Source organism: Pseudomonas sp. B21-047 (assembly GCF_024748775.1).
In the GTDB taxonomy this organism is placed as follows: Bacteria; Pseudomonadota; Gammaproteobacteria; order Pseudomonadales; family Pseudomonadaceae; genus Aquipseudomonas; species Aquipseudomonas capeferrum.
Genome location: NZ_CP087169.1, coordinates 127,501 through 185,171 on the forward strand (window position 1 = coordinate 127,501; position 57,671 = coordinate 185,171).

Here is a 57,671-nt window from a genome sequence, read left to right on the forward strand (position 1 = left end):
CGAGCGAACGGGGACCAGCCCTTAAGTTGGTTTGAGATTAGTGGAACGCTCTGGAAAGTGCGGCCATAGTGGGTGATAGCCCCGTACACGAAAATCTCTTATCAATGAAATCGAGTAGGACGGAGCACGAGAAACTTTGTCTGAATATGGGGGGACCATCCTCCAAGGCTAAATACTACTGACTGACCGATAGTGAACTAGTACCGTGAGGGAAAGGCGAAAAGAACCCCGGAGAGGGGAGTGAAATAGATCCTGAAACCGTATGCGTACAAGCAGTGGGAGCCTACTTGTTAGGTGACTGCGTACCTTTTGTATAATGGGTCAGCGACTTATATTCAGTGGCGAGCTTAACCGAATAGGGGAGGCGTAGCGAAAGCGAGTCTTAATAGGGCGTTTAGTCGCTGGGTATAGACCCGAAACCGGGCGATCTATCCATGGGCAGGTTGAAGGTTAGGTAACACTGACTGGAGGACCGAACCGACTACCGTTGAAAAGTTAGCGGATGACCTGTGGATCGGAGTGAAAGGCTAATCAAGCTCGGAGATAGCTGGTTCTCCTCGAAAGCTATTTAGGTAGCGCCTCATGTATCACTGTAGGGGGTAGAGCACTGTTTCGGCTAGGGGGTCATCCCGACTTACCAAACCGATGCAAACTCCGAATACCTACAAGTGCCGAGCATGGGAGACACACGGCGGGTGCTAACGTCCGTCGTGAAAAGGGAAACAACCCAGACCGTCAGCTAAGGTCCCAAAGTCATGGTTAAGTGGGAAACGATGTGGGAAGGCTTAGACAGCTAGGAGGTTGGCTTAGAAGCAGCCACCCTTTAAAGAAAGCGTAATAGCTCACTAGTCGAGTCGGCCTGCGCGGAAGATGTAACGGGGCTCAAACCATGCACCGAAGCTACGGGTATCACCTTATGGTGATGCGGTAGAGGAGCGTTCTGTAAGCCTGTGAAGGTGAGTTGAGAAGCTTGCTGGAGGTATCAGAAGTGCGAATGCTGACATGAGTAACGACAATGGGAGTGAAAAACTCCCACGCCGAAAGACCAAGGTTTCCTGCGCAACGTTAATCGACGCAGGGTTAGTCGGTCCCTAAGGCGAGGCTGAAAAGCGTAGTCGATGGAAAACAGGTTAATATTCCTGTACTTGCAGTTATTGCGATGGAGGGACGGAGAAGGCTAGGCCAGCTTGGCGTTGGTTGTCCAAGTTTAAGGTGGTAGGCTGAAATCTTAGGCAAATCCGGGATTTCAAGGCCGAGAGCTGATGACGAGTTGCCTTTAGGCGACGAAGTGGTTGATGCCATGCTTCCAAGAAAAGCTCCTAAGCTTCAGATAACTGGGAACCGTACCCCAAACCGACACAGGTGGTTAGGTAGAGAATACCAAGGCGCTTGAGAGAACTCGGGTGAAGGAACTAGGCAAAATGGCACCGTAACTTCGGGAGAAGGTGCGCCGGCGAGGGTCAAGGACTTGCTCCGTAAGCCCATGCCGGTCGAAGATACCAGGCCGCTGCGACTGTTTATTAAAAACACAGCACTCTGCAAACACGAAAGTGGACGTATAGGGTGTGACGCCTGCCCGGTGCCGGAAGGTTAATTGATGGGGTTAGCGCAAGCGAAGCTCTTGATCGAAGCCCCGGTAAACGGCGGCCGTAACTATAACGGTCCTAAGGTAGCGAAATTCCTTGTCGGGTAAGTTCCGACCTGCACGAATGGCGTAACGATGGCGGCGCTGTCTCCACCCGAGACTCAGTGAAATTGAAATCGCTGTGAAGATGCAGTGTATCCGCGGCTAGACGGAAAGACCCCGTGAACCTTTACTATAGCTTTGCACTGGACTTTGAATTTGCTTGTGTAGGATAGGTGGGAGGCTTTGAAGTGGGGACGCCAGTTCTCATGGAGCCATCCTTGAAATACCACCCTGGCAACTTTGAGGTTCTAACTCAGGTCCGTTATCCGGATCGAGGACAGTGTATGGTGGGTAGTTTGACTGGGGCGGTCTCCTCCCAAAGAGTAACGGAGGAGTACGAAGGTGCGCTCAGACCGGTCGGAAATCGGTCGTAGAGTATAAAGGCAAAAGCGCGCTTGACTGCGAGACAAACACGTCGAGCAGGTACGAAAGTAGGTCTTAGTGATCCGGTGGTTCTGTATGGAAGGGCCATCGCTCAACGGATAAAAGGTACTCCGGGGATAACAGGCTGATACCGCCCAAGAGTTCATATCGACGGCGGTGTTTGGCACCTCGATGTCGGCTCATCACATCCTGGGGCTGAAGCCGGTCCCAAGGGTATGGCTGTTCGCCATTTAAAGTGGTACGCGAGCTGGGTTTAGAACGTCGTGAGACAGTTCGGTCCCTATCTGCCGTGGACGTTTGAGATTTGAGAGGGGCTGCTCCTAGTACGAGAGGACCGGAGTGGACGAACCTCTGGTGTTCCGGTTGTCACGCCAGTGGCATTGCCGGGTAGCTATGTTCGGAAGAGATAACCGCTGAAAGCATCTAAGCGGGAAACTTGCCTCAAGATGAGATCTCACTGGGATCTAGAATCCCCTAAAGGGCCGTCGAAGACTACGACGTTGATAGGTTGGGTGTGTAAGCGCTGTGAGGCGTTGAGCTAACCAATACTAATTGCCCGTGAGGCTTGACCATATAACACCCAAGCAATTTGCTCATGCAGATTGCGGTGGTGAAGACACACGAACCGAAAGTTCGAATGTACATCACAACATCACATATCCGAATTCGCTAGGCTGTCCATCTGGACATTCTGGCAACAGAATTTCTTGACGACCATAGAGCATTGGAACCACCTGATCCCATCCCGAACTCAGTAGTGAAACGATGCATCGCCGATGGTAGTGTGGGGTCTCCCCATGTGAGAGTAGGTCATCGTCAAGATTCATTTCGCAAAACCCCTATCTGCGCGAGCAGGTAGGGGTTTTGTCTTTAAGTAGAAGCCATAGAAATTCGCGGGCACGTCTTCAGGACGGGCCGGCACACAGAATTTCTTGACGACCATAGAGCATTGGAACCACCTGATCCCATCCCGAACTCAGCAGTGAAACGATGCATCGCCGATGGTAGTGTGGGGTCTCCCCATGTGAGAGTAGGTCATCGTCAAGATTCAAACCCAAAGCCCCTGTCTGCATCGCAGACAGGGGCTTTGTCTTTTCGGGTCAGAATTGATAGCTGACCGTTGCGCTGACGTTGCGCTCTTCACCCATGTAGCAATAGTTCAGGCTGGCACATGAAGTGACGTAGCTCTCATTGGTGAGGTTGTTGGCGTTCAGGCGCACATCCATCCCCGTCAGGCCAACCTTGCCCAGGTCGTATCCGATCGAGGCATCAAACAGCGTGTAGGAGGGCACCTTCATGCTGTTTTCCGCATCCACCCAGCTGTACCCTACATAACGCACCCCACCGCCCAGTCGCAGGCCGTCCAGCGGCCCCTGGCGGAAGTTGTAGTCGGCCCACAGCGAAAACATCTGCTTGGGTGCCTGGGTGGGCGAATTACCCTTGTTGTCCAGGTTGGCTGTCACCAGGCTCGGCATCGTCTTGGCATACTCGATGTCGGTAAAGGTGTAGCCGCCCAACAGCTTGAGGTTGTCGGTCAGCTGAACATGCGCCTCCAGCTCCAGGCCTTGTGAGCGTACTTCACCCACCGGGCGGTAGAAGTCTTCGTTCGGCTGCTTGGAGGCCAGGTTCTCCTGCTCGATACGGAACACCGATGCGGTAAACAGGTTGTCACTGCCGGGCGGCTGGTACTTGATACCCGCCTCCCACTGAGTACCCTCGGTCGGTGCCAACGGCCGGCCTTCCTGGTCGGACACGGTATTGGGGTTGAACGACTCCGAGTAGCTGACATAGGGCGCCAAGCCGTTCTCGAACAGGTAGAGCACGCCCGCCCGGGTGGTGAATTTGCTGCGCTGGTCGTTGACCTTGGTGTTGCTGTCGCGATTCTCCTCGGAGACCTTCACCCAGTCCTGGCGTAAGCCCAGCGAGAAGCGCCATTGGTCCAGCTCGACAAGGTCCTGCAGGTACACACCCGTTTGCTGCAGGCGGCGCTGATAGCGGTTTTCACCGAGTACCTGGAGGTTGCCATTGCCATATTGAGGGTTGCCGGCATCCAGCGGGTCGACCGTGCCGTAACGCCATTCCACGTCGGCCTTGCGGCGCTGGTAGTCGGTGCCAAGCAGCAGGGTGTGCTTGGCCGCGCCGGTGAAGAACTCCGCCTGCAGCATGTTGTCGATGATGTACGAATGCAGGCGCTCGTCGCCCCCGGTGTAGGCGCGGTTGAGGATGTTGCTGTCGGCGTCGGCCCAACCGGCCGAATACACCTGGTCCATCGTCACGTCAGAATCCTGGTAGCGGAAGTTCTGCCGGGCGGTGAAGACGTCGTTGAAACGGTGCTCGAACTGGTAGCTGAACGACTGCTGGGTACGCTCATAGTTGTCGACCCCAGGCTCACCTTCAAAGAAGTGGTCTGACAGGCGCAGCCCGTTGCGCTTGTGCAGCATGCCGTCAGCCGGGTTACCCCCGTGGTAGCCACCATTGGGGTCGTGCTGCAGGTATGCCTGCAGCGTCAGCGAGGTGTCTTCGGTGAAGTCGATGCTGATAGCCGGTGCGATGGCGTAGCGTTCTTCCTTGTTATGGTCGAACTGAGTATCAGAGCTGTCCGCCAAGCCTGTCAGGCGATAGGCAATACGCTTGTCGTCATCGACCGGGCCGCTGAAGTCGAAGCCCATGCCACGCTGGCCTTGGGTGCCGACGGTGGCCTGCACCTGATGGAAGGGCGTGAACAGGGGCTTCTTGGTGGTCAGTGCCACCAGGCCCCCTGGTGAGCTGCGGCCATAGAGTACCGAAGAGGGCCCTTTGAGGATGTCGATGCGCTCCAGAAAGTAAGGGTCCACTTGCATGGTGCTGTAGGTGCCGTTGTCTCCCATGGACTTCAGGCCGTCAACGTAGATGTTGTCGACCGAACCGTCGTTGAAGCCGCGCATGGCCACATAGTCGTAGCGGTGAGTGGCGCCATAGGGGTTGGTCAGCACCCCAGGCGTATAGCGCATGGCCTGGGCGACGGTCTGCGAGCCCTGGTCATCTATCTGCTGGCGAGTCACCACCGAGACCGACTGTGAGGTTTCCACCAGGGGCATACTGGTCTTGGTCGCCACCTGGCTGTGGGTGGCGTAGTAGCCATCCATGCTGCCCAAGGCATTGCCCAGGGAGAAGCTGCGGATATCGGTGTCTGGCAGCGACAGTGCGGCGTTGTCTGGCTGGGCCCGCAGCACATAGCTGTGCCCACCCTGGCTTACGGCCTCCAGGCCGCTGCCATTGAGCAATTGGCGCAGCGCCTGATTGGCCGAGTACTGCCCTTGCAAGCCACGGGATTGCAGCCCATTGGTCAATTGCGGTGTGCTGGAGAGGGTGATTCCCGCCTGACGGGCAAACTGGTTGAGCACATCGTTCAGTTCGCCGGGCGCAATCGCATACTGCTGGCTGACCTGCGCGGCTTCAGCGGCCAAGGCTTGAAGGGGCAGGGCGCTGATGCCCAGTGCGGTACCGAACAGAGCTGCCCGAACGGCCTTGCGCAGGCTGGCTGAATTCAAGACAGGTCGAAAATCATTCTCGTTAGTGCGGTGTGTAGAGGTAGAGACAATGGGCATGAAAGCGTCCGTTGAAAGGTTGAGGGCAGAAGGCGTTGCTTACTGTCCTAGCCGGATCGATGCCCAAAACCCGCCAAAAATATCCCCGCAGGGGTGAAGTCAGGCCATGTGCTCGACGCGGATCCACCAACGTGTGCGTTGGCGAAGCCTGACCGGGAGCGTTTTTGGCAGCAGTTGCAGCAGTTGCTCCGGGTCGTCCAGGCGGAACACACCGGACAGGCGCAGATCGGCAATGTCATCGCTGCAAGCCAGGTAGCCATGGCGATAGCGGCTCACTTGCGCGAGAAAATCGTGCAAGCGCATGTCGCGGGTCACGATCAGCCCTTCGCTCCAGGCCGTGGGGTCCATATCCACGCGATCCAGGCGTTGTGCACCGCTGGCATCCAGGCGCCAGTGCTGGCTGCTGTCGATCCATTGCACCTGGCCATTCCCCGGCCGGTGTATCGCCACCTTTCCCTGGCTGACGCTGACGCGGGTGCAGGCGATATCCTGGCGTACCACAAAGCGAGCATTGAAACCTTCGAGCAAGGCCTCTTGCGTCTGTACCAACAGGGGGCGCGTCTGATCCTGCGCTTCGCTGCAGGTTAGCATCAGCTCCCCTTGCTTGAGGTGGACCAAACGCTGCTGCTGGTCGAAGGCCAGGTCCACCGCACTGCGCGTGTTCAGTTGCATCAATGAGCCATCGGGCAGGTGCAATCGCCGCCGTTCGCCAGTAGCAGTGGCGTAGTCCGAAGCCCAGGCGCTGACGCTATCGAGGTCTCTGGCCAGCCAGGTGGCCGAGCCCACCAGGGCGACGCCGCCAAGCAACTTGAGCGCCTGGCGCCGGTGCAGGCGCCGCTGGCTGGTTTCCAGGGTATGCAAGGCAACCCCAGCGCCGGGGATGGTCCGCAGGTCAAGGTCCTGGTGCAGGTGTATCACCCGTTGCCAGGCCAGTTCGTGCTCATGCCGCGCGCTACGCCACTGCTCGCATTGCTGCAGCAGGGCAGGGCTGCTACCGCTCTCTCGCAGCCTGAGCAGCCACTGAATGGCTTGCTTGACCGCTTTGGCCGACGGTGCGACTACTGTCATCGCTCGTCTTCAAAGCGCAGCAGGTAGCAATGGTAAAGCGCATCGGCGATATAGCGCTCGACGGTGCGTACGGATATGCCCATTTGCTCGGCGATGGCCTGGTGTTTCAGCCCATCGCACTGGGCCAGCAGAAAGGCGCGGCGCACCTTTGGCTTGAGCCCGTCGAGCATGCGCGCGATACGCTCCAGCAGCTCCAGCAGCACTTCGCGGGTCTCGGCCGAGGGGGCCTGTGTTTCCGGCAAGTGAGCCAGGGCTTCGAGGTAGGCCCGGTGCAGTTCTTCACGGCGCCAGTGATCGATCACCAGCCCACGTGCCACGGTCCGCAGAAACGCCCTTGGCGTGTTCAGCTGTACCTGCTCGCGACGCTGCAACAGCCGCACGAAGGTGTCCTGCGCCAGGTCCGCGGCATCGGCGGCATTGCCCAGCTTGCTGCGCAGCCAGGCATGCAACCAACCGTGGTGGTCACTGTAGAGCGTTTGCACGGAGTCATTGGAAGGCATGGAGGAGGGCGCTGGCTTCAATGGACATGAATGATAATTAGTCTCATTGTTTGCGGTGCCGGGCTAATTTGCAACCGTCTCATGCCGGCCTGTTATCGTGCCAACTGCGAATCCAGGTAAGCCCTGATCACGTGCGCGCCGGAGTTCAAGTGCTTCTCCAGCACGGCGATGGCTTCATCCACCAGTTTGTCGCTGGCCGCATTCACCAGCGCGTTGTGATCGTCCTGGGTGAGTTTCCCCAACCCCATGGAGGAAAGATGAAAGCGCAGAAAACGCTCTTCTTCGTTCAGTTCGTTCTCGATCAGGCGCAACAGCTTCTTGTTTGACGCCTTGCTGTACAGCGTCATGTGGAACAGGCGGTTGAGGCGGCCGAGTTCGGCGTGGCGGGTCTCATGCTCCAGTTGCAGGATGTAGCCGCGGGCACGGGCGATGTCGTCGGCATCAAGCAGCGGAATGGATTGGCGCAGCGCCTCGCTTTCGAGCAGAACACGCAGGGCATAGGTGTCTACCGCGTCCTCGCCGATCAACGGCGCAACCACAGCGCCCTTGTGCATCTCCACGTTCAGCAGCGATTGCGCTTCAAGTTGGCGCAAGGCCTCGCGCACAGGCATGCGGCTGACCCCGAACAAGGTCGCCAGCTCTTGCTGACGCACAGCGGTGCCTGGCGGTAGTCGCCCATCAAGAATGGCGCTGCGCAGGCGCTCTTCGATAACAGCACGTGCCAGGTGTGGGGGTAGCTGTTCGCTAGCCAGCACGTTGCTCAGTTTAATTTTCTCGGCCACGCGGAGTCTGCCTCGACCATAACGAAAGTTGGATCCAATGACACTAGTAACAGGCAAGGGGGCTTGTCAAACCGTCAGCCGCATTGGAGCGGGTGACCCAAGGCCGCGGCTATGGTGTATGAAGTCGCTTGGCAAAGGAAGCGGCACATAGAACGAGATAGCCATAAAGTTAGTATGGCCCATCCCCAGGTTGCGTGATTGCAGGATGCCATTGTCTTTTGCACAGCGAGGCCGCACCATCGCTGCTTTCGACTGGTCTGAACAGGTCTTCGCAGTGGCGATATCCTGGATGTTCAAAACCGCTGTGCGACGTGTCGGCCTTGCCGCGCTGCTGGGTAGCTTGCTACTGGGCGGTTTGCACGCGGATTGGGATTTTTCCCAGATCAGTCGCAAGTCGCAGGCCCTGTATGGCCCGCTTGGCGCAGGCCAGGGGCGTATCGACGCCTGGCAGCACCTGATGGCCACGCAGAAGCAGGCCACCGAGCTGGAGCGGCTGCAGGTGGTCAACCGCTTCTTCAACCAGCAACTGCGCTACGTCGAAGATATCGACCTGTGGCATGAGGTCGATTATTGGGCCACGCCGGTCCAGGCACTGATCAAGGGGGCAGGTGATTGCGAGGACTACGCTATTGCCAAGTATTTCAGCCTACGGCGCATGGGCATCCCCAGCGAAAAGCTGCGTATCACCTACGTCAAGGCGTTGCGGCAAAACCGAGCGCACATGGTGCTGACCTACTATTCAAACCCACAGGCTCAACCGTTGGTGCTCGACAGCCTGATGGATGCCATCAAGCCGGCGAGCCAGCGTCCCGACCTGCTGCCGGTGTATGCCTTCAATGGTGAGGGGCTGTGGCTGACAGGCGCCGCCGGCAACAAGAAGGTAGGCGATACCAAGCGGCTGTCACGCTGGCAGGATTTGCTGAAGAAAATGCAGGCCGAAGGGTTCCCGGCCGAGCCGGTTTACTGAAGGAGCACAGATGTCACTGTTCAAACAATTGCTGTTGGCCATTTGCCTGTTCCTGGTGGTCGCCTTCAGCGGCAGCTTCATGGTCAGCCTGGAGAGCTCGCGCAGCCAGTACGTCAACCAGCTGCGTTCGCACGCCCAGGACGCAGCCACTGCCCTGGCGCTGTCGCTGACACCCAACATCGACGACCCGGCGATGGTCGAACTGATGGTCAGCTCGATCTTCGACAGTGGCTACTATGCGAGCATCAAGGTCGTCGACCTGGGTTCCAATGCCGTGTTGGTGGAGCGCCATGCCGAGCCTGACCGAGGGGGTGTGCCGGCCTGGTTCGTCCACCTCATTGGCCTTGAAGCGGCCGGTGGCGATGCCATTGTCAGCCGCGGATGGCAGCAGGCCGCCCGGGTGGAGGTGATCAGTCACCCGATGTTCGCCATCGCCAAGCTCTGGCAGAGCGCCTTGGGCAGCCTGGGCTGGTTGCTGCTGTGTGGTGCTGCCAGTGCGGTGCTCGGCGCGTTGTTGCTGCGCCGCCAGTTGCGGCCACTGGACTACATGGTCGAGCAATCCCATGCCATCGCCCGGCGCGAATTCCTCAGCCTGCCAGACCTGCCGCGCACACCCGAGCTGCGCCGTGTGGTGCAGGCGATGAACCAGATGGTCGAGAAGCTCAAGGCGCTGTTCACCGAGCAGGCCGAGCGCAGTGAGCGGTTGCGCGCCGAGTCCTACCAGGACAGCCTCACCGGGCTGTCCAACCGCCGCTATTTCGAGATGCAGCTCAATACCCGCGTCAGCAACATGGAGGAAGCGCGGGCCGGTTACTTGCTGTTGCTGCGGGTGCAGGGGCTGGCAGGCCTCAACGCGCGCCTGGGCGGGCAGCGTACCGACCAGCTGTTGCAGGCGGTGGGCGAGCAACTGCGCCGTACCTGTGCCAGCTACCCAGAAACCAAAGACCTGATTTCGCGCAGCCGTGGGGGCGAGTTCGCCGTGCTGGCGCCGGGTATGGTGCACGAGGAGGCCGTACAGCTTGCCCAGGCGCTGGAGGCCACCCTGCAGAGCCTGCACGAGACTGGCGCCAGTGATGTCAGCCCGGTCGCGTGCATCGGCCTTGCGCCCTTCAGCCCCGGCGATGCGCCACAGGCATTGCTGAAACTTGCCGACGAAGCCCTGGCCCTTGCCGAAAACCAGCCGGCACCCGGCTGGGTCTGTCTCGAACAGGGTGCAGCTGCGGTAGCGGGCGATAGCCATCATGCCTGGCATGAACGGCTCGACCAGGCATTTGCCAATGGGCATTTCGAGCTGTTTTTCCAGCCGGTGGTGGACTGCGAAACAGCGCAACGGGTGTTGCACCACAAAGTCATCTCGCGCTTGCACGATGAGCAAGGCGAGGCACTGCCCGCCGGGCGCTTCCTGCCCTGGCTGGAGCGCTTCGGCTGGATGCCGCGCCTGGATGTGCTGGTGCTGGAAAAGGTGCTCGCCCACCTGCGCAGCCATGATCAGATGCTGGCGCTGAACCTGTCCGCAGCAACCTTGGCCGACCCCAAGGCGCTGCAACGCGTCTACGAGCTGCTAAGCCAGCATGCGGCGCTGGGCCCGCGGTTGACGTTCGAGATCGGCGAAGAGCAACTGCCCGACCAGTCTGCCCTCGAGCAACTGACCCGACGCCTGCACGCGCTTGGCTTCGGGCTGGCGCTGCAGCGCTTCGGCGGCCGTTTCAGCATGATCGGCAACTTGGCACACCTGGGCCTGGCATACCTGAAAATCGATGGCAGCTATATCCGCAACATTGACCATGAGCAGCACAAGCGCCTGTTCATCGAAGCGATCCAACGCGCCGCACACAGTATCGACCTGCCGTTGATTGCCGAGCGGGTCGAGACGGAAGGCGAGCGGTTGGTGCTGCGGGAGATGGGCGTGGGTGGTATTCAGGGGCAGCTGGTGGGTGAACCTGCACCCTGGCGCTGATACTTCCTCGTGGAGCGGCCCCGGCGATTTTTGCTGCGCCACAGAACCTGGGGCCGCTCCGCGACCCTTTCCGACCGGTCCGGCGCCCCGGCAAGGCCGCTCCTACACACACAGCCGTGCGTGGCGTTAACGCTCGCGCAGGGCTTCCGAGCGGGCCTTCATGATCGGCTTGAGCAGGTAGCTCATGATGGTCTTCTTGCCGGTCATGATATCCACCGTCGCCACCATCCCGGGAATGATCAGTAATGGCTTCTCGTCAGTGCCCAGGTGGCTGCGATCGGTGCGCAGCTTGATCAGGTAGTACGTGGTCTTTTTGTCTTCATCGGTGATGGTGTCGGCACCGATCTGCTCCAGCTTGGCCTTCAGGCCACCGTAAATGGTGTAGTCATAGGCGGTGAACTTGACCGTCGCTTCCTGCCCTGGATGCAGGAAGGCGATGTCCTTGGGCAGGATCTTCGCTTCGATGACCAGGGTGTCGTCCAGCGGCACGACCTCGACGATGTCGCTACCCGGCTGGATCACTCCACCGATGGTGTTGACCAGCAGCTGTTTGACGATACCGCGCACAGGTGAGGTGACCATGGTGCGGTGAACCCGGTCGTCCAGCGCCTTGCTGGTGGCAGTGGCCTTGCTGAGCTCGGTGCGTGCCTCATTGAGCTGGGTCAGCGCTTCGCTGCGGAATTTGCCACGGGTTTCTTCGATCTTGCTCTGTACTTCCCGAATGGCCGCCTCGGCACGCGGGATGGCCAGCGCGGTGGAATCCATCTGGCCACGGTTTTCCACTTCGGCACGGCGCAGGCGCAGCACTTCGACCTGGGAGATTGCGCCCTGGGCTACCAAGGGCTCGGACATCGCAATCTCCTGGCGCAGCAATTGCAGGCTGTTGGCGTACTGCGCGCGCTTGGAGGTGTATTCGCGCAGCTCCTGCTGACGCTGTACCAGCTGCTGCTGCAGGCCACCGATCTCGTCCTGCAGTTGCTGGCGCCGGCTCTGGTAGAGCGATTGCTCGTTGGCTGCCTGGTTGGGCGCGGCCTTGCTCAGGGCCTCATCGATTTGCAGCGGACGGTCTTCGACCTCGGCACTCAGGCGTTCGACGCGCAGCGCCATAGCCAAGCGGTCGGCCTCGGTTTCGCCGACGTTGGAGGCGAAGCGGGTTTCGTCCAGGCGCAGCAGGGGCTGGCCGATTTCGACGATCTGCCCTTCCTTGGCGTAGATTTCGGCGACGATGCCGCCCTCGAGGTTCTGGATCTTCTGCACCTTGGAGGACGGAATGGCCTTGCCTTCGCCGCGCGTGACTTCATCGATCGGCGCCACACTGGCCCAGACGATCAGGAATACGAAAAACGCGATCACACCCCAGATGGTCAGGCGCACCACCCGCGGTGCATCCTCGATCAGCGCCTTGTTGACCTCGGGCAGCGGCTGCCCGCCGAGCGAATCGGAGCCCTTGAAGTAGCGCCGCAGGCCATCCTTGAACTGCCCCATATCGAGCTTATGCAACACTGATCTGCCCCTTCTTCAGCGCATCCATGACCGCGGCTTTCGGGCCGTCGGCGACAATCTGCCCGCGATCGATGACGATCAGCCGGTCCACCAGCGACAGCAACGAGGCGCGGTGGGTCACCAGCAGCACCGTCTTGTTCTCGATCACCGCCTGCAGGCGTTGCTTGAGGCGCTCTTCACCGGTGTTGTCCATGGCGCTGGTCGGCTCGTCGAGCAGCAGGATCTGCGGGTTGAGCAGCAATGCACGCCCCAGGGCAACGTTCTGCCGCTGGCCGCCGGAGAGGTTCTGGCCACGCTCGCCCACTTGCAGCTCATAACCGTCGGGGTGCAGCCGGGCAAACTCATGAACACCTGCAAGTTCTGCGGCCTGCAGGATCATTTCGTCTTCGATGTAACGTGCGCCGCTGACCAGGTTGTCGCGCAGGGTGCCGGCCATCAGCTGGATGTCCTGCGGCACATAGCCGATGTTGTGGCGCAGTTCGCTGACGTCGATCTGGCGGATATCCACGCCATCGACCAGCAGTGACCCGCCGTCGGCTTCATAGAGGCCCACGACCAGCTTGGCCAGGGAGCTCTTGCCCGAGCCGCTGCGGCCAATGATGCCGACCTTTTCGCCGGGGCGGATGGTCAGGTTGATGTTCTTCAGGGCCAGGTTCTGCTGGTTCGGGTAGGTGAACTCGACCCCGCGGAACTCGATGCTGCCCTGCAGTACCCGGCGGCTCAGCGGCCGCTCCTCGAAGTTGCGCTCCTGCGGCAAGTCCATCATGTGGTCGGTGGCGACCATGGTTACCTTCGCCTGCTGGTAGCGGGCCAGCAAGCCGTTGAGCTGGCCCAGCGGGCCGAGGGCGCGGCCGCTGAGCATGTAGCAGGCGACCAGGCCGCCCATGCTCAGGTTGCCGTCGATGATCAGGTAGACACCCACGCAGATCATCGCCACGCCTGCCAGCTGCTGGATCAGCATGGTGATGTTCATCGCCAGGCTCGACAGCACCTTCACGCGCAGCTCCAACCGGCTGAGGGTGCCGAGGGTCTGCTCCCACATGTACTGGCGCTCGCTTTCGGCGTTGTTGACCTTGACGGCGTCCAGGCCAGCCAGGGTCTCGATCAGGCTGGACTGGCGCTCCGAGGCCAGGGCCATGGTCCGCTCCATGGTCGCCATCAGCGGCCGCTGCAAGGCATAACCGATGCCCAGGGCCAGCGGGAAGGCGATGATCGGGATCCACACCAGGTGCCCGCCAATGATGGCGATGACGATCAGGATCAGGAGGGTGAACGGCAGGTCGATCAGGCTGGTCAGGGTCAAGGAGGCGAGGAAGTCGCGCAAGCCCTGGAACTCATGGATGTTCTGGGCAAAGCTGCCGACCCGCGCCGGGCGGTACTTCATCGACATGCCGACGATACGCTCGAACAAGGTCGCCGAAATGATCAAGTCGGTCTTTTTGCCGGCAAGGTCCAGGCAGAGGCCGCGCAAGCCCTTGAGGATAAGGTCGAAGACGTAGGCGCCGGCGATGCCGACGGCCAGCACCCAGAGGGTCGAGGTTGCCTGGTTGGGCACCACCCGGTCATACACGTTCATGACGAACAGCGGCGCGGCCAGGGCGATCAGGTTGATTACCAGGCTGGCGGCGATGGCATCGATGTACAGCCATTTGCTGCGCAGCAGGGTGTCGCGGAACCAGGATTTCGCGCGCGGGATGAGGTTGCCGTGGTTGACGTCGAACTTGTGCTGCGGCTGGGCGAAGAACACGCGCCCGCTGTAGTCACTGAGCAGCGCTTCGCGGCTGACATGCACCTCGCCACCATCGCTCTCGCTAAGCAGCAGGCGCGCGGTGTCTTCGTTTTCCCAGCCCAGCAGCACGGCGCTGCGGCCTTCCTTGAGCAACAGCATGGCCGGCATGGCGATACTGGGGATCTGCTCCAGCTTGCGCTGCAGCAGCCGCCCCTGCAGCCCTGCCCGGGCCGCGGCACGGGGCAGCAGCTCGGGGCTCAGGCGCTGGGCAGGCAGCGGCAGGCCGGTGGTCAGCATGACCCGGCTGGCGGGTTTCTGATGCAGGACACACAGGCTCAGCAGGCTATCCAGCAAGGGATCGTCATGCTGACTGCGTGGATCGTGGCTGAGTTGGACTCGACTGACTTCGGATTCCACGCGGCGCTCTCTTCATCCTTGCGGTGGGTGGGGCAGGGTGTGCCTCAGTTCAGGCCTGACAGGCTCACCCTCGGTTTCAGATCGTTCTGCACAACGGTGGCCATCGGGGCTACGACACCCTGATTCTTGAGCAGTGGCCAATGGTCGCCTTGATTCGATACTGAGTAAACAATTGTATGTTCTTCACCGCTACCAGACGACGCTGGCTTAGTGAAGGTTACAGCTTGGACTCCAGGTCAGCCTTGTCGCTGACGCCAGTGTAAAGGTTGAAGTTCATTCGCAGCATAGCCTGCCATTCGTTGTTATGGCCTGCGGGCTATCGAGGGTGGTCTGCATGGCTTCGGGCAAGGATTGTGCTTGTGAATAGGTGGCGGCTAGGGTGATGGGAAGAACGGTAAACAGTGAAGCACGCATTTTTGGCGAGTTCTCGAAAGCGCTGTTGTCCTGAATCACGGTTCAAGCTTTTCAGGGCCAGGAAAATGGCGCCAGAACTGACCGATGGGCGGGCTTCCGACCGGCCCTGGATTAGTACTAAAGGAAGGGGTGGCAAAGGTGCAAATATCAATGTGACATTACATTGCCGATTGTTTAGGATGGCGAGTATAAGGTCAATAGTTTGGCAGATAGTTAATTCCAAACAGCTATAGACGTAATTTTGACGTCAAATCCTCATCATATTAATCGACACAGATCCGCCTGAAGTGGCTTACAACAACGCCGCTCTGGCAGGGAAGTACCCTAACCGGGTCACACGGAGAGTCCAATGAGCAGCGTTGTAGCCATCGTCAAAAGCATTGTCGGCCAGGTTATTGCGGTATCCCCAGAGGGCATCCGGCGTGTACTCATCGAAGGTGATCGCCTGTTGGCGGGTGAGGAAGTACTCACCGGCCCGGGCGGCGCGGTAACGCTCGAGCTGGCCGATGGTCGCCTGCTCGACCTGGGCCGTGACAGCCAGTGGAGCGCGGATGCGCCCTACAGCAGCACCGACCTGGGCCAGGCCACTGCGCAGGCTGCACCGTCGGTCGAAGAGCTGCAGCAGGCAATCGCTGCGGGTGTCGACCCGACTACCGAGCTTGAAGCCACGGCAGCAGGCCCGGCAGCGGCGGGCGGTGGTGGCGCGCTGGGGGGTGGCCACAGCTTTGTCATGCTTGAGGAGACAGCGGGCAGGGTCGACACGAGCATCGGTTTCCCTACCGGCCCATTAGGCTTTGCCACGGCGCTGGAATCTGAAGACGTTGGCGCGCTGGATACCAGCAACAACAATCAGCAGGTCATACCGCCCACCACGCCGACCGATGTCTCCACCGCGCTTGTCCTCAACGCCACCCCTTCCATCTCCGAAGCGGGTGGCGTAATCGTTTATACCGCGACAGTTGGCCAGGCGCCGACGTCCAACTTGGTCGTGACCCTGTCCAACGGAGCGGTGATCGTCATTCCGGCAGGGCAGACCAGCGGTAGCGTCAATGTCACCATCCCGGCGAATGACACGCCGTATATCGACGGCGGGCAGATCTCGACGACCGTGACGGGTGCCACCGGGGGTAACGGTCTGATAGTGACCCTGCCGCAAACGCCGGCGGTTACGCAGATTACCGATACTATCGACAACACCACTGCGACCCTGACCGCCAACCCTTCGGTGACCGAAGGTGGCGTGATCACTTACACCGTGACCCTGAGCAACCCTGCCCAGACTCCGGTAACCGTGACCCTGTCGAACGGCCAGACCATCACCGTCGAAGCCGGCAAGACCCAAGGCAGCGTTGACTTCCAGACCCCGGACAACGACGTCTACAACAACGGTTCGACCGTTAGCACCACCATCACCGGTGCCACTGGCGGCAACTTCGAGCAACTGACGCCTAACCCGACCCCGGCGCAGACCACGATCAACGACTCGGTCGACAACACCACTGCGACCCTGACCGCGAATCCTTCGGTCACCGAAGGTGGCGTGATCACCTACACCGTAACTCTGAGCAACCCTGCCCAGACTCCGGTTACCGTGACCCTGTCGAACGGCCAGACCATCACCGTCGAAGCCGGCAAGACCCAAGGCAGCGTTGATTTCCAGACCCCGGAGAACGATGTCTACAACAATGGCTCGACTGTCAGCACCACCATCACCGACTCTACCGGCGGTAACTTCGAGCAGCTGACGCCGAACCCGACCCCGGCGCAGACCACGATCAATGACTCGGTCGATGTGACCACTGCGACCCTGACCGCGAATCCTTCGGTCACCGAAGGTGGCGTGATCACCTACACCGTAACTCTGAGCAACCCTGCCCAGACTCCGGTTACCGTGACCTTGTCGAACGGCCAAACCATCACTGTTGAAGCCGGCAAGACCCAGGGCAGTGTCGACTTCCAGACCCCGGACAACGACGTCTACAACAACGGCTCGACTGTCAGCACCACCATCACTGGTGCCACTGGCGGCAACTTCGAGCAGCTGACGCCGAACCCGACCCCAGCGCAGACCACGATCAACGACTCGGTCGACAACACCACTGCGACCCTGACCGCGAATCCTTCGGTCACCGAAGGTGGCGTGATCACCTACACCGTGACCCTGAGCAACCCTGCCCAGACTCCGGTCACCGTGACCTTGTCGAACGGCCAAACCATCACTGTTGAAGCCGGCAAGACCCAGGGCAGTGTCGACTTCCAGACCCCGGACAACGACGTCTACAACAACGGCTCGACTGTCAGCACCACCATCACTGGTGCCACTGGCGGCAACTTCGAGCAGCTGACGCCGAACCCGACCCCAGCGCAGACCACGATCAATGACTCGGTCGATGTGACCACTGCGACCCTGACCGCCAACCCTTCGGTAACCGAAGGCGGTGTGATCACCTACACCGTGACCCTGAGCAACCCTGCCCAGACTCCGGTTACGGTGACCTTGTCGAACGGCCAAACCATCACTGTTGAAGCCGGCAAGACCCAAGGCAGCGTTGATTTCCAGACCCCGGATAACGACGTCTACAACAATGGCTCGACTGTCAGCACCACCATCACCGACGCTACCGGCGGTAACTTCGAGCAGCTGACGCCGAACCCGACCCCAGCGCAGACCACGATCAATGACTCGGTCGACACCACCACCGCAACTCTGACCGCTTCGCCAAGTGTGACTGAGGGCGGCGTGATCACCTACACCGTGACCCTGAGCAACTCTGCCCAGACTCCGGTTACCGTGACCCTGTCGAATGGCCAGACCATCACTGTCGAAGCTGGCAAGACTCAAGGCAGCGTTGATTTCCAGACCCCGGACAACGACGTCTACAACAACGGCTCGACCGTCAGCACCACTATCACTGACGCCACTGGCGGCAACTTCGAGCAACTGACGCCGAACCCGACCCCGGCGCAGACCACGATCAACGATTCGGTCGATGTGACCACTGCGACCCTGACCGCCAACCCTTCGGTAACCGAAGGCGGTGTGATCACCTACACCGTGACCCTGAGCAACCCTGCCCAGACGCCTGTCACCGTGACCTTGTCGAATGGCCAGACCATCACTGTCGAAGCTGGCAAGACTCAAGGCAGCGTTGATTTCCAGACCCCGGACAACGACGTCTACAACAACGGCTCGACCGTCAGCACCACTATCACTGACGCCACTGGCGGCAACTTCGAGCAACTGACGCCGAACCCGACCCCGGCGCAGACCACGATCAACGATTCGGTCGATGTGACCACTGCGACCCTGACCGCCAATCCTTCGGTCACCGAAGGTGGCGTGATCACCTACACCGTGACCCTGAGCAACCCTGCCCAGACTCCGGTTACCGTGACCCTGTCGAACGGCCAAACCATCACCGTCGAGGCCGGCAAGACCCAAGGCAGTGTCGACTTCCAGACTCCGAACAACGACGTCTACAACAATGGCTCGACCATCACTACCACCATCAAAGGCGCTACCGGCGGTAACTTCGAGCAGCTGACGCCGAACCCGACGCCAGCGCAGACCACGATCAACGACTCGGTCGATGTGACCACTGCGACCCTGACCGCCAACCCTTCGGTGACCGAAGGCGGCGTGATCACCTACACCGTGACCCTGAGCAACCCTGCCCAGACTCCGGTTACCGTGACCCTGTCGAACGGCCAGACCATCACCGTCGAGGCCGGCAAGACCCAAGGCAGTGTCGACTTCCAGACTCCGAACAACGACGTCTACAACAACGGTTCGACTGTCACTACCACTATCACCGGTGCCACTGGCGGTAACTTCGAGCAGCTGACGCCGAACCCGACCCCAGCGTCGACTGTAATCAATGACAGTATCGATACCGTCACCGTAAGCATCGTCAGCAACGGCAACGTGACTGAAGATCAGCAGCCATCCTTCACGGTAAAAGTGAGCCAGGCGCTGGACCGTCCGCTGACCGTAACGCTGTCGAACGGCGAAACCGTCACCATCGAGGCCGGCAAGACCGAAGTCGAGTACAAGACTCCGGCCCAAGGCGATGACGTCATCAAGGACGCCGGCTCTGTGACGTTGAGCGTCACCGGCGCCACTGTCGCGGGTGCTACCTTCGAGAATCTGGCCATCGGCGGCCCGGCGACCGTTGAAGTTTCGGACACCGTCAGCGAAGTCGTTGCAACTTTGACTGTGGACAAGGCAACTGTGGCCGAAGGTGGCCAGGTGACCTACACCGTCACGCTGACCAACGCACAGGGCCTGTCTGTCACTGAGCACGGCGCGCTGACCTTCACCCTGACCGACGGTACAAAAGTCACGATTCCGGCCAACAGTGCTTCCGGCACTGCGACCATCACGGTTCAAGATGACGTGTACGTCGGCGGTCAGGGCGCTGTCGCCAACAAGCTTGAGTCGGTATCGGGCGCAGACAACTTCGAGAAGCTGACTTTGGGTGGTGATACCGTCACCACTTCTGTGACGGACGAGCCAGGTTCGGGTACCCCAGGCACCGGCAACGAAGGCGACCTGGTCAGGGTCACCATCACCGCCGACCAGGTTTCGGTCGCCGAGAACGTGAAGCCGACCTTCACCGTTCACATCAATACCGCCCTGACCCACGACCTGGTCGTGACCCTGAGCAACAACGCTACGGTCACTATCAAAGCGGGCGAAACCAGCGCGCCGTACAGCCACGATGCGCAAGGCGACGACGTTTACCAGGACGCCGGTGAGATCAGCCTGGGTATCAAGTCCGCCGTCGATGTCGATGGCCGTGCCTTCGAGAACCTGCAGCTGGGTGATGCCGCGTCGGTCAAAGTCACCGACACCACCGACGAAGTCATCGCCAAGCTGACCGCTACGCCTTCGGTCACCGAAGGAGGCGAGATTACGTACACCGTTACCCTGACCAACAAAGACGGTTTGCCGATCAACAACCACTCGCCGCTCTACTTCACCCTGAGCGACGGCAAAACGGTCATCACAGTGCCAGCCAACGGCACCGTCGGTACGGCCACTGTTACTGCTCCGGATAATGTCTACGTGGGCAGCAACACCCCGGTAGAGCAGAGCCTGCAATCGGTCAGCGGCGCTGACGCGTGGAAGTTCGAGCAACTGACCTTGGACAAGACCCCGGTCAGCACTACGGTTACCGACGAGCCAGGTACTCCGGGCAACGAAGGCGACGTGGTCAAAGTCACCATCACCGCTGACCAGGTATCGGTCGCCGAGAACGTCCAACCGAGCTTCACCGTTCACATCAACACCGCCCTGGACCACGACCTGGTCGTGACCCTGAGCAACAATGCCACCGTCACCATCAAGGCTGGCGAAACCAGCGCGCCATACACGCACGACGCGCAGGGCGACGACGTTTACAAAGACGCTGGCGAAATCAGCCTGGGCATCAAGTCTGCGGTCGATGTCGATGGCCGTACCTTCGAGAACCTGCAGCTGGGCGACGCGGCATCGGTCAAAGTCACCGATACCACCGACGAAGTCATCGCCAAGCTGACCGCTACGCCTTCGGTCACCGAAGGAGGCGAGATCACGTACACCGTCACCCTGACCAACAAAGACGGTTTGCCGATCAACAATCACTCGCCGCTGTACTTCACCTTGAGTGACGGTAAAACGGTCATTACCGTCCCGGCCAACAGCACCTCCGGTTTCACCACCGTTACTGCACCAGACAACGTTTATGTCGGCACTAACGCCTCGGTTGAGCAGAGCTTGCAAGCGGTCAGCGGCGCAGACGCCTGGAAGTTCGAACAACTCACCTTGGACAAGACCCCGGTCAGCACCACGGTGACCGACGAGCCGGGTACTCCGGGCAACGAAGGTGATCTGGTCAAGGTCACCATCACCGCTGACCAAGTCTCGGTTGCCGAGAACGTCAAGCCGACCTTCACCGTTCACATCAACACCGCGCTGGCGCACGACCTGGTCGTGACCCTGAGCAACAATGCCACGGTTACCATCAAGGCCGGTGAAACCAGCGCGCCGTACGCTCACGACGCGCAGGGCGACGACGTTTACAAAGATGCCGGTGAGATCAACTTGGCCATCAAGTCCGCCGTCGATGTAGACGGTCGTGCCTTCGAGAACCTGCAGTTGGGCGATGCGGCGTCGGTCAAAGTCACCGATACCACCGACGACGTGGTTGCCAAACTGACCGCTACCCCTTCGGTCACCGAAGGCGGTGCAATCACTTACACCATCACGCTGACCAACAAAGACGGTCTGCCGATCGACAAACACTCGGCGCTGACCTTCACGCTGAGCGACGGGACAACCGTCATTACCGTGCCGGCCAACAGCACTGTTGGCACCGTCACTGTCACTGCTCCGGACAACGACTACGTCGGTGCGAACGACCCAGTGATCAAGTCGATCGCTTCGGTTGATGGCGCTGATGTCGGTCAGTTCGAGAACTTGGTCCTGGACAAGACCCCGGTCAGCACCGCTGTCACCGACGAGCCAGGTACTCCGGGCAACGAAGGTGATCTGGTCAAGGTCACTATCACCGCTGACCAAGTCTCGGTTGCCGAGAACGTCAAGCCGACCTTCACCGTTCACATCAACACCGCGCTGGCGCACGACCTGGTCGTGACCCTGAGCAACAATGCCACGGTTACCATCAAGGCCGGTGAAACCAGCGCGCCGTACGCTCACGACGCGCAGGGCGACGACGTTTACAAAGATGCCGGTGAGATCAACTTGGGCATCAAGTCCGCCGTCGATGTAGACGGTCGTGCCTTCGAAAACCTGCAGTTGGGCGATGCGGCGTCGGTCAAAGTCACCGATACCACCGACGACGTGGTTGCCAAACTGACCGCTACCCCTTCGGTCACCGAAGGCGGTGCAATCACTTACACCATCACGCTGACCAACAAAGACGGTCTGCCGATCGATAAACACTCGGCCCTGACTTTCGCCCTGAGCGACGGCACCACCGTCATTACTGTGCCGGCCAACAGCACCTCGGGCTTCGTCACCGTTACTGCGCCTGACAACGTCTACACCGGTACCAACGACCCAGTGATCAAGTCGATCGCTTCGGTTGATGGCGCTGATGTCGGTCAGTTCGAGAACTTGGTTCTGGACAAAACCCCAGTCAGCACCTCTGTCACCGACGAGCCAGGTACTCCGGGCAACGAAGGCGATCTGGTCAAGGTCACCATCACGGCTGATCAGGTTTCGGTCGCAGAGAACGTGAAGCCGACCTTCACCGTCCACATCAATACCGCCCTGGCCCACGACCTGGTCGTGACCCTGAGCAACAACGCCACCGTTACCATCAAGGCGGGCGAAACCAGCGCCCCGTACAGCCACGATGCACAGGGCGACGACGTCTACAAAGATGCTGGTGAGATCAGTCTGGGTATCAAGTCCGCCGTCGATGTCGATGGCCGTGCCTTCGAGAACTTGCAGCTGGGCGACGCGGCGTCGGTCAAAGTCACCGATACCACCGACGATGTCATTGCCAAACTGACTGCTACCCCTTCGGTGACCGAAGGTGGCGAGATCACCTACACCGTCACCCTGACCAACAAAGACGGTCTGCCGATCGACAACCACGCGCCGTTGTACTTCACCCTGAGTGACGGCAAAACGGTCATCACTGTGCCGGCCAACAGCACCTCGGGCTTCGTTACCGTTACCGCGCCTGACAACGTTTACGTTGGGACCAACGCGCCGGTAGAGCAGAGCCTGCAAGCAGTCAGCGGCACTGATGCTTGGAAGTTCGAAAACCTGGTTCTGGACAAGACCCCGGTCAGCACTACGGTCACCGACGAGCCGGGTACACCAGGCAACGAAGGTGATGTGGTCAAGGTCACTATCACCGCAGACCAAGTCTCGGTTGCGGAAAACGTCAAACCGACCTTCACTGTTCACATCAACACCGCCCTGGCGCACGATCTGGTCGTGACCCTGAGCAACAATGCTCAGGTCACCATCAAGGCCGGTGAAACCAGCAGCGAACCTTACACCCACGACGCGCAGGGCGACGACGTCTACAAAGACGCCGGTGAAATCGGCCTGGGTATCAAATCGGCAGCAGACATCGATGGTCGCGCCTTCGAGAACTTGCAACTGGGTGATGCCGCGTCGGTCAAAGTCACCGACACCACCGACGATGTCATCGCCAAGCTGACCGCTACCCCTTCGGTGACCGAAGGTGGCGAGATCACCTATACCGTTACGCTGACCAACAAAGACGGTCTGCCGATCGATAACCACTCGCCGTTGTACTTCACCCTGAGTGACGGCAAAACGGTCATCACTGTGCCGGCCAACAGCACCTCGGGCTTCGTCACCGTTACCGCGCCTGACAACGTTTACGTTGGGACCAACGCGCCGGTAGAGCAGAGCCTGCAAGCAGTCAGTGGCGCTGATGCTTGGAAGTTCGAAAACCTCGTTCTGGATAAGACGCCGGTCAGCACTACTGTGACTGACGAGCCGGGCACCCCAGGCAACGAAGGCGACGTGGTCAAAGTCACCATCACTGCTGACCAGGTCTCGGTCGCAGAGAACGTGAAGCCGACCTTCACCGTCCACATCAATACCGCCCTGGCCCACGACCTGGTCGTGACCCTGAGCAACAATGCTCAGGTCACCATCAAGGCGGGCGAAACCAGCGCGCCGTATAGCCACGACGCGCAGGGCGACGACGTCTACAAAGACGCCGGCGAAATCAGCCTGGGTATCAAGTCCGCCGTCGATGTCGACGGTCGTGCCTTTGAAAACCTGCAGCTGGGCGATGCGGCGTCGGTCAAAGTCACCGACACCACCGACGACGTGGTTGCCAAGCTGACCGCCACACCTTCGGTCACCGAAGGTGGTGCAATCACTTACACCATCACCCTGACCAACAAAGATGGTCTGCCGATCGATAAACATTCGGCGCTGACCTTCACGCTGAGCGACGGCACCACCGTGATCACCGTGCCAGCCAATGGCACCTCGGGCTTTGTGACTGTCACTGCTCCGGACAACGTTTACACCGGCACCAACGACCCAGTGATCAAGTCGATCGCTTCGGTTGATGGCGCCGATGTTGGCAAGTTCGAAAACCTGGTTCTCGACAAGACCCCGGTCAGCACCGCTGTCACCGACGAGCCGGGTACTCCAGGCAACGAAGGCGATCTGGTCAAAGTTACTATCACCGCTGACCAAGTCTCGGTTGCCGAGAACGTGAAGCCGACCTTCACCGTCCACATCAACACTGCGCTGGCGCACGACCTGGTCGTGACCCTGAGCAACAATTCCACCGTCACCATCAAGGCCGGTGAAACCAGCGCGCCGTACGCTCACGATGCGCAGGGCGACGACGTTTACAAAGATGCCGGTGAGATTAACCTGGGCATCAAGTCGGCAGCCGACATCGATGGCCGTGCCTTCGAGAACCTGCAACTGGGTGATGCCGCGTCGGTCAAAGTCACCGATACCGCCGATGACGTGGTGGCCAAGCTGACTGCTACGTCTTCGGTTACCGAAGGTGGCGAGATCACCTACACCGTCACGCTGACCAACAAAGACGGTCTGCCGATCGACAACCACGCGCCGTTGTACTTCACCCTGAGTGACGGCAAAACGGTCATCACTGTGCCGGCTAACAGCACCAGCGGTTTCACCACCGTGACTGCACCGGACAACGTTTACGTTGGCACCAACGCACCGGTTGAGCAGAGCTTGCAAGCAGTCAGCGGCGCTGATGCGTGGAAGTTCGAGAACCTGGTTCTGGACAAGACGCCGGTCAGCACTACGGTCACCGACGAGCCGGGTACACCAGGCAACGAAGGTGATGTGGTCAAGGTCACTATCACCGCAGACCAGGTTTCGGTCGCAGAGAACGTGAAGCCGACCTTCACTGTGCACATCAACACCGCCCTGGCGCACGACCTGGTCGTGACCCTGAGCAACAATGCTCAGGTCACCATCAAGGCCGGTGAAACCAGCAGCGAACCTTACACCCACGACGCGCAGGGCGACGACGTCTACAAAGACGCCGGTGAAATCGGCTTGGGTATCAAATCGGCGGTCGATGTTGACGGTCGGACCTTTGAAAACCTGCAATTGGGCGAGGCGGCATCGGTCAAAGTCACCGATACCACCGACGATGTCATCGCCAAGCTGACCGCTACGCCTTCGGTGACCGAAGGTGGCGAGATCACCTATACCGTTACGCTGACCAACAAAGACGGTCTGCCGATCGACAACCACGCGCCGTTGTACTTCACCCTGAGTGACGGCAAAACGGTCATCACTGTGCCGGCTAACAGCACCAGCGGTTTCACCACCGTGACTGCACCGGACAACGTTTACGTTGGCACCAACGCGCCGGTAGAGCAGAGCCTGCAATCGGTCAGCGGCGCTGATGCGTGGAAGTTCGAGAACCTGGTTCTGGACAAGACGCCGGTCAGCACTACGGTCACCGACGAGCCGGGTACACCAGGCAACGAAGGTGATGTGGTCAAGGTCACTATCACCGCAGACCAGGTTTCGGTCGCAGAGAACGTGAAGCCGACCTTCACTGTGCACATCAACACCGCCCTGGCGCACGACCTGGTCGTGACCCTGAGCAACAATGCTCAGGTCACCATCAAGGCCGGTGAAACCAGCAGCGAACCTTACACCCACGACGCGCAGGGCGACGACGTCTACAAAGACGCCGGTGAAATCGGCTTGGGTATCAAATCGGCGGTCGATGTTGACGGTCGGACCTTTGAAAACCTGCAATTGGGCGAGGCGGCATCGGTCAAAGTCACCGATACCACCGACGATGTCATCGCCAAGCTGACCGCTACGCCTTCGGTGACCGAAGGTGGCGAGATCACCTATACCGTTACGCTGACCAACAAAGACGGTCTGCCGATCGACAACCACGCGCCGTTGTACTTCACCCTGAGTGACGGCAAAACGGTCATCACTGTGCCGGCTAACAGCACCAGCGGTTTCACCACCGTGACTGCACCGGACAACGTTTACGTTGGCACCAACGCGCCGGTAGAGCAGAGCCTGCAATCGGTCAGCGGCGCTGATGCGTGGAAGTTCGAGAACCTGGTTCTGGACAAGACGCCGGTCAGCACTACGGTCACCGACGAGCCGGGTACACCAGGCAACGAAGGTGATGTGGTCAAGGTCACTATCACCGCAGACCAGGTTTCGGTCGCAGAGAACGTGAAGCCGACCTTCACTGTGCACATCAACACCGCCCTGGCGCACGACCTGGTCGTGACCCTGAGCAACAATGCTCAGGTCACCATCAAGGCCGGTGAAACCAGCAGCGAACCTTACACCCACGACGCGCAGGGCGACGACGTCTACAAAGACGCCGGTGAAATCGGCTTGGGTATCAAATCGGCGGTCGATGTTGACGGTCGGACCTTTGAAAACCTGCAGTTGGGCGAGGCGGCGTCGGTCAAAGTCACTGACACCACCGACGACGTGGTGGCCAAGCTGACTGCAACGCCTTCGGTCACCGAAGGTGGTGCGATCACCTACACCATCACCCTGACCAACAAAGACGGTCTGCCGATCGACAAGCACTCGGCCCTGACCTTCACCCTGAGCGACGGCACCACCGTCATCACCGTGCCGGCCAATGGCACTTCGGGCTTCGTGACTGTCACTGCTCCGGACAACGTTTACACCGGCACCAACGATCCAGTGATCAAATCGATCGCCAGCGTCGACGGCGCCGATGTCGGCAAGTTCGAGAACCTGGTTCTGGACAAGACCCCGGTCAGCACCGCTGTCACCGACGAGCCAGGTACTCCAGGCAACGAAGGCGATCTGGTCAAAGTCACCATTACTGCCGACCAGGTTTCGGTCGCTGAAAACGTTAAACCGACCTTCACCGTGCACATCAACGCTGCCCTGGACCACGATCTGGTCGTGACCCTGAGCAACAACGAAGTTGTGACCATCAAGGCCGGCGAAACCAGCGCGCCGTACAGCCATGCTGCGCAAGGCGACGACGTCTACAAAGACGCCGGCGAAATCAGCCTGGGCATCAAGTCGGCAGCAGACATCGACGGCCGTGCCTTCGAGAATCTGCAGCTGGGCGATGCGGCGTCGGTCAAAGTCACTGACACCACCGACGACGTGGTGGCCAAGCTGACTGCAACGCCTTCGGTCACCGAAGGTGGTGCGATCACCTACACCATCACCCTGACCAACAAAGACGGTCTGCCGATCGACAAGCACTTGGCCCTGACCTTCACCCTGAGCGACGGCACCACCGTCATCACCGTGCCGGCCAATGGCACTTCGGGCTTCGTGACTGTCACTGCTCCGGACAACGTTTACACCGGCACCAACGATCCAGTGATCAAATCGATCGCCAGCGTCGACGGCGCTGATGTTGGCAAGTTCGAGAACCTGGTTCTGGACAAGACTCCGGTCAGCACCGCTGTCACCGACGAGCCGGGTACTCCAGGCAACGAAGGCGATCTGGTCAAAGTCACCATTACTGCCGACCAGGTTTCGGTCGCTGAAAACGTTAAACCGACCTTCACCGTCCACATCAACGCTGCCCTGGATCACGACCTTGTCGTGACCCTGAGCAACAACGAAGTCGTGACCATCAAGGCCGGCGAAACCAGCGCACCGTACAGCCACGCTGCACAGGGCGACGACGTCTACAAAGATGCCGGTGAAATCAGCCTGGGTATCAAGTCAGCAGCAGACATCGACGGCCGTGCCTTCGAGAACCTGCAGCTGGGCGATGCGGCGTCGGTCAAAGTCACTGACACCACCGACGACGTGGTGGCCAAGCTGACTGCAACGCCTTCGGTCACCGAAGGTGGTGCGATCACCTACACCATCACCCTGACCAACAAAGACGGTCTGCCGATCGATAAACACTCGGCCCTGACCTTCACCCTGAGCGACGGCACCACCGTCATTACTGTGCCGGCCAACAGCACCTCGGGCTTCGTCACCGTTACTGCGCCTGACAACGTCTACACCGGCACCAACGACCCAGTAATCAAGTCGATCGCTTCGGTTGATGGCGCTGATGTTGGCAAGTTCGAAAACCTGGTCCTGGACAAGACCCCGGTCAGCACCGCTGTCACCGACGAGCCAGGCTCTGGCACTCCAGGCACTGGCAACGGTGGCGACTTGGTCAAGGTCACTATCACCGCTGACCAGGTCTCGGTTGCCGAGAACGTGAAGCCAACCTTCACCGTCCACATCAACACCGCGCTGGCGCACGACCTGGTCGTGACCCTGAGCAACAACGCCACCGTCACCATCAAGGCGGGCGAAACCAGCGCGCCGTATAGCCACGACGCGCAGGGCGACGACGTCTACAAAGACGCCGGCGAAATCAGCCTGGGTATCAAGTCCGCCGTCGATGTCGACGGTCGTGCCTTTGAAAACCTGCAGCTGGGTGATGCCGCGTCGGTCAAAGTCACTGACACCACTGACGACGTGGTGGCCAAGCTGACTGCAACGCCTTCGGTCACCGAAGGTGGTGCGATCACCTACACCATCACCCTGACCAACAAAGATGGTCTGCCGATCGATAAACACTCGGCGCTGACCTTCACCCTGAGCGATGGCACCACGGTCATCACTGTGCCGGCTAACAGCACCAGCGGTTTCGTCACCGTTACCGCGCCGGACAACGTCTACACCGGTACCAACGACCCAGTGATCAAGTCGATCGCTTCGGTTGATGGCGCCGATGTTGGCAAGTTCGAGAACCTGGTTCTGGACAAGACGCCGGTCAGCACTACGGTCACTGACGAGCCAGGTACTCCGGGCAACGAAGGCGACCTGGTCAAGGTCACCATCACCGCCGACCAGGTTTCGGTCGCAGAGAACGTGAAGCCGACCTTCACCGTGCACATCAACGCTGCCCTGGATCACGACCTTGTCGTGACCCTGAGCAACAACGAAGTCGTGACCATCAAGGCCGGCGAAACCAGCGCACCGTACAGCCACGCTGCACAGGGCGACGACGTCTACAAAGATGCCGGTGAAATCAGCCTGGGTATCAAGTCAGCAGCAGACATCGACGGCCGTGCCTTCGAGAACCTGCAGCTGGGCGATGCGGCGTCGGTCAAAGTGACTGACACCACTGACGATGTCATTGCCAAGCTGACCGCTACCCCTTCGGTGACCGAAGGTGGCGAGATCACCTACACCATCACGCTGACCAACAAAGACGGTCTGCCGATCGATAAACACTCGGCCCTGACCTTCACCCTGAGCGACGGCACCACCGTCATTACTGTGCCGGCCAACAGCACCTCGGGCTTCGTCACCGTTACTGCGCCTGACAACGTCTACACCGGCACCAACGACCCAGTAATCAAGTCGATCGCTTCGGTTGATGGCGCTGATGTTGGCAAGTTCGAAAACCTGGTCCTGGACAAGACCCCGGTCAGCACCGCTGTCACCGACGAGCCAGGCTCTGGCACTCCAGGCACTGGCAACGGTGGCGACTTGGTCAAGGTCACTATCACCGCTGACCAGGTCTCGGTTGCCGAGAACGTGAAGCCAACCTTCACCGTCCACATCAACACCGCGCTGGCGCACGACCTGGTCGTGACCCTGAGCAACAACGCCACCGTCACCATCAAGGCGGGCGAAACCAGCGCGCCGTATAGCCACGACGCGCAGGGCGACGACGTCTACAAAGACGCCGGCGAAATCAGCCTGGGTATCAAGTCCGCCGTCGATGTCGACGGTCGTGCCTTTGAAAACCTGCAGCTGGGTGATGCCGCGTCGGTCAAAGTCACTGACACCACTGACGACGTGGTGGCCAAGCTGACTGCAACGCCTTCGGTCACCGAAGGTGGTGCGATCACCTACACCATCACCCTGACCAACAAAGATGGTCTGCCGATCGATAAACACTCGGCGCTGACCTTCACCCTGAGCGATGGCACCACGGTCATCACTGTGCCGGCTAACAGCACCAGCGGTTTCGTCACCGTTACCGCGCCGGACAACGTCTACACCGGTACCAACGACCCAGTGATCAAGTCGATCGCTTCGGTTGATGGCGCCGATGTTGGCAAGTTCGAGAACCTGGTTCTGGACAAGACGCCGGTCAGCACTACGGTCACTGACGAGCCAGGTACTCCGGGCAACGAAGGCGACCTGGTCAAGGTCACCATCACCGCCGACCAGGTTTCGGTCGCAGAGAACGTGAAGCCGACCTTCACCGTGCACATCAACGCTGCCCTGGATCACGACCTTGTCGTGACCCTGAGCAACAACGAAGTCGTGACCATCAAGGCCGGCGAAACCAGCGCACCGTACAGCCACGCTGCACAGGGCGACGACGTCTACAAAGATGCCGGTGAAATCAGCCTGGGTATCAAGTCAGCAGCAGACATCGACGGCCGTGCCTTCGAGAACCTGCAGCTGGGCGATGCGGCGTCGGTCAAAGTGACTGACACCACTGACGATGTCATTGCCAAGCTGACCGCTACCCCTTCGGTGACCGAAGGTGGCGAGATCACCTACACCATCACGCTGACCAACAAAGACGGTCTGCCGATCGATAAACACTCGGCCCTGACCTTCACGCTGAGCGACGGCACCACGGTCATTACTGTGCCGGCCAACAGCACCAGCGGTTTCGTCACCGTGACCGCGCCGGACAACGTTTACACCGGTACCAACGATCCAGTGATCAAATCGATCGCCAGCGTCGACGGCGCCGATGTCGGCAAGTTCGAGAACCTGGTCCTGGACAAGACCCCGGTCAGCACCGCTGTCACCGACGAGCCGGGTACTCCAGGCAGCGAAGGCGATCTGGTCAAAGTCACCATTACTGCCGACCAGGTTTCGGTCGCTGAAAACGTTAAACCGACCTTCACCGTCCACATCAATACTGCCCTGGACCACGACCTTGTCGTGACCCTGAGCAACAACGAAGTTGTGACCATCAAGGCTGGAGAAACCAGCGCGCCGTACAGCCACGATGCACAGGGCGACGACGTCTACAAAGATGCTGGTGAGATCAGTCTGGGTATCAAGTCCGCCGTCGATGTCGATGGCCGTGCCTTCGAGAACTTGCAGCTGGGCGACGCGGCGTCGGTCAAAGTCACCGACACCACCGACGACGTGGTGGCCAAGCTGACCGCTACTCCTTCGGTCACCGAAGGTGGTGCGATCACTTACACCGTCACCCTGACCAACAAAGACGGTCTGCCGATCGATAAACATTCGGCGCTGACCTTCACCCTGAGCGACGGCACCACGGTCATTACTGTGCCGGCCAACAGCACCAGCGGCTTCACCACCGTGACCGCGCCGGACAACGTCTACACCGGCACCAACGACCCAGTAATCAAGTCGATCGCTTCGGTTGATGGCGCCGATGTTGGCAAGTTCGAGAACCTGGTCCTGGACAAGACCCCGGTCAGCACCGCTGTCACCGACGAGCCAGGTACTCCGGGCAACGAAGGCGACCTGGTCAAGGTCACCATCACCGCCGATCAGGTCTCGGTCGCAGAGAACGTGAAGCCGACCTTCACCGTGCACATCAACGCTGCCCTGGACCACGACCTTGTCGTGACCCTGAGCAACAACGAAGTTGTGACCATCAAGGCTGGAGAAACCAGCGCGCCGTACAGCCACGATGCACAGGGCGACGACGTCTACAAAGATGCTGGTGAGATCAGTCTGGGTATCAAGTCCGCCGTCGATGTCGATGGCCGTGCCTTCGAGAACTTGCAGCTGGGCGACGCGGCGTCGGTCAAAGTCACCGACACCACCGACGACGTGGTGGCCAAGCTGACCGCTACTCCTTCGGTCACCGAAGGTGGTGCGATCACTTACACCGTCACCCTGACCAACAAAGACGGTCTGCCGATCGATAAACATTCGGCGCTGACCTTCACCCTGAGCGACGGCACCACGGTCATTACTGTGCCGGCCAACAGCACCAGCGGCTTCACCACCGTGACCGCGCCGGACAACGTCTACACCGGCACCAACGACCCAGTAATCAAGTCGATCGCTTCGGTTGATGGCGCCGATGTTGGCAAGTTCGAGAACCTGGTCCTGGACAAGACCCCGGTCAGCACCGCTGTCACCGACGAGCCAGGTACTCCGGGCAACGAAGGCGACCTGGTCAAGGTCACCATCACCGCCGATCAGGTCTCGGTCGCAGAGAACGTGAAGCCGACCTTCACCGTGCACATCAACGCTGCCCTGGACCACGACCTTGTCGTGACCCTGAGCAACAACGAAGTTGTGACCATCAAGGCCGGCGAAACCAGTGCGCCGTACAGCCATGCTGCGCAAGGCGACGACGTCTATAAGGACGCCGGTGAAATCAGCCTGGGTATCAAGTCCGCCGTCGATGTCGACGGCCGTGCCTTCGAGAACCTGCAGCTGGGCGATGCGGCGTCGGTCAAAGTGACTGACACCACTGACGACGTAGTGGCCAAGCTGACCGCTACTCCTTCGGTCACCGAAGGTGGTGCGATCACTTACACCGTCACCCTGACCAACAAAGACGGTCTGCCGATCGATAAACATTCGGCGCTGACCTTCACCCTGAGCGACGGCACCACGGTCATTACTGTGCCGGCCAACAGCACCTCGGGCTTCGTGACTGTCACTGCTCCGGACAACGTTTACACCGGCACCAACGACCCAGTAATCAAGTCGATCGCTTCGGTTGATGGCGCCGATGTCGGCAAGTTCGAAAACCTGGTCCTGGACAAGACCCCGGTCAACACCGCTGTCACCGACGAGCCAGGTACTCCGGGCAACGAAGGCGACCTGGTCAAGGTCACCATCACCGCCGATCAGGTCTCGGTCGCAGAGAACGTGAAGCCGACCTTCACCGTCCACATCAACACCGCGCTGGCGCACGACCTGGTCGTGACCCTGAGCAACAACGCCACGGTTACCATCAAGGCCGGTGAAACCAGCGCACCGTACAGCCACGCTGCACAGGGCGACGACGTCTACAAAGACGCCGGCGAAATCAGCCTGGGTATCAAGTCCGCCGTCGATGTCGACGGTCGTGCCTTCGAGAACTTGCAGCTGGGCGACGCGGCGTCGGTCAAAGTCACCGACACCACCGACGATGTCATTGCCAAACTGACTGCTACCCCTTCGGTCACCGAAGGCGGTGCAATCACTTACACCATCACGCTGACCAATAAAGACGGTCTGCCGATCGACAAACACTCGGCGCTGACCTTCACGCTGAGCGACGGGACAACCGTCATTACCGTGCCGGCCAACAGCACTGTTGGCACCGTCACTGTCACTGCTCCGGACAACGACTACGTCGGTGCGAACGACCCAGTGATCAAGTCGATCGCTTCGGTTGATGGCGCTGATGTCGGTCAGTTCGAGAACTTGGTTCTGGACAAAACCCCAGTCAGCACCTCTGTCACCGACGAGCCAGGTACTCCGGGCAACGAAGGCGACCTGGTCAAGGTCACCATCACCGCCGATCAGGTCTCGGTCGCAGAGAACGTGAAGCCGACCTTCACCGTCCACATCAACACCGCGCTGGCGCACGACCTGGTCGTGACCCTGAGCAACAACGCCACGGTTACCATCAAGGCCGGTGAAACCAGCGCACCGTACAGCCACGCTGCACAGGGCGACGACGTCTACAAAGACGCCGGCGAAATCAGCCTGGGTATCAAGTCCGCCGTCGATGTCGACGGTCGTGCCTTCGAGAACTTGCAGCTGGGCGACGCGGCGTCGGTCAAAGTCACCGACACCACCGACGATGTCATTGCCAAACTGACTGCTACCCCTTCGGTCACCGAAGGCGGTGCAATCACTTACACCATCACGCTGACCAATAAAGACGGTCTGCCGATCGACAAACACTCGGCGCTGACCTTCACGCTGAGCGACGGGACAACCGTCATTACCGTGCCGGCCAACAGCACTGTTGGCACCGTCACTGTCACTGCTCCGGACAACGACTACGTCGGTGCGAACGACCCAGTGATCAAGTCGATCGCTTCGGTTGATGGCGCTGATGTCGGTCAGTTCGAGAACTTGGTTCTGGACAAAACCCCAGTCAGCACCTCTGTCACCGACGAGCCAGGTACTCCGGGCAACGAAGGCGACCTGGTCAAGGTCACCATCACCGCCGATCAGGTCTCGGTCGCAGAGAACGTGAAGCCGACCTTCACCGTCCACATCAACACCGCGCTGGCGCACGACCTGGTCGTGACCCTGAGCAACAACGCCACGGTTACCATCAAGGCCGGTGAAACCAGCGCACCGTACAGCCACGCTGCACAGGGCGACGACGTCTACAAAGACGCCGGCGAAATCAGCCTGGGTATCAAGTCCGCCGTCGATGTCGACGGTCGTGCCTTCGAGAACTTGCAGCTGGGCGACGCGGCGTCGGTCAAAGTCACCGACACCACCGACGATGTCATTGCCAAACTGACTGCTACCCCTTCGGTCACCGAAGGCGGTGCAATCACTTACACCATCACGCTGACCAATAAAGACGGTCTGCCGATCGACAAACACTCGGCGCTGACCTTCACGCTGAGCGACGGGACAACCGTCATTACCGTGCCGGCCAACAGCACTGTTGGCACCGTCACTGTCACTGCTCCGGACAACGACTACGTCGGTGCGAACGACCCAGTAATCAAGTCGATCGCTTCGGTTGATGGCGCCGATGTTGGCAAGTTCGAGAACCTGGTCCTGGACAAGACCCCGGTCAGCACCGCTGTCACCGACGAGCCAGGTACTCCGGGCAACGAAGGCGACCTGGTCAAGGTCACCATCACCGCCGATCAGGTCTCGGTCGCAGAGAACGTGAAGCCGACCTTCACCGTGCACATCAACGCTGCCCTGGACCACGACCTTGTCGTGACCCTGAGCAACAACGAAGTTGTGACCATCAAGGCCGGCGAAACCAGTGCGCCGTACAGCCATGCTGCGCAAGGCGACGACGTCTATAAGGACGCCGGTGAAATCAGCCTGGGTATCAAGTCCGCCGTCGATGTCGACGGCCGTGCCTTCGAGAACCTGCAGCTGGGCGATGCGGCGTCGGTCAAAGTGACTGACACCACTGACGACGTAGTGGCCAAGCTGACCGCTACTCCTTCGGTCACCGAAGGTGGTGCGATCACTTACACCGTCACCCTGACCAACAAAGACGGTCTGCCGATCGATAAACATTCGGCGCTGACCTTCACCCTGAGCGACGGCACCACGGTCATTACTGTGCCGGCCAACAGCACCTCGGGCTTCGTGACTGTCACTGCTCCGGACAACGTTTACACCGGCACCAACGACCCAGTAATCAAGTCGATCGCTTCGGTTGATGGCGCCGATGTCGGCAAGTTCGAAAACCTGGTCCTGGACAAGACCCCGGTCAGCACCGCTGTCACCGACGAGCCAGGTACTCCGGGCAACGAAGGCGACCTGGTCAAGGTCACCATCACCGCCGATCAGGTCTCGGTCGCAGAGAACGTGAAGCCGACCTTCACCGTCCACATCAACACCGCGCTGGCGCACGACCTGGTCGTGACCCTGAGCAACAACGCCACCGTCACCATCAAGGCGGGCGAAACCAGCGCACCGTACAGCCACGCTGCACAGGGCGACGACGTCTACAAAGATGCCGGTGAAATCAGCCTGGGTATCAAGTCGGCAGCAGACATCGACGGCCGTGCCTTCGAGAACCTGCAGCTGGGCGATGCGGCGTCGGTCAAAGTGACTGACACCACTGACGACGTAGTGGCCAAGCTGACCGCTACTCCTTCGGTCACCGAAGGTGGTGCGATCACTTACACCGTCACCCTGACCAACAAAGACGGTCTGCCGATCGATAAACATTCGGCGCTGACCTTCACCCTGAGCGACGGCACCACGGTCATTACTGTGCCGGCCAACAGCACCTCGGGCTTCGTGACTGTCACTGCTCCGGACAACGTTTACACCGGCACCAACGACCCAGTAATCAAGTCGATCGCTTCGGTTGATGGCGCCGATGTCGGCAAGTTCGAAAACCTGGTCCTGGACAAGACCCCGGTCAGCACCGCTGTCACCGACGAGCCAGGTACTCCGGGCAACGAAGGCGACCTGGTCAAGGTCACCATCACCGCCGATCAGGTCTCGGTCGCAGAGAACGTGAAGCCGACCTTCACCGTCCACATCAACACCGCGCTGGCGCACGACCTGGTCGTGACCCTGAGCAACAACGCCACCGTCACCATCAAGGCGGGCGAAACCAGCGCACCGTACAGCCACGCTGCACAGGGCGACGACGTCTACAAAGATGCCGGTGAAATCAGCCTGGGTATCAAGTCGGCAGCAGACATCGACGGCCGTGCCTTCGAAAATCTGCAGCTGGGCGATGCGGCGTCGGTCAAAGTCACTGACACCACCGACGACGTGGTGGCCAAGCTGACTGCAACGCCTTCGGTCACCGAAGGTGGTGCGATCACCTACACCATCACCCTGACCAACAAAGACGGTCTGCCGATCGACAAGCACTTGGCCCTGACCTTCACCCTGAGCGACGGCACCACCGTCATCACCGTCCCGGCCAACAGCACCAGCGGTTTCGTCACCGTGACTGCTCCGGACAACGTCTACACCGGCACCAATGACCCGGTGATCAAATCGATCGCCAGCGTCGACGGCGCCGACGTCGGCAAGTTCGAAAACCTGGTCCTGGACAAGACCCCAGTCAGCACCGCTGTCACCGACGAACCAGGCTCGGGCACCCCGGGCACCGGTAACCAGGGCGACAAGGTCGAACTGAGCATCGTTGCCAACCAGGCCTCGGTCTTCGAGAACGAGAAGCCGACCTTTACCGTCAGCATTAAACAGGCCTTGGATCAGGACCTGACCGTACAGCTGACCGAAGGCAAGTCGGTGGTGATCAAGAAGGGCGAAACCTCAGCCATCTTCACCCACGACGCACAAGGCGAAGACGTGTACGTCGATGCCGGTTCGCTGACCGTCAGCATCACCGGCACCAGCGTGCCGGATGGCCGTCAGTTCGAGAACCTGGTCGTAAGCAAGCCTTCGGCCTCGGTGGACATCAAGGACACTCAGAACGAAGTCATCGCCAAGCTGACTGCTACCCCTTCGGTTACCGAAGGCGGCGTGATCACCTACACCGTGACCCTGACCAGCAAGGACGGCCTGCCGATCAACAACCACGGCGCGCTGACCTTCACCCTGAGCGACGGCAAAACCATCGTCAACGTGCCGGCCAACAGTGCCACGGGCTACGTCACTGTGGCTGCACCAGACGACGCCTACATCGGCCAGACCTCTGTCGGCCTGTCTCTGCAGTCGGTAGGCGGCGCCGGTGCCAGCAAGTTCGAGGCGCTGACGCTGGACAAGACCACGGCCACCACCGTGGTCAACGACGAGCCAGGTGTTGGTACACCAGGCACTGGCAACCAGGGCGATGTGACCACCATCGGCATCACCGGCAGCACCTCGTTGACCGAAGGCGAAACCGGCCGCTACACGCTGACCCTGAGCAACCCGTCCAAGGCAGAAGTCACCGTTACCCTGACCTACAGCGGCACCGCCAACGGCCAGGATTACACCGCAGTCACCACCGTGAAGATCCCGGCCAACAGCAGCAGCGCCACGTTCGATATCAAGACCCTCGACGACAAGCTGGTTGAGGGTACCGAAAACTTCACCGTCAAGATCGAAACCGCTACCGGTGGCAACTTCGAGAACTTGCAGGTCGATGGCAGCAAGGCGAGCGTTACCACCAACATCCTCGACAACGACCACCTGCCGGTCTCCACTGGCGGTGCGGTCAATGGCGTGGAAGACACCGACTACCTGTTCGCCTGGAACGACTTCAAGGTCACCGATGCCGATGGCAACACCGGCTTGTTCGTGACCATCACCTCGCTGCCGGTCGACGGTAGCCTGAAGTTCTTCAACGGCACCGCGTGGGTCGATGTGACCGTAGGCCAGGTGGTCAGCCAGGCCGATATCGGCAGCAAGTACCTCAAGTTCGTCCCGACGCTGAACCAGTCGGGCACAGATGGCTACGGCGGCTCGGGCGTCGGTAACAAACAGGCTGACTACGCGCAGTTCAAGTACAAGCCAAACGACGGCACCAACCTGGGCAGCGAAGTGACCATGAAGGTCGACATCAGCCCGGTGGCCGACAAACCGACCCTGAGCTTCGGCAGCAGCGATGTCGAGTCCAAAGGCCTGACCAAGGAAGTCTGGACCACCCTGAAAGGCTTGGGCACCGACGGCAACGGCATCACTGGCGATGCGCTGAAGACGGTCTTCGCCAACTCCGGCAAAGCCAGCTCCAGCGCCACCACCACCAACGTGCAGTCCGATGGCAGCGTCACTGCTGGCACCGGTTCGAAAACCTCGGGGCTGATCTTCCTGGAGGCCGGCAAAACCTACACGTTCAGCGGCATCGCCGATGACAGCATGGTGGTCACCGTTGGTGGCAAGACCGTGGTTACCGCAACCTGGGGCGCAGGTGGCCAGGTTTCCGGCACCTTCACCGCAACCTCCAGTGGCTACTACCCGATCGAGGTGTACCACGCCAACCAGTCTGGCCCGGGTAGCTATGACCTGAACATCCAGGTGGGCTCGGGTGCTGTCACCGACCTGAGCAGCAGCAACATCCCGATGTACCAGAACGTGACCGAGATGGCCAACGCTGGCCTGGGCGTGTCCGATCTGCACACCGTCAATGGCCAAAGCTACTACGACGGTTACAAGCTCAATGAAGGGCCGGAAGGCGGCTCGGTCAAACTGGTCGGCATCACCACCAACCTGACCGATACCGATGGCTCCGAGACCTTGAGCGTGACCCTCAGCGGCATTCCGAAAGGGACGCTGTTGAGTGATGGTGCGGGCCACACCGTCACTGTCGGCGGCACGCCGGTGGACGTGACAGGCTGGAAACTCAGCGGCCTGACACTGACCCCGCCGGCCTACTACAAGGGCTCGTTCGACATCACCGTCACGTCGACCGCCACCGAAAGCCTCGGCGGCTCGGACAGCATCACCGGCAAGATCCCGGTAACTGTCTACGGCGCCGACTACAAGGCCACGGTGGGCACCTCAGGTGATGACACCCTCAATGGCAGCGAAGGCAACGACATCATCGTCGCCGACGTCGCTGGCCTGAACGTGGTGGCGGGCAAGAACTACAACATTGCCTTCATGGTCGACAGCTCGGGTAGCATGAGCGATGACTCGGTCGCCGCGGCCAGGGCGCAGTTGGCATCGGTGTTCAAAACCCTCAAAGCCAGCCTGGGCACCGATACCTCCGGTACGGTGAACATCTTCCTGGCCGACTTCGACACCCAGGTCAACAAGAACGTGGCGGTCAACCTTGCCGACCCAGAAGCATTGAACAAGCTGCAAGCGGTACTGAACTCGATGGTAGGGGGCTCGCGTGATGGTGGCGGTACCAACTACGAAGACGTGTTCAAGACCACGACCAACTTCTTCAAGAGCACCATGGCGACCGGTAATACCGACGCGGACAACCTGACCTACTTCATCACCGACGGTAAGCCGACCTATTACCAGACCAATGAAACCACCAACTACCGCCTGTGGACCGGCGGCAAGTACCTGGATGACGTGGTCAACGTCAACAACTACAAGGTAGGCGAAACCTTCAGTGAGTGGGCCGACAGCACCCACAAGGTCAATATCAGCAAAGATGGCTATGTCACGGTTGCCACCTACAAGACCAATGGCAGGCTCGACTACACCACCAACATCGGCACGATCCACGCGCAGGGTGATGGTACCTACGAGTTCTCCAGTCTGGGTGGTACGGGGTATGCCGAATACTGGAACTACAGGGACTCGGCGTCCAACACCTCTGCCAGCTTCGCCTTGCTGGGCGGCACCAACGGCGTGAGCAAGGTGCAGGCCATCGGCTTGAACAACGATGTCAGCCTGTCCGACCTGACGGCCTATGACAGCGCCGGCAAGCCACAGGCCAACATCGATCCGTCCAAACTGGCCAGCGCGATCCTTGGGCACTCCGAGGCGACCCTGCCAGGCGCCGACAACGTCGATGGCGGCAACGGCAACGACATCATCTTCGGTGACCTGATCACCCTCAACGGTGTCGTCAGCGAGGGCTACCAGGCCCTGCAGGAGTACGTGGCGCAGAAGAGCGGTGTCGAAGCCAGTGCCATCACCACCAATAACGTTCACCAGTACATCACCGAGCACTACACCGAATTCGATATCTCCGGCGCCAACGACGGCAAGGACTTCCTGTCGGGCGGCAATGGCAACGATATCCTCTTCGGCCAAGGTGGCGATGACACCCTCGATGGTGGCAGAGGTAACGACATCCTCCTGGGCGGTACTGGCAAGGACATCCTGATCGGTGGCCAGGGCGACGATATCCTCATCGGCGGTGGCGGTGCCGACACCTTCGTGTGGAAGTCGGGCGACCTCGGCAATGACGTGATCAAGGACTTCAAGGTGGCCGAAGGCGACCGTATCGACCTGAAGGATCTGCTTCAGTTCGAGAAGGGCAGCACCATCGACAACTACCTGAAGATCACCACGGTGGACGGCTCCTCGACGCTGCAGGTCAGCAGTGAAGGCAAGCTCAACGCCGCCGGTGGCCTGGCCAACGCCGATGTGACGATCAAGCTGGAAGGGGTGAACTGGTCCAATACCTCGATCAACTCGTTGATCAGCGGTGGCGACCCGACCATCCGTATCGACAACAAGGACAGCTGATGCCCAGCCCACCCGGGCGGTCTGTATGACCGCCCGGGTGGGCGCCGGCTCTTTCCTGCCTTCCCGTGACAGCGCATACTCCTGCGCCGGGCCCGCGCGCCCGGAAATCTTTGCCTATGCTGCTGTCTACCAACAAGGAATCAACGTGACGAGGGACACCGCCATGTTCTACGTGCAACGCGACGCCACCGGCCAGTTGCTGCGGGTAGAAGCCGCTTCATACGAAGGGTTCAGCGAGATACTCCCCGCCGACAATGCCGAAATCCAGGAATGGTTCGGCGATGACGAAGTGGAAAACAGCCTCAAGCAGCTCAAGCAAAGCGACCTGGACATGATCCGCGTGCTCGAGGACTTGATCGATGTGCTGACCGCCAAGGGCGTCTTCAGCATCACTGACCTGCCTGCTGGGGCGCAGGCCAAGTTGCTCAATCGTTCCAAGGCGCGCAAGGCGCTCGGCAGCCTGAACAACCTGATCGATGAAGAAGAGCAGGGCGGGTTGATCTGATACTGGATCAGCCCCGGTCCCCCTGTGAGTCTTTGGGCTGCGGCACGCCGACTCAGGCGTTCGACCAGCCGCCCTGGAAGACGGTAAAGCAGAACGTATGTTCCCGCTGCGGGTCTCAGGCCAGCTCAAGCGCGCCGAGGCCGGTGCAGGTCAAGAATTCAGGTACTGGGCAGCCGCATTGCTCAGCATCTTGCCAATCTCTTCGCGCAGCCCTTCCGGTTGTTCCACCACTACCCCATCCCCCTGGCTCAGCAGCCACCAGCGCAACGGCCAGCCATCGCTCACCGTGGCACGCACCCGATGCCCATGCTCCTGCGCCGTCAGCTGCATGTCGGTGCTTAGTGGCGTCTCGCGCAGCTGCCGCGCCAATGTGTCACTGATCCGCGCCACCAGCTCCACCCCCTCGCCCTGGGCCGGCTGCAGCGCGTCACCGCGCAGGTAGGTCAACAGGTCGAAATTGCCGCGCAGCTCGCCCACGGCAGTCGACGACCAGTGCCAGCCGAACGGTATGCTCTTGTCATTGCGTTCCAGCGGAAAAATCAGCGACAACTCGTTGAGGTCGCGCTCAACCGTGCGTTTGCTGACATTGAAGCCCACATCACGCAGGCGCCAGACCAGCTCGGCGCTGGTGATGCCTGGGGAGCGGCTGGGCAGCTGGCGCAGCAGCGCCCACTGACGGCTGAGGGTGGCGCGAGTGGTGGCGAACGGCAAAAGATAACGTCCTTGTCTAGGCTTGCCGCAATAGGATGGCGGCACGAGCGGGGCATGGCAATTGGCCACAGCCTGCTCAGATCAAGGAAGTCGCATTTGGTTGCCTCGTGCCGAATCGTTCGCGACAGGTTTTGTCGTGACGTCACGCAGAATCACGCCTCATCACAGCTGAGGTTGGGGTTGTGTGTCGTTCAATGAGGATGAACATGTCTGCTGCCAGCAATATCCATTCGCTGCTCGCCCGTCTTCTGCCAGAGCGGGTCATCGCCCCACCAGCCCCTGCGGGGAGGCGTCATCGGTTGTTTGCCGGGGTCGGGTTGCCCAGCCAGCGGTCGCTGTTGGTCAGCCGCCTGGATGAGGCCAGCGATTTGCAGGTGGTGTATGCCGACCTGCGCCGCCAGGCGTTGCAAGGCAGCGTAGCGGCACTCAATGACCTCGGCTGGATCTGGCTCAATGGCAAGTACTGGCGTGCCGACACGGTGCTGGCCGGCCACCTGCTGCGCATGGCGGCCTTGCAGGGCAACGCTGCGGCCTGGTTCAACCTGGGCCAGCAGCACTATTTCGGCAAAGGCATCGAGGCGTCGTACGTGCAGGCGGCCGAGTGTTATCGGCAGGCATTCGACCGCGGCATTTTGCATGCTGCCGCTGCGCTCGGTGACTTGTATGAAGAGGAAGTGTGCGATGGCGACCTGGACTGGCAGGTCGACCTGGTAGAGGCCTACCAGTGGTTTCAGCGCGGCGCCCAGCGGGGCGAAGCGCGATGCCGGTTTGAAGTCGGTTATCGGCTGATGCATGGCCTGCACGTCGAAGCCGATATCAAAGGCGCGCTGTATTGGCTGGAACTGGCGGCTGCGGCGGGGGTGATGCAGGCGGCCGAGGAGCTGGCGGTGCATTTCAGCAGCCGCGACGGCACACGGTACCTGGAATGGCGCGACCGGGCAGTGCAGATGGGCAGCACGCTGGCGCTGACGATGAAGCTGGAAGACCAGGTGCAGCCCTGACCGTTGCCTCGTATTCGCGGCAAAGCGCAGCCCCTTGTGGGGGCGGCTTTGCGCCGCGAAAGGGCATTACATGAACAACAATTCATCCACGCTATCCGTCGCCCGCTGTTGACGACAGGGGGAGGGCCAGGCGTATATTGATAGTTAGCAAACTATGAATATCCTTGGTTCCTTTCATGACCCTTGATCTCCTGCGCCTGCAAGTCAGCAGCGGCATGGTGGTTGCCGCACGCCATTGGCGGCGCATCTGCCATGCGGCCCTCACCAGCTACGGCATCTCCGAAGCCTGCGCCGCGCCGTTGCTGATGATCGTGCGCCTGGGCGACGGCGTGCATCAGGTGGCGGTGGCCCAGGCCGCCGGCCTCGAAAGCCCGTCGTTGGTGCGCTTGCTCGACCAACTGTGCAAAGCCGGGCTGGTGTGCCGCAGCGAGGACCCTCTGGACCGCCGCGCCAAGGCCCTGAGCCTGACCGCCGAAGGCCGCGCCCTGGCCGAGTCCATCGAAGCCGAGCTGGTGCGCCTGCGCCGTGATGTGCTGCAGGGCATCGACCAGGCCGACCTGGAGGCCGCCTTGCGCGTACTGCGCGCCTTCGAAGCCGTCGGCCTCGGCACACCAGGCGGGGCAGCATGAACGGATTCTTCAGCTCGGTGCCCCCGGCCCGCGATTGGTTCTACGGCGTGCGCACCTTCGGCGCGTCGATGATCGCCCTGTACATTGCCCTGCTCATGCAGCTGCCACGCCCTTACTGGGCGATGGCGACCGTCTATATCGTCTCCAGCCCGTTCGTCGGCCCCACCAGCTCCAAGGCCCTGTACCGCGCCCTGGGCACATTGCTCGGTGCCGGCGGGGCGGTATTGCTGGTGCCACCGCTGGTGCAGTCGCCGCTGTTGCTGAGCGTGGCCATCGCCTTGTGGACCGGCACCTTGCTGTTCCTTTCGCTGAACCTGCGCACAGCCAACAACTACGTGCTGATGCTGGCCGGCTACACCCTGCCGATGATTGCCCTGGCGGTGGTCGACAACCCTACGGCGGTGTTCGATGTGGCCTCGTCGCGGGCCCAGGAAATCTGCCTGGGCATCGTCTGCGCGGCGGTGGTCGGCGCAATCTTCTGGCCGCGGCGCCTGGCCCCGGTGGTGGTCGGCTCGACCGGCAACTGGTTCGCCGAGGCGATCCGCTACAGCGACACCTACCTGGCCCGCGACGTTGCCGCCGACAAGGTCGGCAGCATGCGCGTCTCGATGGTGGCCACGTTCAATACCCTGGAAATGATGATCGGCCAGCTCGGCCACGAAGGTGCCGGCCCCCACACCCTGAAAAACGCCAGTGAACTGCGTGGGCGCATGATCCACCTGCTGCCGGTGATCGACGCCCTGGACGACGCCCTGGTCGCCCTCGAAGGCCGTGCGCCGGCCCAGTTCGCCCAGCTGCAACCGCTGCTGGCCGAGGCCCGCGAATGGCTCAAAGGCACCGCTGACGATGCCTCCCTGGCCCCCTGGGCCGCATTGCACGAGCAGATCACCCGCCTGCAACCCAGCGCCACCGCCCTGGACCAGCGCGCCGGCCTGCTGCTGTCCAACGCCCTGTATCGCCTGACCGAATGGGTCGACCTCTGGCAAGACTGCTGCACCCTCCAGCACGCCTTGCGCAAGGACGACGCCACGCCCTGGCGCGCCGCCTACCGCCACTGGCGCCTGGGCCGGCTGACGCCGTTCTTTGACCGTGGCCTGATGCTCTACTCGGTGTTTTCCACGGTTACCGCGATCATTGTCGCCAGTGGCCTGTGGATTCTGCTCGGCTGGAACGACGGTGGCAGTGCGGTCATCCTCGCCGCCGTGGCGTGCAGCTTCTTTGCCGCGATGGACGACCCGGCGCCGCAGATCTACCGGTTCTTCTTCTGGACGCTGATGTCGGTGATCTTCTCCAGCGTCTACCTGTTCCTGGTGCTGCCCAACCTGCACGACTTCCCGATGCTGGTGCTGGCCTTTGCGGTGCCGTTCATTTGCGTCGGCACGCTGACCGTGCAGCCGCGTTTCTACCTCGGTACTTTGCTGACCATCGTCAACACCGCCACCTTCATCAGCATCCAGGGCGTCTATGATGCGGACTTCCTGACCTTCATCAACGCCAACCTGGCAGGCCCGGTGGGGCTGCTGTTCGCCTTCATCTGGACCTTGCTGCTGCGCCCATTCGGCGTGGAACTGGCGGCCAAGCGCATGACCCGCTTCGCCTGGCGCGATATCGTCGAAATGACCCAGCCCGCGACATTGGCCGAACACCGCCAAGTGGGCGTACAGATGCTCGACCGCCTGATGCAGCACCTGCCACGCTTGTCGCAGACCGGCCAGGACAGCGGTGTGGCGCTGCGTGACCTGCGCGTGGGCCTGAACCTGCTCGACCTGCTGGCCTACCTGCCACGCGCCAACCCGCAGGCCCGCGAGCGCCTGGCTTTGGTCATCGAAGAAGTCGGCGCCCACTACGCCGCCTGCCTGCGCGCCAACCAGCGCCTGCACGCCCCGGCGGCGCTGTTGCGCAACATGGAGCGTGCGCGGCAAGGGCTGGCGCTGGACGATCACAACGACCGCGGCGATGCCCGTGTGCACCTGCTGCACGCCTTGAGTGGCCTGCGCCTGGCCTTGCTGCCCGGTGTCGAAGTGATGCTCGAACCCACCGAACAACCGCAACTGCCCCCCGGCATCGATGGAGCCCCACTGTGATCGGTGATCTGGATATCAGCGGGGTGTTTCTGCCCACGCTGTTGGTGATGATGTTGTTCACCTACCTGTTGTTCCTGGGCGTGCACGCTGTGCTGGTGCGCCTGCACTTTTACCGCCTGGTCTGGCACCGGGCCTTGTTCAACGTTGCCCTCTACGCCGTGATGCTGGGCGCGGTCGACCACTTTTGCCGAAACCTGATGCTGCCATGAAAAAACCTTTGCTGACCCTGGGCCGTGTGGTCCTGACCTTGCTGGTCGTGAGTTTCGCCGCCGTGCTCGTCTGGCAGATGGTGGTGTACTACCTGTTCGCCCCCTGGACCCGCGACGGCCATATCCGCGCCGACGTGATCCAGATCGCCCCGGATGTGTCCGGGCTGATCCAGAAGGTCGAGGTGCGTGACAACCAGGTGGTCAAGCGCGGCGACGTGCTGTTCACCATCGACCAGGACCGCTTCAGCCTGGCCCTGCGCCAGGCACAGGCAACCCTGGCCGAGCGCGAGGAAACCCTGGCCCAGGCCGCCCGTGAAACGCGCCGTAACCGCAAACTGGGCAACCTGGTGGCGGCCGAGCAGCTGGAAGAGAGCCAGTCCCGCGAGGCCCGCGCCCGCTCGGCGGTCAACGAGGCGCAGGTGGCGGTCGATACTGCCCAGCTCAACCTCGACCGCTCGGTGGTGCGCAGCCCCGTGGACGGCTACCTCAACGACCGCGCCCCGCGTAACCATGAGTTCGTCACCGCCGGCCGCCCGGTACTGTCGGTGGTCGACAGCGCCTCGTACCACGTCGATGGCTACTTCGAAGAAACCAAGCTCGGTGGCATCCATATCGGCGATGCCGTGGACATCCGCGTGATGGGCGACAACACCCGCCTGCGCGGCCACGTACAAAGCTTCGCCGCCGGCATCGAAGACCGCGACCGCAGCAGCGGCGCCAACCTGCTACCCAACGTCAACCCGGCGTTCAGCTGGGTGCGCCTGGCCCAGCGGATTCCGGTGCGTATCGCCTTCGATGAAGTGCCGGAAGACTTCCGTATGATCGCCGGGCGCACCGCCACGGTATCGATCATCGAGGACAAGCGCCCATGAAACGCCTGATGCTGGTGGGCATGGCCTTGTCCCTCGGTGCCTGTGCCCTGGTTGGCCCGGACTATGAAGTGCCGAAAGACGCGGCCGTGCAGCGCAGCGACCTCAACGGCCCGCTGCGCCAGGATGCCGACAGTGTGGTGTCGGCGCCGGTACCTGAAGACTGGTGGCAGCTGTACCAGGATCAGCGCCTCAACGAACTGGTACGCCAGGCATTGAGCGCCAATACCGAGCTGCGCGTGGCCGCAGCCAACATTGCCAAGGCCCGTGCGCAGGTTGAAGTGGCCGAATCGCAGGGCGGCTTCAGCGGTGGCATCAAGGCCGGCGCGCAGCGTTTGCAGGAGTCCGGCGAGGCCTTCCTGCTACCTGAGAAGGTGCCCGTGGCCAATATCGGTGAGGCCATCATCAGCGCCTCCTACCAGTTTGACCTGTGGGGCACGTTCAAGCGCGGCACCGAAGCGGCCAAGGCCAACGCCGACGCGGTGCAAGCTGCCGCAGACACCGCGCGCATCACCCTGGTGGCCGATGTGGTCAAGGCTTACACCCAAGTGTGCTCGGCCAACGAGGAATACCACATTGCCCGCGCGTCGCTGGACTTGCAGGAGCAAGGCGTGAAGCTGAACCAACGCCTGCGCGATGCCGGCCGTGGCGATGAAACCCAGGTCACCCGCTCGCAGACCCAGTTCAAATCGTTGCGCGCCGAGTTGCCGCGCTTCAAGGCCGAGCGCGAGATCGGCCTGTATACCCTGGCTGCACTGCTGGCAAAACCAGTTGAGCAATTGCCTGCCGGCACCGCCGACTGCGCCGAGCTGCCGCACCTGGCTCAGTTGGTCCCGGTGGGCGACGGCGCCGCGTTGCTCAAGCGCCGCCCCGATGTGCGCCAGGCCGAACGCCAACTGGCGGCGGCTACCGCCAACATCGGCGTGGCCACTGGCGCGCTGTACCCGGATATCAGCATCGGCGCCCAGGTCGGCACCATTGGTATTCTCGAGAACCTTGGCGAGCCGGCCACCAACCGCTGGGGCTTTGGCCCGCAGATCAATTGGAGCATCCCGACCAATGGCACCCGTGCCCGGATCCGCATGGCCGAAGCCTCGACCCAGGCGGCGCTGGCGCATTTTGATGGTGTGGTGCTGAACGCCATTCGCGAGACCCAGACCCGATTGGCGCAGTACAGCGCCTTGCTGGACCGGCGTGATGCTTTGGCCGAGGCGGAGCAGTCGGCCAAGGAAGCGGCGGACCAGACGCATCGGTATTACCAGGCCGGGCGTGAGTCGTTCCTGGCGGATTTGCAGGCGACGCGGACGTATACCGATATGCGGGCGCAGTTGGCGGCGGCGAATAGCCAAGTGGCGATGGGGCAGATTGGGGTGTTTCTGGCGTTGGGTGGGGGGTGGAAGGGGGGTGGTGGCAAGCCTTGAGGGTTGTGGGTAGGGTTTGACGACAGAGCCGCGGCGCCCTTGAGATCGAGCGCCGCGCGGGCGGCGCTCGATCTCAAGGGCGCTGAAACTCTCACGGCGAACACCTGACATGGGCAGCAGTAAGCCATTGTCCAATGCTCCAGCACGGCATAGTGCTTGGTGGATCAAAAAGCGCTTTCATTTCACGATCAATCCCCTCCTGTTTTGTCACAAGATTTTTCATGAAATCTGCCCACAAACCTTGAGAGAAGAAGAGTGGAAGTGAACAATGTTCTCTTTCGCATTCCCTCCGAGACTGGCCATGAATACCCATTCCCGTCTGCTTGCCTGGCTGCCTGCTTTACTGCTGGGCCCAATGCTGGCGCTGTGCAGCACCCTGGCGTTGGCCGAAGCCCCTGCCGAGGCTACCAAGGCCCTGCACTTGCTCGACTACATGGGTGCCGACTACCCGCCGACCGTGCGCGAAGGCAAGGTGATCGACGAGGGCGAGTACCGCGAGCAACAGGAGTTCAGCGCGGTCCTGGCCGACCTGGTCAAGAACCTGCCGGCGCATGCCGAACAAGCCGCGCTGGTACAGGGCGTGCAGGCGTTGCGCCAAGCCATCGACCAGCGTCAGGACGGCGCCGCTGTCGCTCGACAGGCCCGTCAGTTGGGCGCACGCCTGGCGGTGGCCTACGAGGTCAGCCAGGCTCCGGTGATTACCCCGGACCCGGCCCGTGGGGCTTCGCTGTATGCGCAGAACTGCGCGATCTGCCATGGCGATAGCGGCGCCGGCGATGGCCTAGCCGGCGTTGGCCTGGAGCCGCCGCCGGCCAACCTGCGCAGTGTCGAACGGCTAGACCAGCTGAGCCTGTTCGACCTGTACAACACCCTCGGCCTGGGCATCGAAGGTACCGAGATGCCATCGTTCGCCGACCAGCTCGACGAGCGTCAGCGCTGGGACGTGGCCGCCTTTGTGGCCAGCTTCATTGCCAACCCCGAGGCGGCCAAGGGCGATAAAGCCTGGAACCTGGCAGACCTGGCGCGCCAGACCCCGGCCGAAGTGGCGGCCAACGAAGGCGCCGATGCAGTAGCGGCGTTTCGCGCCCAGCGTGCCCAGCCGCCGCAAGCCAAACGCGGCCCGGCGCAGTTGCTCGAATACACCGCCAGCACCCTGGACAAAAGCCTGGCGGCCTACCGCGAGGGCGATCACGACCAGGCCTATGACCTGTCGGTAGCCGCTTACCTGGAAGGCTTCGAGCTGGTGGAAAGCTCGCTGGACAACATCGACACCCAGGCGCGCAAGGACACCGAAAAAACCCTCATGGCTTACCGCCAGTCGCTGCAGGACGGCTTACCTGTGGCCCAGGCCGAGCAACGGCTGGCCGAAGCCAAGGCCAAGCTCGACCAGGCCGCCAAGCTGTTGGGCAGTGATGGCCTGAGCTGGTCGCTGAGCTATATCTCCGGTTTGCTGATTCTGCTGCGCGAAGGCCTTGAAGCGATTCTGGTGCTGGCGGCGATCCTCGCCTTCCTGCGCAACACCGGCCAGCAGTCGGCGGTGCGCAGCGTCAACGTCGGTTGGGGCCTGGCGCTGGTCGCAGGTTTTGCCACCTGGGCCTTGGCGGCTTACGTGATCGACGTCGGCGGTGCCCAGCGCGAGCTGCTGGAAGGCTGCACAGCGCTGTTTGCTGCGGTCATGGTGCTGTGGCTCGGGGTGTGGATGCACGACCGCCGCCACGCCGCTGCCTGGCAGGACTACATCAAAAGCAGCCTGGTCAGTGGTGGCGGGCGTTTCGGCTTTGCCATGCTGGCGTTCTTCTCGGTATACCGCGAACTGTTCGAAGTGATCCTGTTCTACGAGACCCTGTGGCTGCAGGCCGGGCCTGCTGGGCATCAGGCCGTGCTGGCGGGGGGCGCCACGGCGTTGGTGCTGCTAGTGGGGTTGGCGTGGGTGATTCTGCGCGGCTCGGCCAAGCTGCCGCTGTCGCTGTTCTTCAGCATCAACGCCGCGCTGCTGTGCGCGCTGTCGGTGGTGTTCGCCGGGCATGGCGTGAAGGCGCTGCAGGAAGCCGGGGTGCTGGGCACGCGGCCGGTGGCGTTCTTCGAGTTCGACTGGCTGGGCATTCATGCCGATGCCTATTCGCTGGCAGCGCAGGCAGTGGCCTTGCTGGCCATCGTGTTCCTGTACGGGCGCTCGTGGCTGGCAGAGAAACGCAGGGCGGCGGCCAACTAGCAAAGGTGTGTAAACCCCCTGTAGGAGCGGCCTTGCGTCGCGAACGGGCCGCGAAGCGGCCCCAGGATTTCAGCAGCGCTGCACAAATTGCCGGGGCCGCGTTGCGGCCCTTTCCGACCGCTCCGGCGCCCCGACAAGGCCGCTCCTACAAGGCTTGCGGCAGTCTGTCAGGCCGGTTGTGGCGCCTTGAGAATGTTCTGCAGCAGTTGCACACTTTCGACGGCGTCATGACCCAGGCTGGTCAGGTAGCCACCATCGGGTTGATCGGTCAGCCCTTTTTCGTGCAGGCGTTTAGCTGCCGCGATGAGTTTAGTGGGGGCTTGGCTGTTTATCTTGATGCCTTCCTGGCTGCTGTCGTGCTTGAACAGCGCAAGTACTTCCAGTTCATCGATCAGCTCGGGGGTAAAGGACATGGCGACTCCTGACTTCCAGACGAGGATGGCGGCACCTTCATGGGTGCCTGACCTTCGAGTGTAGTCGGGTTATTCGTCGTCGCCTTGATCCATCTCAGGTGGCAGCTCGGGCAGGGCACGCAGGGCGTTTTCATACCATTCGCTGTTGAACGCGCGGTCTTCCACCAGCATGTTGTCGATCTCGAAGGCCAGCACATGGGCCATCAGGTTGAGGATATCCTCGCGCGCATAGCCAACCAGGGTGAGTTTGTTGAAGGTGGCCTTGGCCGCTGGCGGCTCGTCGCTTTCGATCTGGTTCTCGATGGCCTGGGTCAGCGTTGCCTCGGCGAAGGCTTCGTCGTCATTGTCGATGTCGGTGGGCTCGCTCATGGCGGTACTCCTGTGATTGGGCATACAGTTTGCCACGCCTGTGGCGGCAATGTCCGGTCATTGACCGGGTGCATGACGCTGGTCAGGCGCAGGCTGAGGGGCTATAAAAGCCGGGCCATCCCCATACGGCCTGGAGGCTGTTACCCCATGCTCAAGCTTCACGGATTCTCAGTCAGCAACTACTACAACATGGTCAAGCTGGCGCTCCTGGAAAAAGGCCTGCCTTTCGAGGAGGTCACCTTCTATGGCGGCCAGGCGCCGCATGCACTGGAAGTCAGCCCACGGGGCAAGGTGCCGGTGCTGGAAACCGACCACGGCTTCCTCAGCGAGACCAGTGTGATTCTCGACTACATCGAGCAGACCCAGGGCGGCAAAGCGCTGTTGCCTGCGGACCCGTTCGAGCAGGCCAAGGTGCGCGAGCTGCTGAAAGAAATCGAGTTGTACATCGAGCTGCCGGCACGCACCTGCTACGCCGAGTCGTTCTTTGGCATGGCGGTAGAGCCGTTGATCAAGGAGCGCGCGCGGGCCGACCTGTTGGCGGGCTTTGCCACGCTCAAGCGCAATGGTCGCTTCGCGCCGTATGTGGCGGGTGAGCAGCTGACGATTGCCGACCTGATGTTCTGCTTCTCGGTCGACCTGGCTTACGCGGTGGGCAAGAAGGTGCTGAACGTCGACTTCCTGGCGGATTTCCCGCAGGCCAAGGCATTGTTGCAGCGAATGGGCGAGAACCCGCACATGGCGCGGATTTTGGCAGACAAGGAGGCGTCGATGCCGGCCTTCATGGAGATGATTCGCAGCGGCAAGCGCTGAGGTGTGCACAAGCGTCAAGCCTGCCCCACAGGGTTCCGTTAAATCAATGAGTTAGCGGTTTCTCTGTGGAGGAGGGCTTGCCCCGCGAACGAGGGCAAAGCCCTCGCCATGGCCTTAGCGCGAAGCCAGCAAGGCTTGGCCGCGTACCACCGCCGCACGCACTTGCGCCGGCGCGGTACCACCAATGTGGTCACGGGCATTGACCGAGCCTTCCAGGGTCAGCACGGCGAACACGTCCTGCTCGATCTGGTCGCTGAACTGGCGCAGTTCTTCCAGGCTCATCTCGGCCAGGTCCTTGCCGGTGTCCACACCATACTTCACGGCATGGCCGACGATTTCGTGGCAATCACGGAACGGCAGGCCACGGCGTACCAGGTAGTCGGCAAGGTCGGTGGCAGTCGAGAAGCCACGCAGGGCCGCTTCGCGCATGATCGCGTGCTTGGGCTTGACCGCGGGGATCATGTCGGCAAAGGCACGCAGCGAGTCGCGCAGGGTATCGGCGGCGTCGAACAGCGGTTCCTTGTCTTCCTGGTTGTCCTTGTTGTAGGCCAGCGGTTGGCCTTTCATCAGGGTCAGCAGGCCGGTCAGCGCGCCGAACACGCGGCCGCTCTTGCCACGTACCAGCTCCGGTACGTCCGGGTTCTTTTTCTGCGGCATGATCGAGCTGCCGGTGCAGAAGCGATCAGGCAGGTCGATGAACTGGAACTGCGCGCTGGTCCACAGCACCAGCTCTTCGGAGAAGCGCGACAGGTGCATCATGGCGATGCTCGCGGCAGCGCAGAATTCGATGGCGAAGTCGCGGTCGGAAACGCCGTCCAGCGAGTTGCCAGACACGTCCTCGAAGCCCAGCAGCTTGCAGGTGAGCTCGCGGTCGATCGGGTAGGTGGTGCCTGCCAGCGCGGCGCTGCCCAGGGGCATGCGGTTGGTGCGCTTGCGGCAGTCGACCAGGCGCTCGTAGTCGCGGCTGAGCATTTCGAACCAGGCCAGCAGGTGGTGGCCGAAGGTGACCGGCTGGGCCGTCTGCAGGTGGGTGAAGCCGGGCATGATGGTGTCGGCTTCACGCTCGGCCTGCTCCAGCAGGCCCTTTTGCAAGCGGGTGATTTCGGCCAGGATCAGGTCGATCTCGTCGCGCAGCCACAGGCGGATGTCGGTGGCCACCTGGTCGTTTCGGCTACGGCCGGTGTGCAGTTTTTTACCGGTGATGCCGATGCGATCGGTCAGGCGTGCCTCGATGTTCATGTGCACGTCTTCAAGCTCGACGCGCCAGTCGAAGTTGCCGGCCTCGATCTCGCCCTGAATGGTCTTCAGGCCATCGATGATGGTGTCGCGCTCGGCATCGCTGAGCACGCCGACCTGCGCCAACATGGTGGCGTGGGCGATCGAACCCATGATGTCGTGGCGGTACAGGCGCTTGTCGAAATCGACCGAAGCGGTGAAACGGGCGACGAAGGCGTCGACGGGCTCACTGAAGCGGCCGCCCCAGGACTGATTGGTCTTGTCGGTGCTCATGGATTCACTCATTGCAGGCGTGAACGAAAAAGTGGCAACGATGATAGCAGGGTTGGGCTTGCTGCCGCAGGGCGCCGGTCGAGAGAAATGACCCGAAAACGGCAGGCAGACACGCACACAAGGATTTGCAGGATTGAACGGCAGTGTTCCATGGACCGTCTACAGTTGGACAGAGGACTGGCAGTGAATCTGCCGGCCGAGTGAATCTTTGGCCATCGCACCGGTCTAGAGCGTGACCGCAGTGTCGCTCGAACCACATCTGTCTACGCTATACCTGTGCGAGACTCATTCAGGAATCCAGCGCAATTATGAATGTCCTGATCGTTGATGACGAACCCCAAGGCCGTGAACGCCTCAGTAGGCTGCTCGGCGAACTGGAGGGTTACACCGTGCTGGAGCCTAGCGCCACCAACGGCGAGGAAGCCCTGGCGCTGATTGAAAGCCTCAAGCCTGATGTCGTCCTGCTCGACATCGGCATGCCCGGCCTGGATGGCCTGCAGGTTGCCGCTCGCCTGTGCGAGCGCGAGGCGCCGCCGTCGGTGGTGTTTTGCACCGGTGACGACGAATACGGCACCGAGGCTTTCAAGGACAGCACCCTCAGCCATGTGACCAAACCCTTCCAGCCCCAGGCGCTGCGTGATGCCTTGCGCAAGGCCGAGAAGCCCAACCGCGCCCAGTTGGCGGCGCTTACCCGGCCTGCCAATGAAGGCGGAGGCCCGCGCAGCCATATCAGCGCGCGAACGCGAAAAGGCATCGAGCTGATTCCGTTGCCCCAGGTCATCTATTTCATTGCTGACCACAAATACGTGACCTTGCGCCACGAGACCGGGGAAGTGCTGCTCGATGAGCCGCTCAAGGCCCTGGAAGATGAATTTGGCGATCGCTTTGTGCGCATCCATCGCAACGCGCTGGTGGCTCGCGAACGTATCGAACGCCTGCAGCGCACGCCGCTGGGGCATTTTCAGCTGTTTCTCAAGGGTCTTGACGGTGATGCGCTGACCGTCAGCCGGCGCCACGTGGCTGGCGTGCGCAAGATGATGCAGACGCTCTGACCCGCTGTGCGCTGCCTGTTGTAGGAGCGGCCTTGCGTCGCGAAAGGGCCGCGAAGCGGCCCCAGGTTTTCAGCTTCGCCGCACAGATAGCCGGGTTCGCAAAGCGGCCCCAGGTTTTCAGCTTCGCCGCACAGATAGCCGGGGCTGCTGCGCAGCCCTTTCGCGACGCAAGGCCGCTCCTACAAACAGCCATCCGTGGGCACAAGCACAACAGCCACCCCCACCGCACCGCCTTTGACCCGTATCTGCTAGCGATGCCATCGGAGCTGTTATCATCGGCGGTATTTCTCTGCATCGGGGCGTTCCATGTCCACTCGCGAAATCCGCATTGCCACCCGTAAAAGTGCCTTGGCCCTGTGGCAGGCCGAATACGTCAAAGCCCGCCTCGAGCAGGCTCACCCTGGGCTGATCGTGACCCTGGTGCCCATGGTCAGCCGCGGTGACAAGCTGCTCGACGCGCCGCTGGCGAAAATCGGCGGCAAGGGCCTGTTCGTCAAAGAGCTTGAAACCGCCCTGCTGGACAACGAAGCCGACATCGCCGTGCATTCGATGAAGGATGTGCCCATGGACTTCCCCGAAGGCCTGGGCCTGTATTGCATCTGCGAGCGCGAAGACCCGCGCGATGCGTTCGTTTCCAACCGTTTCGAAAGCCTTGAAGCCTTGCCCGCCGGCAGCATCGTCGGTACCTCCAGCCTGCGCCGTCAGGCCCAGTTGCTGGCGCGCCGCCCGGACCTCGAAATCCGCTTCCTGCGGGGCAACGTCAATACCCGCCTGGCCAAGCTCGATGCCGGCGAATATGACGCGATCATCCTCGCTGCGGCCGGCTTGATCCGCCTCGGTTTCGAAGACCGCATCACCTCCAGCATCAGCGTCGACGACAGCCTGCCAGCGGGCGGCCAAGGCGCGGTGGGCATCGAATGCCGCAGTGCTGACAGTGAAATCCATGCGCTGCTGGCGCCACTGCACCATCTCGACACCGCCGACCGGGTGGTGGCCGAACGGGCATTGAACAAACACCTCAATGGCGGCTGCCAGGTGCCGATCGCCTGCTACGCGGTACTTGAAGGCGACCAGCTGTGGCTGCGTGGCCTGGTCGGCCAGCCCAGCGGTGGCACCTTGCTGGTGGCCGACGCCCGGGCGCCGCGCGCAGCGGCTGAGGCGTTGGGCGTGCAGGTTGCCGAAGACCTGCTGGGCCAGGGCGCCGAAGCCATCCTCAAGGAAGTCTATGGCGAGGCCGGGCACCCGTGAGTGATTGGCGCCTGTTGCTGACCCGGCCTGCCGATGACTGCACAGCACTGGCGCAACGGCTGGCGGCGGCGGGGGTGGCCAGCAGTTGTCTGCCGCTGCTGGCGATAGACGCTGTCGCCGTGGACGAGCGGCAACGCCAGTTGCTCGCGGGCCTGCAGGGCTTTCAGGCAATCATCGTGGTCAGCAAGCCGGCAGCCAGGTTGCTGCTCGAACGGCTGGCCCAGGCCGGGCTACAGCCACCGGCTCAAGGCTGGTTCACGGTGGGCGAGGCGACCGCAGCGGTGCTGCAGGGCGCGGGCCTTGAGGTGGCCTGCCCAGCGCAAGGTGACGACAGTGAAGCCTTGCTCGCGCTGGCGGCCCTGCGCGAGGCTATCGGCGTGCCTGCGCCGCGTGTCTTGATCGTCCGCGGCGTCGGAGGTCGCGAACTGCTGGCAGAGCGTCTTGCAGAGCAAGGTGCTAGTGTCGATTATCTGGAACTGTATCGTCGCAGCCTGCCGGAATACCCGGTGGGCACCTTGATGCGTCGCATCGAAGCGGAACGCCTCAATGGCCTGGTGGTCAGCAGTGGGCAGGGCTTTGAACACTTGCAGCAGATGGCCGGCGCCGATTGGCCGCAGGTGGCGCGTCTGCCGCTGTTCGTGCCGAGCCCGCGGGTTGCCGAGCAGGCCAGGGCCGCCGGGGCCCAACAGGTTGTGGATTGCCGTGGCGCCAGTGCCACGGCCTTGCTGGCAGCCGTGCAGCGCAGCGCTGCACCTGCCTCTTAAGGCGCTAAGCTGAACGCCAAGCGCCCCCATGCAAAGGATGGATACGTGAGCGAAACTGTCTTGTCCAATAATGATCAGCCGTCGGCCCAGACGCCGGCGGACCCCGTCACCGCCCCACCTGCCAAGCGCTCCGGCAGTGGTCTGGCAGCACTGGCCCTGCTGCTGGGAGCGGCCGGGGTCGCAATAGGTGGCTGGGGTGTCTGGCAGGTGCGTCAACTGCAAGGCAACGAGTTCAACCAAGGGCAGCACCTTGAAGCGCTGAACCAGCGCGCCGAAGCGCTGCAGCAGCGTGAGCAGCAGATCAGTGCACAGTTGGCCAGCCTGCCGGCCGCCAGCGAGCTGGAAGACCGCCGTCGGCTGGTCTCGCAGCTGCAAGGCGACCAGCAGCGCCTCAGCCAGCGCCTGGAAACCGTGCTTGGCGAAAGCCGTAAGGAATGGCGCCTGGCAGAGGCCGAGCACTTGCTGCGCCTGGCCACCCTGCGCCTCTCTGCCCTGCAAGACATCACCAGTGCCAAGGCGCTGGTCGAAGGCGCCGATGAAATCCTGCGCGAGCAGAGCGACCCAGGCGCCTTCGCCGCCCGCGAGCAATTGGCACGCAGCCTGGCAACGCTCAACAGCACCCAGCAACCCGACCGCACCGGCCTGTACCTCAAGCTGGCCGCGCAACGTGAACTGGTGCAGCAACTCAGCGCCCAGTCGCCCGAGTTCGACAGCAACGCCGATGCCCTTGGCGCGCTGACTGCCGACGGCGATGGCGCCAGCCGCTGGTCGCAGTGGTGGGCGGAAATCTCCAAGTACTTCCAGATCGACTTCAACGCCGATGACAACGTGCGGCCGCTGCTGGCCGGGCAGTCGCTCAACCAGTTGCGCCTGGCCCTCAGCCTGACCATCGAGCAGGCCCAGTGGGCGGCGCTCAACGGCGAGGCCAAGGTCTACACCCAGGCGCTGGATGATGCGCGCTCTGTGCTGTTGGCCAACTTCAACGCCGACAACCCGCAGAGCAAGGCCATGCTCGACAGCCTCAACGCCCTGGCCGAGCAGCCGGTGTCTGTCGTCACCCCTGACCTGAGCGAAAGCCTGGCCTCGGTGCAGGCCTACATCCAGCGCCGTCACCTGCCGGCCGAGGGTGAGGGGG

The 57,671-nt window shown here is 61.3% G+C and carries 26 protein-coding genes, 3 rRNA genes and 2 pseudogenes (2 of these 31 only partly in view); 20 read left to right on the forward strand and 11 right to left on the reverse strand.

What is annotated here, in order from left to right:
• The 3 genes from LOY26_RS00625 to rrf (LOY26_RS00635) all read left to right on the forward strand — a co-directional run.
• Nucleotides 1-2,644 (forward strand): 23S ribosomal RNA (locus LOY26_RS00625) (it extends 248 nt beyond the left edge of the window).
• 133 nt (nucleotides 2,645-2,777) lie between these two features.
• Nucleotides 2,778-2,893, forward strand: a 5S ribosomal RNA gene (gene rrf / locus LOY26_RS00630).
• A gap of 109 nt (nucleotides 2,894-3,002) precedes the next feature.
• A 5S ribosomal RNA gene (gene rrf / locus LOY26_RS00635) occupies nucleotides 3,003-3,118 on the forward strand.
• A gap of 53 nt (nucleotides 3,119-3,171) precedes the next feature.
• Here rrf (LOY26_RS00635) and LOY26_RS00640 read toward each other — a convergent pair.
• The 4 genes from LOY26_RS00640 to LOY26_RS00655 form a co-directional block, all read right to left on the reverse strand.
• The gene (locus tag LOY26_RS00640) at nucleotides 3,172-5,586 is read right to left on the reverse strand and encodes a TonB-dependent siderophore receptor (protein ID WP_258714886.1); all 2,415 of its coding nucleotides are present in this window, start codon (nucleotides 5,584-5,586) and stop codon (nucleotides 3,172-3,174) included.
• Nucleotides 5,587-5,757: 171 nt separating this feature from the next.
• Nucleotides 5,758-6,726 (reverse strand): FecR domain-containing protein, encoded by a 969-nt coding sequence (locus LOY26_RS00645; RefSeq protein ID WP_186661674.1) that lies wholly within the window; start codon nucleotides 6,724-6,726, stop codon nucleotides 5,758-5,760.
• Complete coding sequence (locus LOY26_RS00650) at nucleotides 6,723-7,226, reverse strand: sigma-70 family RNA polymerase sigma factor (RefSeq protein WP_186661676.1); 504 nt, start codon at nucleotides 7,224-7,226, stop codon at nucleotides 6,723-6,725. The genes LOY26_RS00645 and LOY26_RS00650 overlap by 4 nt, the downstream gene beginning before the upstream one ends.
• A 92-nt stretch (nucleotides 7,227-7,318) precedes the next feature.
• A complete protein-coding gene (locus LOY26_RS00655; RefSeq protein ID WP_258714282.1) occupies nucleotides 7,319-8,008 on the reverse strand; it encodes a GntR family transcriptional regulator in 690 nt (229 codons plus the stop codon).
• 205 nt (nucleotides 8,009-8,213) lie between these two features.
• Here LOY26_RS00655 and lapG point away from each other — a divergent pair, with 205 nt between their 5' ends.
• Complete coding sequence (gene lapG / locus LOY26_RS00660) at nucleotides 8,214-8,975, forward strand: cysteine protease LapG (RefSeq protein ID WP_186661678.1); 762 nt, start codon at nucleotides 8,214-8,216, stop codon at nucleotides 8,973-8,975.
• Between the two features lie 10 nt (nucleotides 8,976-8,985).
• Nucleotides 8,986-10,932, forward strand: a complete 1,947-nt coding sequence (lapD, locus tag LOY26_RS00665) for a cyclic di-GMP receptor LapD (protein WP_186661680.1) — start codon at nucleotides 8,986-8,988, stop codon at nucleotides 10,930-10,932.
• A 126-nt stretch (nucleotides 10,933-11,058) separates the two neighbouring features.
• On the opposite strand, the gene LOY26_RS00670 is transcribed toward lapD, so the two are convergent.
• The 3 genes and pseudogenes from LOY26_RS00670 to LOY26_RS00680 form a co-directional block, all read right to left on the reverse strand.
• Nucleotides 11,059-12,417 (reverse strand): HlyD family type I secretion periplasmic adaptor subunit, encoded by a 1,359-nt coding sequence (locus tag LOY26_RS00670; protein ID WP_156311540.1) that lies wholly within the window; start codon nucleotides 12,415-12,417, stop codon nucleotides 11,059-11,061.
• Nucleotides 12,418-12,424: 7 nt separating this feature from the next.
• On the reverse strand, nucleotides 12,425-14,581 hold the full coding sequence (locus tag LOY26_RS00675; protein WP_033703532.1) for a type I secretion system permease/ATPase: 2,157 nt from the start codon (nucleotides 14,579-14,581) through the stop codon (nucleotides 12,425-12,427).
• 44 nt (nucleotides 14,582-14,625) lie between these two features.
• A pseudogene (locus LOY26_RS00680) lies at nucleotides 14,626-14,891 on the reverse strand (channel protein TolC); the annotation flags it as partial.
• Nucleotides 14,892-15,344: 453 nt separating this feature from the next.
• Here LOY26_RS00680 and LOY26_RS00685 point away from each other — a divergent pair.
• From LOY26_RS00685 to LOY26_RS26945, 3 genes and pseudogenes are all read left to right on the forward strand, one after another.
• The gene (locus LOY26_RS00685; RefSeq protein WP_258714283.1) at nucleotides 15,345-40,730 is read left to right on the forward strand and encodes a retention module-containing protein; all 25,386 of its coding nucleotides are present in this window, start codon (nucleotides 15,345-15,347) and stop codon (nucleotides 40,728-40,730) included.
• A 163-nt stretch (nucleotides 40,731-40,893) separates the two neighbouring features.
• Nucleotides 40,894-41,235, forward strand: a complete 342-nt coding sequence (locus LOY26_RS00690) for a hypothetical protein (protein ID WP_033703347.1) — start codon at nucleotides 40,894-40,896, stop codon at nucleotides 41,233-41,235.
• A gap of 53 nt (nucleotides 41,236-41,288) precedes the next feature.
• A pseudogene (locus tag LOY26_RS26945) lies at nucleotides 41,289-41,377 on the forward strand (ABC transporter ATP-binding protein); the annotation flags it as partial.
• Nucleotides 41,378-41,385: 8 nt separating this feature from the next.
• Here the strand turns inward: LOY26_RS26945 and LOY26_RS00695 are convergent.
• Nucleotides 41,386-41,946: a WYL domain-containing protein gene (locus tag LOY26_RS00695; RefSeq protein ID WP_186660550.1), complete on the reverse strand. Its 561-nt coding sequence runs from the start codon at nucleotides 41,944-41,946 to the stop codon at nucleotides 41,386-41,388.
• 206 nt (nucleotides 41,947-42,152) lie between these two features.
• Here LOY26_RS00695 and LOY26_RS00700 point away from each other — a divergent pair, with 206 nt between their 5' ends.
• The 7 genes from LOY26_RS00700 to LOY26_RS00730 all read left to right on the forward strand — a co-directional run bounded on the left by LOY26_RS00700 (nucleotide 42,153) and on the right by LOY26_RS00730 (nucleotide 50,371).
• Nucleotides 42,153-42,947: a tetratricopeptide repeat protein gene (locus LOY26_RS00700; RefSeq protein WP_033703320.1), complete on the forward strand. Its 795-nt coding sequence runs from the start codon at nucleotides 42,153-42,155 to the stop codon at nucleotides 42,945-42,947.
• A 176-nt stretch (nucleotides 42,948-43,123) separates the two neighbouring features.
• Entirely contained in the window at nucleotides 43,124-43,576 is a 453-nt protein-coding gene (locus LOY26_RS00705; protein WP_186666510.1) for a MarR family winged helix-turn-helix transcriptional regulator, read from the forward strand.
• Entirely contained in the window at nucleotides 43,573-45,660 is a 2,088-nt protein-coding gene (locus LOY26_RS00710; protein ID WP_186660546.1) for an FUSC family protein, read from the forward strand. The genes LOY26_RS00705 and LOY26_RS00710 overlap by 4 nt, the downstream gene beginning before the upstream one ends.
• Nucleotides 45,657-45,869, forward strand: coding sequence for a DUF1656 domain-containing protein (locus LOY26_RS00715; RefSeq protein ID WP_033703316.1), 213 nt, complete (start codon nucleotides 45,657-45,659; stop codon nucleotides 45,867-45,869). Before LOY26_RS00710 ends, LOY26_RS00715 begins: the two co-directional genes overlap by 4 nt.
• Nucleotides 45,866-46,741 carry an HlyD family secretion protein gene (locus LOY26_RS00720; RefSeq protein ID WP_033703315.1) on the forward strand — a complete coding sequence of 292 codons (876 nt, stop codon included), beginning with the start codon at nucleotides 45,866-45,868 and terminating at the stop codon, nucleotides 46,739-46,741. Before LOY26_RS00715 ends, LOY26_RS00720 begins: the two co-directional genes overlap by 4 nt.
• A complete protein-coding gene (locus LOY26_RS00725) occupies nucleotides 46,738-48,159 on the forward strand; it encodes an efflux transporter outer membrane subunit (protein WP_258714284.1) in 1,422 nt (473 codons plus the stop codon). The genes LOY26_RS00720 and LOY26_RS00725 overlap by 4 nt, the downstream gene beginning before the upstream one ends.
• Before the next feature lie 268 nt (nucleotides 48,160-48,427).
• Nucleotides 48,428-50,371: an FTR1 family protein gene (locus tag LOY26_RS00730; protein WP_258714285.1), complete on the forward strand. Its 1,944-nt coding sequence runs from the start codon at nucleotides 48,428-48,430 to the stop codon at nucleotides 50,369-50,371.
• Nucleotides 50,372-50,538: 167 nt separating this feature from the next.
• On the opposite strand, the gene LOY26_RS00735 is transcribed toward LOY26_RS00730, so the two are convergent.
• Together LOY26_RS00735 and LOY26_RS00740 are read right to left on the reverse strand one after the other, a co-directional pair.
• A complete protein-coding gene (locus tag LOY26_RS00735) occupies nucleotides 50,539-50,784 on the reverse strand; it encodes a TIGR02647 family protein (protein WP_033703312.1) in 246 nt (81 codons plus the stop codon).
• 69 nt (nucleotides 50,785-50,853) lie between these two features.
• Nucleotides 50,854-51,153, reverse strand: a complete 300-nt coding sequence (locus LOY26_RS00740; protein ID WP_186660536.1) for a hypothetical protein — start codon at nucleotides 51,151-51,153, stop codon at nucleotides 50,854-50,856.
• Between the two features lie 147 nt (nucleotides 51,154-51,300).
• Between LOY26_RS00740 and LOY26_RS00745 the strand changes: the two genes are divergently transcribed.
• Complete coding sequence (locus LOY26_RS00745) at nucleotides 51,301-51,963, forward strand: glutathione S-transferase (RefSeq protein ID WP_186665130.1); 663 nt, start codon at nucleotides 51,301-51,303, stop codon at nucleotides 51,961-51,963.
• 114 nt (nucleotides 51,964-52,077) lie between these two features.
• Here the strand turns inward: LOY26_RS00745 and argH are convergent, their stop codons facing one another.
• Entirely contained in the window at nucleotides 52,078-53,472 is a 1,395-nt protein-coding gene (argH, locus tag LOY26_RS00750) for an argininosuccinate lyase (protein ID WP_033703309.1), read from the reverse strand.
• Between the two features lie 308 nt (nucleotides 53,473-53,780).
• Between argH and LOY26_RS00755 the strand changes: the two genes are divergently transcribed.
• From LOY26_RS00755 to LOY26_RS00770, 4 genes are all read left to right on the forward strand, one after another.
• Nucleotides 53,781-54,524, forward strand: a complete 744-nt coding sequence (locus tag LOY26_RS00755; protein ID WP_033703307.1) for a LytTR family DNA-binding domain-containing protein — start codon at nucleotides 53,781-53,783, stop codon at nucleotides 54,522-54,524.
• Nucleotides 54,525-54,830: 306 nt separating this feature from the next.
• The gene (hemC, locus tag LOY26_RS00760) at nucleotides 54,831-55,772 is read left to right on the forward strand and encodes a hydroxymethylbilane synthase (RefSeq protein ID WP_033703306.1); all 942 of its coding nucleotides are present in this window, start codon (nucleotides 54,831-54,833) and stop codon (nucleotides 55,770-55,772) included.
• Nucleotides 55,769-56,536 (forward strand): uroporphyrinogen-III synthase, encoded by a 768-nt coding sequence (locus tag LOY26_RS00765; RefSeq protein ID WP_186665131.1) that lies wholly within the window; start codon nucleotides 55,769-55,771, stop codon nucleotides 56,534-56,536. Before hemC ends, LOY26_RS00765 begins: the two co-directional genes overlap by 4 nt.
• Before the next feature lie 45 nt (nucleotides 56,537-56,581).
• Nucleotides 56,582-57,671, forward strand: partial view of a uroporphyrinogen-III C-methyltransferase gene (locus LOY26_RS00770; protein WP_047582865.1) — the 5' portion only. Its footprint extends 11 nt past the window's final position; 1,090 of the gene's 1,101 nt are visible here — the first part of the coding sequence; it begins with the start codon at nucleotides 56,582-56,584; the stop codon falls past the right edge of the window.

Coding starts and splice junctions, on each gene's coding strand:
- lapG (WP_186661678.1), top strand. CDS start 8,214: ATGCCATTGTCTTTTGCACAGCGAGGCCGCACCATCGCTGCTTTCGAC.
- LOY26_RS00755 (WP_033703307.1), top strand. CDS start 53,781: ATGAATGTCCTGATCGTTGATGACGAACCCCAAGGCCGTGAACGCCTC.
- hemC (WP_033703306.1), top strand. CDS start 54,831: ATGTCCACTCGCGAAATCCGCATTGCCACCCGTAAAAGTGCCTTGGCC.
- LOY26_RS00730 (WP_258714285.1), top strand. CDS start 48,428: ATGTTCTCTTTCGCATTCCCTCCGAGACTGGCCATGAATACCCATTCC.
- LOY26_RS00720 (WP_033703315.1), top strand. CDS start 45,866: ATGAAAAAACCTTTGCTGACCCTGGGCCGTGTGGTCCTGACCTTGCTG.
- argH (WP_033703309.1), bottom strand. CDS start 53,472: ATGAGCACCGACAAGACCAATCAGTCCTGGGGCGGCCGCTTCAGTGAG.
- LOY26_RS00690 (WP_033703347.1), top strand. CDS start 40,894: ATGTTCTACGTGCAACGCGACGCCACCGGCCAGTTGCTGCGGGTAGAA.
- LOY26_RS00700 (WP_033703320.1), top strand. CDS start 42,153: ATGTCTGCTGCCAGCAATATCCATTCGCTGCTCGCCCGTCTTCTGCCA.
- LOY26_RS00645 (WP_186661674.1), bottom strand. CDS start 6,726: ATGACAGTAGTCGCACCGTCGGCCAAAGCGGTCAAGCAAGCCATTCAG.
- LOY26_RS00725 (WP_258714284.1), top strand. CDS start 46,738: ATGAAACGCCTGATGCTGGTGGGCATGGCCTTGTCCCTCGGTGCCTGT.
- LOY26_RS00650 (WP_186661676.1), bottom strand. CDS start 7,226: ATGCCTTCCAATGACTCCGTGCAAACGCTCTACAGTGACCACCACGGT.
- lapD (WP_186661680.1), top strand. CDS start 8,986: ATGTCACTGTTCAAACAATTGCTGTTGGCCATTTGCCTGTTCCTGGTG.
- LOY26_RS00670 (WP_156311540.1), bottom strand. CDS start 12,417: ATGGGGCAGTTCAAGGATGGCCTGCGGCGCTACTTCAAGGGCTCCGAT.
- LOY26_RS00710 (WP_186660546.1), top strand. CDS start 43,573: ATGAACGGATTCTTCAGCTCGGTGCCCCCGGCCCGCGATTGGTTCTAC.
- LOY26_RS00745 (WP_186665130.1), top strand. CDS start 51,301: ATGCTCAAGCTTCACGGATTCTCAGTCAGCAACTACTACAACATGGTC.
- LOY26_RS00735 (WP_033703312.1), bottom strand. CDS start 50,784: ATGTCCTTTACCCCCGAGCTGATCGATGAACTGGAAGTACTTGCGCTG.
- LOY26_RS00740 (WP_186660536.1), bottom strand. CDS start 51,153: ATGAGCGAGCCCACCGACATCGACAATGACGACGAAGCCTTCGCCGAG.
- LOY26_RS00705 (WP_186666510.1), top strand. CDS start 43,124: ATGACCCTTGATCTCCTGCGCCTGCAAGTCAGCAGCGGCATGGTGGTT.
- LOY26_RS00685 (WP_258714283.1), top strand. CDS start 15,345: ATGAGCAGCGTTGTAGCCATCGTCAAAAGCATTGTCGGCCAGGTTATT.